At 43.9% G+C, this 57,671-nt stretch carries 53 protein-coding genes, 8 tRNA genes and 1 other RNA gene (1 of these 62 running past the window's edge); 32 read left to right on the top strand and 30 right to left on the bottom strand.

Annotated features, from left to right (window positions below; all coding sequences use genetic code 11):
* The 3 genes from FTV30_RS02895 to FTV30_RS02885 form a co-directional block, all read left to right on the top strand.
* Positions 1-16: the 3' end of a bifunctional diguanylate cyclase/phosphodiesterase gene (locus tag FTV30_RS02895; RefSeq protein WP_180000969.1), read on the top strand. 2,861 nt of this gene lie to the left of the window's left edge; only the last 16 of its 2,877 coding nucleotides appear in the window; its start codon lies beyond the left edge, outside the window; it ends in the stop codon at positions 14-16.
* Between the two features lie 140 nt (positions 17-156).
* Positions 157-2,436: an NADP-dependent malic enzyme gene (locus FTV30_RS02890; RefSeq protein WP_180000968.1), complete on the top strand. Its 2,280-nt coding sequence runs from the start codon at positions 157-159 to the stop codon at positions 2,434-2,436.
* Between the two features lie 94 nt (positions 2,437-2,530).
* On the top strand, positions 2,531-3,766 hold the full coding sequence (locus FTV30_RS02885; protein WP_074383390.1) for a multifunctional CCA addition/repair protein: 1,236 nt from the start codon (positions 2,531-2,533) through the stop codon (positions 3,764-3,766).
* Between the two features lie 92 nt (positions 3,767-3,858).
* On the opposite strand, the gene epmA is transcribed toward FTV30_RS02885, so the two are convergent.
* The 5 genes from epmA to greB form a co-directional block, all read right to left on the bottom strand.
* A complete protein-coding gene (gene epmA, locus FTV30_RS02880) occupies positions 3,859-4,833 on the bottom strand; it encodes an EF-P lysine aminoacylase EpmA (protein WP_005169915.1) in 975 nt (324 codons plus the stop codon).
* Complete coding sequence (locus FTV30_RS02875) at positions 4,830-5,897, bottom strand: 4-phosphoerythronate dehydrogenase (RefSeq protein WP_180000967.1); 1,068 nt, start codon at positions 5,895-5,897, stop codon at positions 4,830-4,832. The genes epmA and FTV30_RS02875 overlap by 4 nt, the downstream gene beginning before the upstream one ends.
* Positions 5,898-6,076: 179 nt before the next feature.
* A tRNA-Ser gene (locus FTV30_RS02870) sits at positions 6,077-6,166 on the bottom strand.
* A 258-nt stretch (positions 6,167-6,424) separates the two neighbouring features.
* Positions 6,425-6,514 (bottom strand) — tRNA-Ser (locus tag FTV30_RS02865).
* 88 nt (positions 6,515-6,602) lie between these two features.
* Entirely contained in the window at positions 6,603-7,097 is a 495-nt protein-coding gene (gene greB / locus FTV30_RS02860) for a transcription elongation factor GreB (protein WP_005097688.1), read from the bottom strand.
* A 362-nt stretch (positions 7,098-7,459) separates the two neighbouring features.
* On the opposite strand from greB, the gene FTV30_RS02855 reads away from it, so the two are divergent.
* Positions 7,460-8,575, top strand: coding sequence for a transglycosylase SLT domain-containing protein (locus tag FTV30_RS02855; RefSeq protein ID WP_005097690.1), 1,116 nt, complete (start codon positions 7,460-7,462; stop codon positions 8,573-8,575).
* Between the two features lie 97 nt (positions 8,576-8,672).
* On the opposite strand, the gene FTV30_RS02850 is transcribed toward FTV30_RS02855, so the two are convergent.
* Together FTV30_RS02850 and ttcA are read right to left on the bottom strand one after the other, a co-directional pair.
* Positions 8,673-9,059, bottom strand: a complete 387-nt coding sequence (locus tag FTV30_RS02850) for an SCP2 sterol-binding domain-containing protein (RefSeq protein ID WP_004280536.1) — start codon at positions 9,057-9,059, stop codon at positions 8,673-8,675.
* A gap of 203 nt (positions 9,060-9,262) precedes the next feature.
* Positions 9,263-10,189 carry a tRNA 2-thiocytidine(32) synthetase TtcA gene (ttcA, locus tag FTV30_RS02845; RefSeq protein ID WP_005097691.1) on the bottom strand — a complete coding sequence of 309 codons (927 nt, stop codon included), beginning with the start codon at positions 10,187-10,189 and terminating at the stop codon, positions 9,263-9,265.
* Positions 10,190-10,689: 500 nt separating this feature from the next.
* On the opposite strand from ttcA, the gene FTV30_RS02840 reads away from it, so the two are divergent.
* Positions 10,690-11,562 (top strand): lytic transglycosylase domain-containing protein, encoded by an 873-nt coding sequence (locus FTV30_RS02840; protein ID WP_005097692.1) that lies wholly within the window; start codon positions 10,690-10,692, stop codon positions 11,560-11,562.
* A gap of 175 nt (positions 11,563-11,737) precedes the next feature.
* On the top strand, positions 11,738-12,643 hold the full coding sequence (gene htpX / locus FTV30_RS02835; RefSeq protein ID WP_005097694.1) for a protease HtpX: 906 nt from the start codon (positions 11,738-11,740) through the stop codon (positions 12,641-12,643).
* A gap of 82 nt (positions 12,644-12,725) precedes the next feature.
* On the opposite strand, the gene FTV30_RS02830 is transcribed toward htpX, so the two are convergent.
* The 4 genes from FTV30_RS02830 to FTV30_RS02815 all read right to left on the bottom strand — a co-directional run bounded on the left by FTV30_RS02830 (position 12,726) and on the right by FTV30_RS02815 (position 19,817).
* Positions 12,726-13,307, bottom strand: coding sequence for a DUF4112 domain-containing protein (locus FTV30_RS02830; protein WP_005169896.1), 582 nt, complete (start codon positions 13,305-13,307; stop codon positions 12,726-12,728).
* A 74-nt stretch (positions 13,308-13,381) separates the two neighbouring features.
* Positions 13,382-14,722: a magnesium transporter gene (gene mgtE / locus FTV30_RS02825; protein WP_180000966.1), complete on the bottom strand. Its 1,341-nt coding sequence runs from the start codon at positions 14,720-14,722 to the stop codon at positions 13,382-13,384.
* A gap of 133 nt (positions 14,723-14,855) precedes the next feature.
* Positions 14,856-17,957: a multidrug efflux RND transporter permease subunit gene (locus tag FTV30_RS02820; RefSeq protein WP_180000965.1), complete on the bottom strand. Its 3,102-nt coding sequence runs from the start codon at positions 17,955-17,957 to the stop codon at positions 14,856-14,858.
* Positions 17,958-18,215: 258 nt separating this feature from the next.
* Positions 18,216-19,817, bottom strand: coding sequence for an isocitrate lyase (locus tag FTV30_RS02815; protein WP_005169883.1), 1,602 nt, complete (start codon positions 19,815-19,817; stop codon positions 18,216-18,218).
* Between the two features lie 662 nt (positions 19,818-20,479).
* On the opposite strand from FTV30_RS02815, the gene FTV30_RS02810 reads away from it, so the two are divergent.
* The 3 genes from FTV30_RS02810 to FTV30_RS02800 all read left to right on the top strand — a co-directional run bounded on the left by FTV30_RS02810 (position 20,480) and on the right by FTV30_RS02800 (position 23,247).
* Entirely contained in the window at positions 20,480-21,469 is a 990-nt protein-coding gene (locus FTV30_RS02810) for a LysR family transcriptional regulator (protein ID WP_005097703.1), read from the top strand.
* A 127-nt stretch (positions 21,470-21,596) separates the two neighbouring features.
* On the top strand, positions 21,597-22,919 hold the full coding sequence (locus FTV30_RS02805) for a hemolysin family protein (protein WP_005097704.1): 1,323 nt from the start codon (positions 21,597-21,599) through the stop codon (positions 22,917-22,919).
* A gap of 46 nt (positions 22,920-22,965) precedes the next feature.
* Positions 22,966-23,247, top strand: a complete 282-nt coding sequence (locus FTV30_RS02800; RefSeq protein WP_005097706.1) for a hypothetical protein — start codon at positions 22,966-22,968, stop codon at positions 23,245-23,247.
* A gap of 52 nt (positions 23,248-23,299) precedes the next feature.
* On the opposite strand, the gene FTV30_RS02795 is transcribed toward FTV30_RS02800, so the two are convergent.
* Positions 23,300-23,806, bottom strand: coding sequence for a hypothetical protein (locus tag FTV30_RS02795; RefSeq protein ID WP_074383395.1), 507 nt, complete (start codon positions 23,804-23,806; stop codon positions 23,300-23,302).
* 174 nt (positions 23,807-23,980) lie between these two features.
* Between FTV30_RS02795 and FTV30_RS02790 the strand changes: the two genes are divergently transcribed.
* From FTV30_RS02790 to FTV30_RS02780, 3 genes are all read left to right on the top strand, one after another.
* Positions 23,981-24,709: a hypothetical protein gene (locus tag FTV30_RS02790; RefSeq protein ID WP_159516166.1), complete on the top strand. Its 729-nt coding sequence runs from the start codon at positions 23,981-23,983 to the stop codon at positions 24,707-24,709.
* Between the two features lie 170 nt (positions 24,710-24,879).
* Positions 24,880-24,965 (top strand) — tRNA-Leu (locus tag FTV30_RS02785).
* 91 nt (positions 24,966-25,056) lie between these two features.
* Positions 25,057-25,740, top strand: a complete 684-nt coding sequence (locus FTV30_RS02780; RefSeq protein WP_100329093.1) for a hypothetical protein — start codon at positions 25,057-25,059, stop codon at positions 25,738-25,740.
* Between the two features lie 32 nt (positions 25,741-25,772).
* On the opposite strand, the gene FTV30_RS02775 is transcribed toward FTV30_RS02780, so the two are convergent.
* From FTV30_RS02775 to rlmE, 4 genes are all read right to left on the bottom strand, one after another.
* Positions 25,773-26,087, bottom strand: coding sequence for a DUF5713 family protein (locus FTV30_RS02775; protein WP_005169878.1), 315 nt, complete (start codon positions 26,085-26,087; stop codon positions 25,773-25,775).
* 108 nt (positions 26,088-26,195) lie between these two features.
* Positions 26,196-27,047 (bottom strand): dihydropteroate synthase, encoded by an 852-nt coding sequence (folP, locus tag FTV30_RS02770; protein WP_180000964.1) that lies wholly within the window; start codon positions 27,045-27,047, stop codon positions 26,196-26,198.
* Between the two features lie 169 nt (positions 27,048-27,216).
* Positions 27,217-29,106, bottom strand: coding sequence for an ATP-dependent zinc metalloprotease FtsH (gene ftsH / locus FTV30_RS02765; protein ID WP_100355633.1), 1,890 nt, complete (start codon positions 29,104-29,106; stop codon positions 27,217-27,219).
* 132 nt (positions 29,107-29,238) lie between these two features.
* Positions 29,239-29,889, bottom strand: coding sequence for a 23S rRNA (uridine(2552)-2'-O)-methyltransferase RlmE (gene rlmE, locus FTV30_RS02760; RefSeq protein ID WP_005097715.1), 651 nt, complete (start codon positions 29,887-29,889; stop codon positions 29,239-29,241).
* Positions 29,890-30,084: 195 nt separating this feature from the next.
* Here rlmE and yhbY point away from each other — a divergent pair, with 195 nt between their 5' ends.
* Both yhbY and FTV30_RS02750 read left to right on the top strand, forming a co-directional pair.
* Positions 30,085-30,408 (top strand): ribosome assembly RNA-binding protein YhbY, encoded by a 324-nt coding sequence (gene yhbY / locus FTV30_RS02755; protein ID WP_005097716.1) that lies wholly within the window; start codon positions 30,085-30,087, stop codon positions 30,406-30,408.
* Between the two features lie 11 nt (positions 30,409-30,419).
* The gene (locus FTV30_RS02750) at positions 30,420-30,959 is read left to right on the top strand and encodes a DOMON-like domain-containing protein (protein ID WP_005169863.1); all 540 of its coding nucleotides are present in this window, start codon (positions 30,420-30,422) and stop codon (positions 30,957-30,959) included.
* A 155-nt stretch (positions 30,960-31,114) separates the two neighbouring features.
* Here the strand turns inward: FTV30_RS02750 and FTV30_RS02745 are convergent, their stop codons facing one another.
* Together FTV30_RS02745 and FTV30_RS02740 are read right to left on the bottom strand one after the other, a co-directional pair.
* Complete coding sequence (locus FTV30_RS02745) at positions 31,115-31,339, bottom strand: hypothetical protein (RefSeq protein ID WP_005169862.1); 225 nt, start codon at positions 31,337-31,339, stop codon at positions 31,115-31,117.
* A 101-nt stretch (positions 31,340-31,440) separates the two neighbouring features.
* Positions 31,441-31,929, bottom strand: a complete 489-nt coding sequence (locus FTV30_RS02740; RefSeq protein ID WP_180000963.1) for a hypothetical protein — start codon at positions 31,927-31,929, stop codon at positions 31,441-31,443.
* 308 nt (positions 31,930-32,237) lie between these two features.
* Between FTV30_RS02740 and carA the strand changes: the two genes are divergently transcribed.
* The 4 genes from carA (at position 32,238) to FTV30_RS02720 (ending at position 38,392) form a co-directional block, all read left to right on the top strand.
* Entirely contained in the window at positions 32,238-33,377 is a 1,140-nt protein-coding gene (gene carA / locus FTV30_RS02735) for a glutamine-hydrolyzing carbamoyl-phosphate synthase small subunit (RefSeq protein WP_005097721.1), read from the top strand.
* Between the two features lie 13 nt (positions 33,378-33,390).
* A complete protein-coding gene (carB, locus tag FTV30_RS02730; RefSeq protein WP_005097722.1) occupies positions 33,391-36,621 on the top strand; it encodes a carbamoyl-phosphate synthase large subunit in 3,231 nt (1,076 codons plus the stop codon).
* Positions 36,622-36,713: 92 nt separating this feature from the next.
* Entirely contained in the window at positions 36,714-37,190 is a 477-nt protein-coding gene (gene greA / locus FTV30_RS02725; protein ID WP_005097724.1) for a transcription elongation factor GreA, read from the top strand.
* 575 nt (positions 37,191-37,765) lie between these two features.
* Complete coding sequence (locus FTV30_RS02720; RefSeq protein WP_180000962.1) at positions 37,766-38,392, top strand: CatB-related O-acetyltransferase; 627 nt, start codon at positions 37,766-37,768, stop codon at positions 38,390-38,392.
* On the opposite strand, the gene FTV30_RS02715 is transcribed toward FTV30_RS02720, so the two are convergent.
* From FTV30_RS02715 to coaD, 5 genes are all read right to left on the bottom strand, one after another.
* Complete coding sequence (locus FTV30_RS02715) at positions 38,376-39,164, bottom strand: hypothetical protein (RefSeq protein WP_257228888.1); 789 nt, start codon at positions 39,162-39,164, stop codon at positions 38,376-38,378. The two genes, FTV30_RS02720 and FTV30_RS02715, sit on opposite strands and share 17 nt — an antisense overlap.
* A gap of 56 nt (positions 39,165-39,220) precedes the next feature.
* Positions 39,221-39,297 (bottom strand) — tRNA-Met (locus FTV30_RS02710).
* Between the two features lie 72 nt (positions 39,298-39,369).
* An RNA gene (gene rnpB / locus FTV30_RS02705) (RNase P RNA component class A) lies at positions 39,370-39,747 on the bottom strand.
* A gap of 26 nt (positions 39,748-39,773) precedes the next feature.
* Positions 39,774-40,037, bottom strand: a complete 264-nt coding sequence (locus FTV30_RS02700) for a YfhL family 4Fe-4S dicluster ferredoxin (RefSeq protein WP_005097729.1) — start codon at positions 40,035-40,037, stop codon at positions 39,774-39,776.
* Position 40,038: 1 nt separating this feature from the next.
* Positions 40,039-40,530: a pantetheine-phosphate adenylyltransferase gene (coaD, locus tag FTV30_RS02695; protein WP_100355885.1), complete on the bottom strand. Its 492-nt coding sequence runs from the start codon at positions 40,528-40,530 to the stop codon at positions 40,039-40,041.
* Between the two features lie 139 nt (positions 40,531-40,669).
* Here coaD and smpB point away from each other — a divergent pair, with 139 nt between their 5' ends.
* On the top strand, positions 40,670-41,149 hold the full coding sequence (gene smpB, locus FTV30_RS02690) for an SsrA-binding protein SmpB (RefSeq protein WP_004280586.1): 480 nt from the start codon (positions 40,670-40,672) through the stop codon (positions 41,147-41,149).
* A gap of 56 nt (positions 41,150-41,205) precedes the next feature.
* On the opposite strand, the gene FTV30_RS02685 is transcribed toward smpB, so the two are convergent.
* From FTV30_RS02685 to rluD, 3 genes are read right to left on the bottom strand one after another with little or no spacing between them, the layout of a single operon-like run.
* Complete coding sequence (locus FTV30_RS02685; protein WP_180000961.1) at positions 41,206-41,766, bottom strand: flavodoxin family protein; 561 nt, start codon at positions 41,764-41,766, stop codon at positions 41,206-41,208.
* Between the two features lie 40 nt (positions 41,767-41,806).
* Entirely contained in the window at positions 41,807-42,547 is a 741-nt protein-coding gene (gene pgeF, locus FTV30_RS02680; protein WP_005169848.1) for a peptidoglycan editing factor PgeF, read from the bottom strand.
* Between the two features lie 37 nt (positions 42,548-42,584).
* A complete protein-coding gene (gene rluD / locus FTV30_RS02675) occupies positions 42,585-43,637 on the bottom strand; it encodes a 23S rRNA pseudouridine(1911/1915/1917) synthase RluD (RefSeq protein WP_005169846.1) in 1,053 nt (350 codons plus the stop codon).
* Between the two features lie 71 nt (positions 43,638-43,708).
* Between rluD and FTV30_RS02670 the strand changes: the two genes are divergently transcribed.
* Both FTV30_RS02670 and FTV30_RS02665 read left to right on the top strand, forming a co-directional pair.
* Positions 43,709-44,701 (top strand): outer membrane protein assembly factor BamD, encoded by a 993-nt coding sequence (locus tag FTV30_RS02670; protein WP_005097733.1) that lies wholly within the window; start codon positions 43,709-43,711, stop codon positions 44,699-44,701.
* Between the two features lie 193 nt (positions 44,702-44,894).
* Complete coding sequence (locus tag FTV30_RS02665; RefSeq protein WP_180000960.1) at positions 44,895-46,808, top strand: DNA primase; 1,914 nt, start codon at positions 44,895-44,897, stop codon at positions 46,806-46,808.
* Positions 46,809-46,889: 81 nt separating this feature from the next.
* On the opposite strand, the gene hemA is transcribed toward FTV30_RS02665, so the two are convergent.
* Positions 46,890-48,173, bottom strand: coding sequence for a glutamyl-tRNA reductase (hemA, locus tag FTV30_RS02660; protein ID WP_005169843.1), 1,284 nt, complete (start codon positions 48,171-48,173; stop codon positions 46,890-46,892).
* Between the two features lie 78 nt (positions 48,174-48,251).
* Between hemA and FTV30_RS02655 the strand changes: the two genes are divergently transcribed.
* The 11 genes from FTV30_RS02655 to panD all read left to right on the top strand — a co-directional run bounded on the left by FTV30_RS02655 (position 48,252) and on the right by panD (position 54,350).
* Positions 48,252-49,964 carry a tetratricopeptide repeat protein gene (locus FTV30_RS02655; RefSeq protein WP_100329191.1) on the top strand — a complete coding sequence of 571 codons (1,713 nt, stop codon included), beginning with the start codon at positions 48,252-48,254 and terminating at the stop codon, positions 49,962-49,964.
* Positions 49,965-49,971: 7 nt separating this feature from the next.
* Positions 49,972-50,550, top strand: coding sequence for a lipoprotein insertase outer membrane protein LolB (gene lolB, locus FTV30_RS02650; RefSeq protein ID WP_005097737.1), 579 nt, complete (start codon positions 49,972-49,974; stop codon positions 50,548-50,550).
* Positions 50,551-50,571: 21 nt separating this feature from the next.
* Positions 50,572-51,399 (top strand): 4-(cytidine 5'-diphospho)-2-C-methyl-D-erythritol kinase, encoded by an 828-nt coding sequence (ispE, locus tag FTV30_RS02645; RefSeq protein ID WP_035337985.1) that lies wholly within the window; start codon positions 50,572-50,574, stop codon positions 51,397-51,399.
* 2 nt (positions 51,400-51,401) lie between these two features.
* Positions 51,402-51,476: transfer RNA gene (locus tag FTV30_RS02640), tRNA-Gln, on the top strand.
* A 25-nt stretch (positions 51,477-51,501) separates the two neighbouring features.
* Positions 51,502-51,576 (top strand) — tRNA-Gln (locus tag FTV30_RS02635).
* Positions 51,577-51,596: 20 nt separating this feature from the next.
* Positions 51,597-51,671 (top strand) — tRNA-Gln (locus FTV30_RS02630).
* A 92-nt stretch (positions 51,672-51,763) separates the two neighbouring features.
* Positions 51,764-51,838, top strand: a tRNA-Gln gene (locus FTV30_RS02625).
* 36 nt (positions 51,839-51,874) lie between these two features.
* Complete coding sequence (locus FTV30_RS02620; RefSeq protein WP_005097740.1) at positions 51,875-52,828, top strand: ribose-phosphate pyrophosphokinase; 954 nt, start codon at positions 51,875-51,877, stop codon at positions 52,826-52,828.
* A gap of 98 nt (positions 52,829-52,926) precedes the next feature.
* Positions 52,927-53,223 (top strand): 50S ribosomal protein L25, encoded by a 297-nt coding sequence (gene rplY, locus FTV30_RS02615; RefSeq protein WP_005097741.1) that lies wholly within the window; start codon positions 52,927-52,929, stop codon positions 53,221-53,223.
* Between the two features lie 18 nt (positions 53,224-53,241).
* The gene (pth, locus tag FTV30_RS02610; protein ID WP_074383404.1) at positions 53,242-53,823 is read left to right on the top strand and encodes an aminoacyl-tRNA hydrolase; all 582 of its coding nucleotides are present in this window, start codon (positions 53,242-53,244) and stop codon (positions 53,821-53,823) included.
* A 146-nt stretch (positions 53,824-53,969) separates the two neighbouring features.
* Positions 53,970-54,350, top strand: coding sequence for an aspartate 1-decarboxylase (gene panD / locus FTV30_RS02605; protein ID WP_180000959.1), 381 nt, complete (start codon positions 53,970-53,972; stop codon positions 54,348-54,350).
* 69 nt (positions 54,351-54,419) lie between these two features.
* On the opposite strand, the gene FTV30_RS02600 is transcribed toward panD, so the two are convergent.
* The 3 genes from FTV30_RS02600 to FTV30_RS02590 form a co-directional block, all read right to left on the bottom strand.
* Entirely contained in the window at positions 54,420-54,992 is a 573-nt protein-coding gene (locus FTV30_RS02600) for a GDYXXLXY domain-containing protein (protein WP_180000958.1), read from the bottom strand.
* Entirely contained in the window at positions 54,989-56,794 is a 1,806-nt protein-coding gene (locus tag FTV30_RS02595; RefSeq protein ID WP_100329104.1) for a DUF2157 domain-containing protein, read from the bottom strand. Before FTV30_RS02595 ends, FTV30_RS02600 begins: the two co-directional genes overlap by 4 nt.
* Positions 56,795-56,884: 90 nt before the next feature.
* Positions 56,885-57,451 (bottom strand): LysE family translocator, encoded by a 567-nt coding sequence (locus tag FTV30_RS02590; protein ID WP_180000957.1) that lies wholly within the window; start codon positions 57,449-57,451, stop codon positions 56,885-56,887.
* Between the last annotated feature and the right edge of the window lie 220 nt (positions 57,452-57,671).

Below are 57,671 nucleotides of genomic sequence, written 5' to 3'. Positions count from 1 at the left end.
TACTTATCAAGTCTAAGTTTATACCCTCCCCCAATAAGATTGTTGGAAAAACGGCCGTCTTTGGCTGTGCGAACTGGCGAACAAATGGTATATTCGGGGACATAAATAAATTTTTTACCCGCTGACCGGGTAATCTTTACAACGATCGAGAGACTGATGGACGAACAATCTTTAAAGCAACAGGCCCTTTACTATCACGAGTTTCCTACCCCGGGGAAAATCAGCGTTACACCAAGCAAACAATTGGTCAACCAACGTGACTTAGCCCTTGCTTACTCGCCTGGCGTAGCTGCACCATGTCTTGAGATTGAACGCGATCCTTCAACTGCTGCATTGTATACCGCACGCGGTAATCTGGTCGCTGTAGTGACCAACGGTACTGCGGTGCTGGGCTTGGGTAATATTGGTCCTCTGGCTTCTAAACCCGTCATGGAAGGTAAAGGCGTATTATTCAAAAAATTCGCTGGCGTAGATGTGTTTGATATTGAAATTGCTGAAAACGACCCGGACAAAATTGTTGATATTATCGCATCATTAGAACCGACTTTCGGCGGGATCAACCTTGAAGATATCAAGGCGCCAGAATGCTTCTACATCGAGCAAAAACTGCGTGAACGCATGAACATTCCAGTGTTCCATGATGATCAGCACGGTACTTCGATTATTGTGGGTTCTGCTTTACTTAACGCGCTGCAAATCAACGGCAAAAAAATTGAAGACATCAAGATTGTCGCTTCAGGCGCGGGTGCTGCAGCCCTATCTTGTTTAAATCTGCTTTGTGCCCTTGGCGCGAAAAAAGAGAACATCATCGTTGCCGATTCACGTGGTCTGCTGACGACGCACCGTGAAGGTCTGGATGAGTCGAAGAAAGCTTATGTACAGGACATCGAAGCCACTCAGCTTGGTGATGTGATCGCGGGTGCAGACATGTTCCTTGGTCTTTCTGCTGCCGGCATCCTGACCAAAGAAATGGTTAAGGTGATGGCCAAAGATCCGATCATTTTCGCACTGGCGAATCCGGATCCAGAAATTCTGCCTGAACATGCACACGAAGTTCGTAATGATGTGATCATGGCCACTGGCCGTTCTGACTATCCAAACCAGGTCAATAACGCACTTTGCTTCCCATACATCTTCCGTGGGGCATTAGACGTTGGTGCAACCACGATTAACGAAGAAATGAAAATTGCCTGTGTACATGCAATTGCGCGTATGGCACACGTCGAAGCGGATGCTGCAACTTATGGTGAGAAATCGGCATCATTTGGCCGTGAATACCTGATTCCGGGTCCACTGGATCAGCGCCTGATTCTTGAAATCGCACCTGCAGTGGCACAAGCAGCCATGGATTCGGGTGTAGCAACACGTCCAATTAAAGATTTCTCGCATTATCGTCAACGTTTGTCTGAGTTTGTCTATAACTCGGCATTCGTGATGAAACCGATCTTTGAACAGGCAAAATCAAATCCTAAGCGTATTGCTTATGCAGAAGGTGAAGATTTACGCATACTTCGTGGTGTACAAATTGCAGTCGATGAAGGCTTAGCACAACCCATCCTTGTGGGTCGTCCTGCGATCATTGAAGCGAATATCAAGAAATTAGGTTTACGTCTTGAAGATGGTGTCAATGTCACTATCGTCGATCAAGAAAAAAATCCAAATTACGAATTATTCGCAGATGATTACTACAGCATCATGCAACGTAAAGGGGTTACACCTGAGTATGCACAACGTGAAACACGTCGTCGTTCAACGTTAATTGCTGCCATGTTAGTGAAACATGGTTTGGCTGACGGTATGCTGTGTGGTACTTATTCAAGCTACGATATTCATTTAGATTTCGTACGTAATATTATTGGTTTGAAAGAAGGTCGTAATAACTTCTTCACACTCAATGCATTAATGCTTGAAGATCGCAACTTATTCATTGCCGATACGTATATCAACCGTAACCCAACCGCTGAACAGCTTGCTGAAATGACCATTTTGGCTGCTGAAGAAGTGCGTCGTTTCGGTATGACACCACGTATTGCTCTTCTATCTCATTCAAGCTTTGGTTCTGATCAAGATGATGCTAGCGCGAAAAAAATGCGCCAAGTGTATGACATCTTGTCTGAAATTGCGCCTGAACTTGAAGTTGAAGGTGAAATGCATGGTGATGCTGCACTGGATGAAAATATTCGCCAGTTTGCCTTCCCGAACTCACGTTTTAAAGGTTCTGCAAACTTACTGATCATGCCGAATCTGGATGCTGCCAACATTTCGTTTAACTTGTTGAAAGCAACTTCAGGCAACAACGTGACGATTGGCCCAATTCTGTTGGGTGCTGCGAAGCCGGTACATATCTTGACTCCGACTGCGACTACGCGTCGCGTGGTGAACATGACTGCACTTACCGTTGCAGAAATCCAGCAAGCGGAACAAGACGCACTTTAATCCAATGACAAGATAACGACGCATCCGCCTCGTTTCTTAACTTGAGAAAACCTCTATTCTGTAGCATGATGCTTGTAAGAATAGAGGTTTTTTCATGCAAGTTTATTTAGTAGGCGGTGCAGTTCGGGATCATTTGCTCGGACACCCCTATCACGAAAAAGATTATGTGGTCGTTGGTGCAACTCCGGCGCAAATGCTTGACTTAGGCTATCAGCCCGTAGGCAAAGATTTTCCTGTTTTCCTACACCCCAAAACAAAAGAAGAATATGCACTGGCCCGTACCGAACGTAAATCCGGCACCGGTTATCATGGTTTTGACTTTCATACCGATATCAGTGTGACCCTGGAACAGGATTTGATCCGTCGTGACCTGACCATTAATGCCATGGCGATGGATGATGCCGGTCAGATTTATGATCCTTATGGCGGTCAGCAAGATTTGAATAACCGGGTGCTGCGTCATGTTTCCGATGCTTTTGTCGAAGATCCATTACGGGTGCTGCGAATTGCCCGTTTTGCGGCCCGCTATACCAGTGCAGGTTTTGTGATTGCGGATGAAACTTTAGCACTCATGCAGCGCTTGACGGAATCCGGTGAATTGAATGCATTAACACCGGAGCGGGTCTGGAAAGAAACTTCACGTGCCTTAACAGAACGTCATGCTGATGTGTATTTTGAAGTATTGCGTCAATGTGGCGCTTTAAAAGTCTTATTTCCTGAGATAGATGCCTTATATGGTATTCCGCAACGCCCTGAATATCATCCGGAAATTGACTGCGGCATTCACACCATGATGTCCTTGCAGCAGGCGTGTCGTCAAAACTATAGCCTGGATGTACGTTTCGCCGTTTTAGTGCATGATTTGGGCAAAGCATTAACCCCGGTTGAAGAATTACCGCGGCATATCATGCATGAAGAACGTGGCATCAAGCCGGTCAATGATCTGTGTGATCGCTTAAAAGTACCGACCTATACCAAGCAACTGGCGTTGGCAGTATGTAAAGAGCATCTGAAATGTCATCAGGCATTTAATCTCAAACCCGGTACTTTATGGCGATTATTGCAGCGTCTGGACGTTTTACGTCGTCCCGAGCGTGTCGAAGCTTTTGTACAGGCCTGTGAATGTGATTCACGTGGCCGTTTAGGACTGGAAGATCGTGCCTATCCACAAGCACAATATGTACTTGATGCCATGCAGATAGTACGTGCCATTAAAGCACAAGACCTGCCTGCCGATATTCAAGGCCCGGATATTGGCGAAATGCTGATTGAACGGCGTATTCAGGCACTGGGTGAACTTAAAGCCCAACAAACTGTATCTATTGAATAAAGACAAAGCACCCGAGGGTGCTTTTTTATTGCTTCAATCATTTAGTGCAGAGACCCAGCCCTCTAAAGAGCTTAAGGAAAATCAAATCCCGATCAGGAAATATCCGCCGGGAAACTAATCACTTGCTCCAGTTTCATCTGATTGGTCGCGATCATGAGCAAGCGGTCAATTCCCAAAGCAATCCCTGAACATTCCGGCATATTCGGTAAAGCCGCCAGTAAATACTCATCAATAGGCATAACATGCAGCCCAAGTCTGGCCCGCTCTGCATTATCCGCCTCAAAGCGTGAGCGCAAAACTTCGGCATCAATCAGCTCATCATAGGCATTAGCCAATTCTAAACCTTCGATATACAACTCAAAACGTGCAGCGACCAGTTCCCCATCTTCATCGATTCGGGTTTTCGCCAGAGAGGCCATTTCAGGCGGAAAATCGGTCAGGAATACTGCGGTATCAAAACCGAGACTTGGCTCCACCATATGTGAAAATAACAGGTCGATATAGCCGAGCCGATCCTCACCCAAATCCAGATTTAGACCGACACGGCGACAGCAGTCTTTCAGTTCCTGCAAGGTCGCTTGCAATGGATTAATATCCAGACGATCCATAAAGGCATGTTTATAGCTCAAAATGGTTGGACGGATTTCAGCAAAACGTGCTTTAAGCGTCACATTAAGCAGATCGGCTACTTCGAACATCAAATCTTTTAAGCTAAAGCCCGGACGATACCATTCCAGCATGGTAAATTCGCTATTGTGCTTACGCCCATGCTCATCATCACGGAAGACTTTACAAATCTGGTAAATAGGCCCGCTGCCACTGGCCAATAAACGCTTCATGGCAAATTCAGGTGAGGTCTGTAAATAATGCGTATGTGCTTTAGCCAGTACATGACGCTGCGCCTGTACTGAAGCCAAATGCACATCGGTCACACCGGCTTGAGATAAAATTGGTGTTTCGACTTCTAATACATCCCGCTCAGCAAAAAATTGACGGATTTGTGCATATAAGGTGGCACGTGCACGCATGGCATTCAGGTCACACGTCGGCTGATAAGTGCTATTCATGCTTTTGGCCCACCATGTGCAGCCCATTCACGACGCAGCGGATAGGTTTTTCTTAAATGATCAAAAGCCTGCTGATCCACTTTGCCATCCTTGACACAAGCACGCAGATTTTGATCATCACGGGCAATATCATAAATTTGCGTTAAATATTGCTTTAGCACCATTTTTAAATCCTGATTTTGGAAAAACTGCTTGCAGACCGGAAGCTGGGTTTCGAACTGTTTATGTGCTGCAAAAGCAAAAGTTTGACAAAAAGCGTCATAGATCATTTGAGTACCACGCGCCTTGCCTTCCAGGCTATAACCGGCAATATGCGGCGTCACCAGCGTCAGCAGATCCAGAAGCTCTGCTGAAATAACCGGTTCGTGTTCAAAAACATCTAAAATCACAGTTCGTTGTGTCGCTTTAAGATCCTGGATCAGGGCGGCCTCTTCAATCACTGGCCCACGTGCAGAATTAATCAGAATTGCATCAGGCTGCATTTGCGCCAATGTAGCCGTATTGAATAAATGGTAAGTTGGATAAAGACCCGTTTGAGTTAAAGGGACATGAATCGAAATCGCATCTGCTTGCTGCAACAATTCATTAAATTCAACTTGATCAACCTGCGTTCTTTGAACCAAAGGATCATAGCCAATCACGCGCCAGCCCAAAAGTTTTGCCATATAAGCCAGACGGGTTCCAACATTACCCAAACCGACTATACCCAGGCTAAATGTTGCATTGGCATCTACTAACTCAGGACGTACATGCAGTAATGCGGTAATGACATATTCAGCCACAGCTTGTGCATTACAGCCGGCTGCATTGCTCCACTGAATCCCATGCTGTTCCAATGCAGCAATATCCAGATGATCTGTACCAATAGTGGCACTGCCTACAAACTTGATCGAACTATTCTGTAGCAGTGCTTCATTGACCTGAGTCACTGAGCGTACCAATAATGCATCTGCATCCTGAACATCCTGTGCCATTAAGCTACGGCCTGGACAATGACGAATGTCTGCAAATTCAGAAAAGAAATAATCGGTAAATGCCAGATTTTCATCTGCGACAATTTTCATAATGAGATCCATATGATGCTTGGGCATATGATAGCGCGTTGATGTCTCTGACTCTATATTTGGCACATGCGTCCATTTTTCAAGTTTTAAGCTATGAGCTGGTTATTGATGAATAAAGTATTGAATCATTGCTGCCTAAAAAGAAAAACCCCAATCTTTCGACTGGGGTTTTTAGAATTTGGCGGAAGCGGTGAGATTCGAACTCACGGAGGACTCACACCCTCGTCGGTTTTCAAGACCGGTGCATTAAACCGCTCTGCCACGCTTCCTTGGCCGCCATCATATAAATAAATCGGATTTTTGGCAATAAAATTTAGCAAAACTTTTAGCAAAAGCTGTTCATTCAGTTAAAAATCAGTCGAAACAAAAGCTGAAATGTATTTTTATTTAAAGAAGTTAATACTTAAACGATGCCAAGAGGTATTTAATTCAAGATAAAGCAACGACATGAATCAGAATTAGCTTGATAATGAATATAAAAATAAAGGCATAAAAAAACCCAGTCAATTGACTGGGTTTTTAGAATTTGGCGGAAGCGGTGAGATTCGAACTCACGGAGGACTCACACCCTCGTCGGTTTTCAAGACCGGTGCATTAAACCGCTCTGCCACGCTTCCATGGCCGACATGATATAAACAAAAATCACGCTTGGCAAATATTTTCATGCTTTCACTGCATCAATTGCACAAAATAAAATCAATTCCATTAATTTGCTGAATTTTCTGGTTTTTCATAACGAATTGAATTGATGAACCAGCGTTTCTTTCCAGAAGGTGTCAGCACTTCAGCCTCATCATCTACCTGCTTGCCCAACAACGCACGTGCCATGGGCGAACTGATCGAGATATGCTGCGGATGATGATCATAAATTTCATCGACTCCAACAATACGTAAATTTTTCTGCTCGCCTTCTTCATTTTCAATCTCGACCCAAGCTCCAAAATAGACCTTGCCTTCCTGCTCTGGAGAAAAATCGATGATTTTTAGCTCTTCAAGACGCTTGCCTAGGTATCTGACCCGGCGGTCAATCTTACGCAAAATTTGCTTGTTATATTGGTAATCGGCATTTTCCGAACGGTCGCCGAGACTCGCTGCCCAGTTCACTTTTCTGGTGATTTCCGGCCGCTCTTCATGCCAGAGATTCTTAAGTTCTGCCACCAATTTATCGTGTCCACCACGGGTGATTAAGTTGGATTTCATACGTCGTGCTGATCAAATTTTCAGTGTATTAACTTACAAACAGCTTATTTTATTTACCATTTCAAAACAATGAAAAAATTCAAAAAAAATTCACATTACATTTCAATATCTTAAAATTATTTTTAATAATAATTTGTGTACAAAATTTGACAATCGTTTTTTAGATCATTAATATGCCACCTACTTCCGGAAATGCTTACTTTTTAATCTATGTAGTTTTTCTACATAATGATGCGTAAATCTCTTGTCATTTTGAATGACGTCATGACTGCCCAACCCTTATTGAATTTATCAAACTGTTAAAATTTCTGGCTATGTTGGCTGTGATTTTTAGGGCATAAATTACTTGTAGCGGAGACAACATGCACAGTAGTTCATCCACTGGGTCGAGGCTTTGCCTACGATCTGTAATTTCTTCTCTCCCTTTGAAAGCACTTGTACTGAGCACTGCATTTATTCCCTTTCACAGTATCAATGCAAGTAAAACCACACTTCAGTTTGATCATGTGGTCAATAGCAATAAGCTGACCGTGGTTGCAGTCGAAAATCCGACCACCGTATTTCAGGATGGGCAACATCTGCATGGCTTCGGTTATGACCTGGTGCGCAACTATGCCAACAGTCTGAATGTGAAACTGGATTTTAAAATTGTCCCGAATAATGCCACTGCACTGCAATGGGTTGCTCAGGGCAAAGCCAATCTGGCCATGACCACCACCGATTTAGGTGAAATTGAAAATAAGCGCCTGACTTCATTCTCCGCCACCTGTGGTGATCAGTCTATTTTGGTGAGTAATGGCTTGAATACCAATTTAAATCTGGTATTTAAATCTGCCACAGATCCCTTGAGCCAGACTGCCAGTGCTTTTATCTGTAAAGGCAAACAAAGTGGTGCCATCAAGCAGCTTGCTTCATTTTATAATCAGAATGTGGTGAAAGAGGAATCTTGGACAGCCATTCAACGTGATTTGAGCAACCGGTTACCGATCTATAAAGCAAGCTTTAAACAGACAGCGCAGCAATATGATCTAGATTGGCATTTATTAGCTGCCATTGGTTATCAGGAATCTTATCTGAAACCGAACTCGGTCTCTCCGACAGGTGTCCGCGGTTTGATGATGCTGACCAATAGCACTGCTAAAGCAATGGGCGTGAGCAATCGTACCGATCCAGCCCAAAGCATTCAGGGTGGTGCCAAGTATTATGATCAAATGCTGAGCCGCTATGAGCATATTCCTTATCCGGATCGCAACTGGTTTGCACTGGTCGCTTATAATATGGGCCCAGGTGCAGTGAATCAGTTACAAAAACGCATTCAGTCACAAGGCAAGAATCCAAATAACTGGGTCAACCTCTATGCCTATCTGGATCAGAATAAAGCCAATAACGGCCGCTATCGTCAGGCAGTACAATATGTAACCCGTATTCGTGCTTATTTGGAACACATCAAGACCACACCACAATTGGTGAATATCTAAGGTCTGATGAGCTGGATTTTATTCTATCCGGCGATAAAAAAAGCTTACCTCAAGGGTAAGCTTTTTTTGTGCTCATTTCAGCTGATGTTCAGCAAAATTAAGCTGTCGTATTTTCAAGTACTTTCTTGAATAGATCTTTTTGTTCCTGACTCGGTTTGGCAGTTTGAAGTGCCATCAATTGAGACATATCACCCTGTACTTTGATTTTACCGGTCATAAATGCCTGCATGGCTGCGGCCATATCAAACTCCAGAAAAACTTTACGTAACGTTTCGCCGTCCATATTCAAAGTCGTTTTGGCATTTGAAGACAAACCTTTTTTAATTGCTCCACCATCTAAAGATAGTTCAGTATTACCTGTAGTGTCCGCTACAACCAAATTAATCGCCAGGTTCGCCAAAGCTGGTGGCAAGTTTAAATCACCAGCTTGCGCAGTAAGTGTTTCTACAGTTGAAAACCAATCATCAGTTAAAAAAGCAGGCATGATCTTTCCTCAAATTATTTGTTCATTTGTGTCGACTATCCAGACGACATCATGTTGAAGCTATTATGCTCGTGCTTTGTTATATCATGATCATTAGCGCAAAGGCTAACGAATTTTGTACGCGTCGTTCAATTTTTGTAGTTCTATTTTTATTTGTTTTTCATACAGACATCAACCCGAAGGCTGATATCTGTGTGCTGAAATTATTCTGCGGCAAAGCCCAGATTGACCATATTAATCCGGCGTTTCTCGCCTTCCAGCGCTTCTTCAGTCGAACAGCTGTCTTTGAAGTCAAATTCGCGCTGGCTGTCCAGCACTTCAAAGTCAAACAATTCACGATCGACCAGCTGTGATGGCGAGACATTTTGCAATGCACCAAAAATACTGTGCAGACGTTTTGGATGTGCCTTATCCCAATCACGTAACATGTCATTGATAATTGCGCGCTGCAGGTTCGCCTGAGAGCCACATAAATTACATGGAATAATTGGAAATTGACGCATTTCTGCATATTTGATGATGTCTTTTTCTTCCACATAAGCCAGTGGACGAATCAGAATGTTCTTTTTGTCAGAAGACAGCAGTTTTGGTGGCATGGCCTTCAAGCTGCCGCCATGGAACAGGTTCAGGAAGAAGGTCGCCAGAATATCATCACGGTGATGCCCCAGCGCAACCTTGGTCGCACCAATTTCCTGGGCAAAGCCATACAAAGAGCCACGGCGTAGACGCGAACAGACGGCGCAATAAGTCTTACCTTCCGGGGTCAACTTTTTGGTGATGCTGTAGGTGTCTTTTTCCAGAATGTAATACGGAATGTTATTTTCTTCTAAATAACGTGGTAATACATCTTCCGGGAAGCCTGGCTGTTTCTGATCCAGATTCACCGCCACGACATCAAAGTTGATCGGTGCGATACGCTTGAACTGCAACATGATATCTAACAGGGTGTAACTGTCTTTACCACCTGAAATACACACCATGACCTTATCGCCTTCTTCAATCATTTTGAAGTCACGAATGGCATGTCCGACCTGGCGACGCAGCTTCTTCAACAAACGATAGTAGGCTGAGCTTGTTGGCAGTTCAGGTTTAAAATTAAATCCTTGTTCGGACTCAACTGGCGAGTACATAGACGAGATTCACCCATAAATAAAAATACCGCGCAATTTTAGCCGATTCAGGCCCGCATCGCATCAAAAGAATTTATTTTCATGCAAATGTCATATTAGTTTCATTTTCATGTTTTATTTAGATTGATATATTGAACGTTTCAGTTCAATTAATCAGCAAGATGCCTAGTTTTTGGACTTTTCCACAGTTGTCCACAAAAGCTGTGGATAACTTTGTGGATTGAAACGCACTTGACAAGTTCTTCGTCTCAAAAGATAAGGCTTTTCTTTAAATTGATCACTTTTTAACCAATTTAATTATTAATAAAAATCAACTAGTTAAACCTGTCAACCCTAAGGTTTTAAATTAAATCATATTTTTTTTTCTAACTCTAAAATGTAAAAAATGGCTTGCACTTACAAACTCGTTTATAAATGCAGCGTACAAGTCTTTTCATTCCGTAATTTTTTGTTAAACTCATCATTAAATTTTTCTCGATTGTGTTTACCTAATATAAACAATGAAAATAAATTTGCGTGTTTTGGGGTGTCATGGGATCAGTGCTGTACTATTGGCGAGTTGTTGCCAGTTGGTCTATGCCGGTCAAACCATTTATCAGTTGCGCGATAGCAATGGCAGCACCTTATTAACCAATAAGAAAAGTCGCTATAACCATCTTCAGGTTGAAAAGAAGACCTATTATCCAGACAGTAATATTCATAGTTATAGCAATTGGGGTTCCAGTGAAGCTTCAGTCTTGCCGAGCTATAGTAGAAATAAAAATGCTTATGATTCGATTATTCGCCAGGCAGCGCAAACCTATGGTGTCTCTGAAGGCCTGATCAAAGCTGTGATGCATACCGAGTCCGGTTTTAATGTACAGGCACGCTCTCCAGTCGGTGCACAAGGCCTGATGCAACTTATGCCGGCGACAGCACGTCGTTTTAATGTCAGCAATGCCTATGACCCGCAGCAGAATATTATGGCTGGGGCCAAATATCTGGCCTGGTTATTGAAACGCTTTAATGGCAATACCACCTTGGCACTGGCAGGTTATAATGCCGGCGAAGGCAATGTGGCCAAATATAAGGGTGTGCCACCTTTTCGTGAAACTCAGGACTATGTCCGCCGTGTCAGCAGCCGTTATCAGAACTTGTACGCACAGGGACTGGGCAGCACCAGTGGTACATATACCGCTTCTTCTGATACTGGTCGTGTCATTGCCAGCTCTGCCAATTATTCAACTGAAACCACGACGGCGTCCAATGTTCAGGCGGCAAAATATCAGCGTCAGATCATTGCACGAGCAGATGGTAGCTTCACTGATGCACCGATGGGTTCTTATGCCACTGCCAATGCGACAGCATCTGCAAAAATATATTTAAGTGAGTAATTTTGAAACAGCTTTGTTTTTAAAGACCTATCTTTCAATATGGACAAAAAACATACTGTCTTTTTGTAGCGAATTGCTATTTTTTTCTTGAAATCTTATCGATTTCACCTCATATTGATTTCAATGATTTACATTCAATAATCAGATTATTTTTCTGTAATAAGAGGATTTCTCAATGATGCGGATTGGTTTGTTCTTGCTAACCAACCTCGCGGTACTGGTTGTAGCTGGCATTATCTTGTCACTCTTCGGTGTCGGTAGTTACCATGGCGCAGGTGGCTTGAATCTAGGCAACCTGTTGGTCATCTGTTTCGTGTTCGGTATGGTTGGCTCAATGATTTCCCTGTTCATGTCTAAATGGATGGCGAAAAAGACCACGGGTACTGAACTGATTGACCCGAATGCACCTCGTAACCAAGCTGAAGCCTGGTTGCTCCATGAAGTTGCACAACTTTCTCAGCGTGCAGGCATTAAAATGCCGGAAGTGGGTATTTTCCCATCTTATCAATCCAATGCCTTTGCCACTGGCTGGAATAAAAACGATGCTTTAGTAGCCGTATCGACTGGTCTGCTTGAGCGTATGAACAAAGACGAGCTTCGTGCAGTATTGGCGCATGAGATTGGTCACGTCGCCAATGGTGATATGGTCACTCTGGCACTGATTCAGGGTGTTGTGAACGCCTTCGTCATGTTCTTCGCACGTGTCGCGGGTGATTTTATTGACCGTAACGTTTTTGGTCGTGAAGAAGGTGAAGCACCGGGTATTGCCTATTTTGTAATTACCATCGTACTGGATATCGTATTCGGTATTCTGGCGTCGTCGATTGTGATGTGGTTCTCCCGTCAGCGTGAGTATCGTGCCGATGAAGCAGGTGCGCGCTTGGCAGGTAAACAGGCTATGATTTCAGCATTATTGCGCTTACAGGCAGAGTCTGAAATGCCAGATGCCATGCCGAAAGAAATGAAAGCATTTGCGATTTCTGCGGGTAAAGAAGAAGGCTTTAGCCTTGCTGCCTTGTTCCAGACGCATCCAAGCATCGAACAACGTGTTGCTGCACTACAACAGCTTGATTGTGCTTAAGTAATACTATTCATTGATTGAAAAAAGCCTGCACTTGCAGGCTTTTTTATTGGATTCAATTATTCATTATTTATATAGGCCTTTATGCGCTAATCCACTGATACAACGCCATCGCACCCCACCCAATCGCAAAAACAAATAGAATCAGGAACAAGGCGCCTAAAATATCCGGGATATGAATCCAGATCCAGGCCACTACAGGATTGCGCCAAAATACAGATTGCTGCTGTTTGCGTTCCAGGCTTTCATGCAAAAAAGGGTGTACCACATGTCGATCACTGTGAATCTGATATTCTTCACGAATATGAACATGCACCACATCAAGCGCCTTGCGACTGGGACGAATAAAAATATCAAAAATGGTACCTGCCACTGGAATAAATCCAACCACCGCATCCATCACCGCCAGTTTCATGACCGGATTCAGCTTGGCACTCGGCACCCCAATCTGTTTGGCCTTATGAATGGCATAACAGGTCAATACAAAACCGGCGATATCTCCAGCGACCGGAATCGTACTCAGCGCGGCATCTGCCCCTACCCCTTGCTTGGTAAATGGAATACGTACCACTGAATCCATCATGTTGGCAAACTTGGCCAGATCACGTTCCAGACGAATGACCTCTTGTTGACTCAGTTTTGTTTTTTGTCCAGGCTCAGGCATATGTGATTCCAAAAATAGGGCTGACTTTCATCAGCATAAATTATTTTGAGACCAAAGTTGTAGCAATCTGTGAATTAAAACAATAATTTGGAAGCAACAAATAGATAAATAATCACACCGGTGGCATCACAAATAGAGGTCACCAAAGGTGCAGAGGCACTGGCCGGATCCATCTTAAACTTGTTCAGAATAAAAGGCAGACTCATGCCGATCAGGCAGCCCATCAGCACAATGCCGAGCATACTGATCGCCAGAACCACAGCCACCATGATATCCCCTCGGACATAACCCAACACCGAGACAGCCAGTGCCATGGTACCACCCAGACACAACGCCACCAAGGTTTCCCGGCTGAGCAGGCTAAACCAGTCTCTAAACTCTACATCACCGGTGGCCAAAGCACGCACCATCAAGGTCGCCGACTGCGAGCCGGCATTACCACCACTGCCCACCAGCAATGGCAGAAAAAAAACCAGAACAATATGCGCGGTAATGGTCTCTTCATAATGTGCAATGCCAATGCCGGACAATAGACTGCCAAAGACCAGAATCACCAGCCAAGATACGCGCTTCTGGTACAATGTAAAAATAGGCGCAGTTTTTAAACTTAACTCAGTTAAGGGCTCAACCGCCCCTGACTTTAAAATATCCTCGGTGGTTTCGGCTTCCATGATGTCCATGGCATCATCATAAGTGACAATTCCAAGAATTTTTTTATGCTCATCGACAATCGGCAAAGCCATAAAATCATAATAGGTTAAAGTTTTTGCGACGTCTTCTTGGTCATCCCCAATCTTGGCGTAAATCACATCTCTTTGCATGATCTCGGCAATGCTGGTTTCAGGACTGGCCTGAATCATCTGCCTTAAAGAGACTACCCCGATCAGCTGGTCCTGCTCATCAACAATATAAATCAGATACAGGGTTTCCTGATCTGCGGCCACCACACGCAACATTTGGATAGCGTCATGAATCGACAGATCCTGATGCAAAGAAACAAAACTGGAGCTCATCAGCGCACCAGCAGTCCCTTCAGGATAAATCGCCAGATCTTTTAGGGTTTGCCGACTCGCTTCGGACAATTTTGCCATGAGCTGCTGCTGCAGCTGTGGAGAACATCGCTTATAAACATCGACAAAGTTGTCCGAATCGAGCGCATTTAAAATCGCAATAATCTGTGCGACCGGTAATTGCTCAGCCAGACTGACTTGTTGGCTGAGTGGCATAAACTCGAATACCCGGCTCGGTTCTTTGAGTTCCTGAAAAATCCGGATCTGTTCTTCTAACTTCAAACCTTTTAAAATACTGGCCTGATCGGCGACATTCAGCTCATTTAATAAGCCAATCGCCATAGCATGGTTTTCAGAACGGATCTGTTGTTGAATATGCTGTATTTTTTCTGAAATTTTCGGCATAGGCAGTCCATGGTTATAAGCGCAAAGGCGTGGATTTTAGCATCATCCTCCGAACATTACCCTTGCTCTCAGTGCATCTAAATCATCACAGCCGGATTGAGTCAGGCTATGGATTGTTTTTCTGAGCGCACGATCATGAATCAACCGGTTCTTTTTTAGCCATTAAACTTCGAATCATCACATACATAAAGGGAATAAAAATTAGCACCAGCACGGTTCCAAAAATTACGCCGCCGAATACACTGACACCAATTTCCTGACGGCTTACCGCACCTGCTCCCGTGGCAAAGACCAGAGGTAAAATCCCGGCGCCAAAAGCCAAGGAAGTCATCAGGATCGGACGCAGACGCAAGGAAGCACCTTCTAATGCTGCCTCCACCACCGATTTGCCCTGTTGCTGTGCCAGCGAAGCAAATTCCACAATCAGAATGGCATTCTTACAGGACAAGCCAATGGTGGTCAGCAAGGCAATCTGAAAATAGATATCATTCGGGAAGCCAGCCAAATAACTGAAAATAATATTGCCGCCAATACCAAGAGGAATTGCTGACATTACCGCCGTTGGAATACTCCAGCTTTCATACAATGCGGCCAGACACAGGAAAATAAAACCTATCGAAATCAGATACAGCCAGATGGCCTGATTATTGGACTGTTTTTCTTCAAAGGATAAACCGCTCCAGACCACATCTACGCCGTCCTGTTCAGCAATCAGCGCCTCTACATCCTGCATGGCCTGACCGGAGCTGCTGCCTTGAGCCCGATCCGCTTCCATCTGTAGTGCGGTATAGCCCATGAAACGGTTGACCACTTCCGGACCACCACTCCAGTCCACTTGCGAGAAGTTACTAAAAGGCACCATTTGATTCTGGTCATTACGGACATGCCATTGTGCCAGATCTTCCGGCTTGGAACGAAATTCGGCATCGCCCTGCATGATCACCCGTTTAATCCGGCCGCGATCAATAAAGTCATTGATATAACTGCCACCCCAAGCGCTAGATAAGGTGCTGTTAATTGCCGTTTGGGTCAGACCATTGGCCATGGCCTGTTTTTGGTCAATATTGACGCGTAGTTCGGCTTTTTCAGGATTAGAACGTTTACCCAGATTTTCAAAGCTTGCATAATTGCCAGCCTGAGCTTCCAGTGCCTGAAATTGCTGTTCCAGATACTGCCGGCCATTACCATTGATATCCCGAATCCAGAAATCCAGACCATCGGTTTGTCCCAGACCATTGACTGACGCGGGCATGGATACGTTGATTTGTGCATTAGGGTTACTTTGAAAATGCTTCAAAGCCCGTTCACGAATCGCGGGTGCGGTATTGTTCTGACCGGAACGTTCATTCCAGTGTTTTAATGCCACAAAACCGGTGGCCAGATTCTGGCCAGTTCCCGAGAAATTGCGGCCATAACGAATCATCACCAGGCTGACATTGGCCTGTTCCTGATCCAGAAAATATTTACGAACCTCTTCTCCGACCTGAATGGTATTTTTCATCGGAGCACCTTCCTGCACTTTGATTTGCAGGCTTAAAATCCCCTGATCTTCACTCGGCAAAAAACTGGTTGGCAAAGCACGGTAAAACAGTGCAAAGACACAGATCAAGCCGGCAAAAAGCAGTAAACAAATGGCCTGATGCTGAATCGTGACTTTGGAAAGATGCAGATAACGATGCTTTAAATGATCCAGCTTCTGGTTAAACCATGCCGCCCATTTTGCCGGTTTCGGATTCGGTTTCAGAATGAGCGCACACAGTGCTGGGGTTAGAATCAAGGCCACCAATAAGGATAAGGACATGGCCGCAACCAAAGTGATGGAGAACTGTCGGTAGATCACCCCGGTAGAACCGCCAAAGAACGCCATCGGAATAAAGACTGCGGTTAGAACTAAGGTAATTCCGACCAATGCCCCACTAATTTCCTGCATGGACTCTAACGCCGCCTCTTTGGCAGACAAATGCTGTTCATGCATCAGCCGTTCCACGTTTTCTACCACCACAATCGCATCATCAACCAATAGACCAATGGCCAGAACCAAAGCGAATAAGGTCAAGGTGTTGATACTCATGCCCAGTGCATACAGCACTGCCATGGTTCCCAAAATCACCACCGGCACCGTTACGGTAGGAATCAAGGTGGCACGCCAGTTCTGCAAGAAAATGAACATCACCATGATAACCAGAATGATCGCTTCGATCAGGGTTTTGACCACCTCTTTAATCGACTCTTGTACAAAGGGCGTATTGTCTCGTGGATAGGCAATTTTATAGCCTTCGGGCAATTGCTGGGAAATACGGGCAACTTCAGCTTTAATCAAGTTTGAGGTGGCAATGGCATTGGCACCTGAGGCCAGAGAAATTCCAAGACCTGCCGAAGGATAACCATTATTGGTGCTATAAGACTGATAACTTTCAGCACCAAGTTCGACCCGTGCAATATCTTTTAAATAAATAAAACTACCGGCACGATCCGATTTGACAATAATATTCTGGAATTCTTCAACGGTTTTTAGACGGGAACCCGAGGTGACTTTAGCATTCAGGTATTGTTCATCCACTGCCGGCAAATCCCCAATCGCGCCCGCAGCCACCTGAGTATTCTGAGCTTCAATGGCGGCACGAACATCGCTTGGCATCAGCTTATACTGTTTGAGTTTTCCTGGATCCAGCCAGATCCGCATCGCATATTGAGAACCAAAAACATCGACTTCACCAATGCCTTCAATCCGGGAAATGTCCTGCTCCAGATGTGTCATCAAGTAATCAGAAAGTTCAATATTGTTACTGCGGCCGGACTCATCATACAGGCTGATCACCATATGGGTATCGCCGAGAGATTTAAACACGTTAACGCCCTGGCGTTGGACATCTTCCGGTAAACGGTTCAATACCCCATTAATCGCATTTTGTACCTGAACCTGTGCTGTATCGGGGTCGGTACCATTTTCAAAGCTGATGCTGACCCGGCTGCGCCCTGAAGAATCACTACTCGAACTAAAATACAGTAAATGGTCAATCCCTTTAATCTGCTGCTCCAGCACCTGGGTCACGCTTTCTTCCACAGTTTCCGCAGAAGCGCCACTATAGGTTGCTGCCACCGTTATCCGTGGCGGGGCAATGTCCGGATAACGTTCCACTGGCAGGTTCATCACTGCGAACAGGCCAATCGCCATCACGACAATCGCCAATACCCCAGCAAAGATCGGGCGGTGGATAAAAAATTTAGACAGCATAAGTCCGAGTCACTTTTTAATTAAATAGGGATGAATTTAGACCAAATACGAGCAAGCTATATCTAAATATTCAGTGACATAGCAGTAGAATGCAAGAATTAAACACATAATAACTGTGATAAAAACCAATCATGGAGAAATTATGGATGATCTCACTTGAATACTTTCTTGAGGTTGCCATTTCCTATTTATTAATAGCATTTTTCCAAATAAAAAACCCTGCAGATGCAGGGTTTTTTGGTGAATCAATTCAGCAGATTAAGCACTGAACTGGTTCATTGTGTTTTTAGCGTCATCACCAGCTTTCAATGCATTGTCACCAGCGAAGATTTCTTTGTGGTCATCACCGATGTCAGAACCAGCCATTGCCTGGTGTTTAACACATGCGATACCGCCGCGGATTTCTTTACGTTGTACGCCAGCAACATAAGCCAACATGCCTTCAGAACCGAAGTAACCTTGAGCAAGTTCATGCGTAGAAAGTGCAGCTGTGTGGTAAGTCGGAAGTGTGATCAAGTGATGGAACACACCCGCTTCACGCGCAGCATCTGCTTGGAAGGTACGAACTTTTTCGTCAGCTTCAGCAGCCAGTTCAGTTGCATCGTACTCAGCGCTCATTAACTTAGCACGGTCGTAAGCAGAAACGTCTTTACCTTCAGCAACCCAACGGTCATACGCTTGTTGACGGAAGTTAAGCGTCCAGTTGAATGAAGGTGAGTTGTTGTATACAAGTTTCGCATTTGGAACTGTTTCTTTCACACGGTTTACCATGTGAGCGATTTCAGCAACGTTTGGTGTCGCAGTTTCGATCCAAAGAAGATCCGCACCATTTTGCAAGCTGGTTACACAGTCAAGTACAACGCGGTCAATTTGCGTGCCTTCACGGAACTGGTACAAGCCAGAAGCAAGACGTTTAGGACGGTGAAGTTTGCCATCACGTTTGATCAGGATTTCATCTTCTTGTGCATCAGCGATATCAATTTCAGATGTTTCCAAGTAGCTGATATATTGAGAAGCGATGTCGCCTGGCTCTTTAACCACTGGGATTTTTTGAGTCAGGTCAGCGCCTTCAGAGTCAGTACGTGCAACGATGATACCGTCGTCAAGACCCATTTCAAGGAATGCATAGCGAAGTGCGTGGATTTTCGCGATGAAGTCTTCGTGTGGCACAGTTACTTTACCAGCTTGGTGACCACATTGTTTCGCGTCAGACACCTGGTTTTCGATTTGTAGTGCACATGCACCCGCTTCGATCATTTTCTTAGCTAAAAGATAAGTCGCTTCTTCGTTACCGAAACCCGCATCGATGTCCGCAATAATTGGCACAACGTGAGTCTGGAAGTTGTCGATTTGTGAAGTCAATTCAGCTGCTTTAGCAGTATCGCCTGCTTCTTGTGCTTTTTTAAGTGCACGGAACAAGTCGTTCAATTCTTTCGCGTCAGCTTGACGTAAGAATGTGTAGATTTCTTCGATCAATGCAGGAACAGAAGTTTTTTCGTGCATAGATTGGTCAGGAAGTGGACCAAATTCTGAACGAAGTGCTGCAACCATCCAACCAGAAAGGTAAATGTAGCGACGTTCAGTCGTACCGAAGTATTTTTTGTTCGCAATCATTTTTTGTTGTGCGATGAAACCATGCCAGCAACCTAATGATTGAGTGTATTTGCTAGAGTCTGCATCATAAGCAGCCATATCACGACGCATAATTGCCGCGGTATATTTCGCAATGTCTAAACCAGTTTTGAAACGGTTTTGGATTTGCATACGCGCAGCATCTTCAGGACTGATGTCTGCCCAAGTGTTACCGAATTTCGCTTTCAATTCGCGGATTGCATCAATCGCTGTTTGGTATGTAGTCATGATATTTTCCTGTAATAATATTAGGATTTTTCTGCAACGAACCGTTCAAATCACACCCTCAGTAACTTGTTTAGATTTTCGCCGGTCCGTTGGGATAGCTAAAGATTAGTGGGCTTATGAAAATTAATCCAATAGTCTGCAAGAATCTTCAGTATTTATTTAAAAAATGAGTAGATGAAAGTCTTAGTATAATCCTGTGATGTTAAAATAAGATATTGTTTTATTTTATATTTTACTAAAATAAAACTGATCGTTTTTCACTCATACTGCTTAAAAATACTTCATTAGACTTAAGTCTGGGCTTGGCTCAAATCCACTTTTATTAAAAAATAATCATGATTTTGAATTATTTCTTAGGCTGAAGCATTTATCAAGATAGCATACTTTTCACGCAATTATTCACGCACTCACACCTGTATTTTTAAAGTTTAAAGCTTGGTTATGGAGCTGTTGATCTGCATACATAAAAATACTGAATCTTTGCTTAGCCCGTGCTTCTACTCAGTCGAATAAAATCGTTAATTATTCAGCTTAAACCTGCATAAATTCCCTAGATTTTATCTGCTTTATCATGGCTTTTTTTTCATCGGCGCTTTACACAAAGCCCGGCAGTTATGGCATAATCAGCATAATTTCTTGTATTTATTCTCGGTATTTCTTTTATGAATCTGGAGCGGGTCGATCTCAATCTATTAATTTATCTTGATGTACTTCTTCGCGAAAAAAATGTCACCCGTGCAGCCGAACAATTGGGCGTTACCCAGCCTGCCATGAGTAATATTTTACGCCGATTACGCAATTTATTTAATGATCCTCTCCTGATCCGTTCTTCTGAAGGCATGACACCCACAGAACGTGCACTTGAGTTACAGCCACGTATCCGGGATGCGCTGGCTGACTTGTCCATGATTCTGGAACCGCGTACCGAGTTCCGTCCTTATACGTCAAATCGTGTCTTCCGGATTATGACCTCGGATTATGCCGAAGCGACACTGGTTCCTCGGCTGGTCAAAGCCTTACGTTCAGAAGCACCGAACGTGGTCTTGGACTTTCTAACCCCGAGTGATGTGTCTTATCGCGACATGGAACAAGGCAAAGTTGATCTGGCGATTAACCGTTTTAATGAAATACCGCAAAGTTTTCATCAGGTTCTGGTCTGGCGTGACAGTTTTTCCTGTTTATTAAACAATAAACACCCGGCTGCAACCAACCTGAACTTAAAAAGCTATCTGGATGCACAGCATATCTGGGTCTCTAAAACCGGTATGGGTGTGGGCTTCGGGGTCAACCCGGAGAAACAGGCCGGTTTAGGCTGGATCGATCAAGCTTTGGAACGTATTGGCCAGAAACGTAAAATCTCGGTCTTTACCCGTCATTATCAAATGCCAGGTTTATTGGCTTCCAATGTCGATCTGGTGGCAACCCTGCCTTCACGGATCGCACGCCTGCAAGCCAAGAATCATAATTTAATTCTGAAAGATCCTCCATTTTATATTCCCGAATTTGAACTCAAAATGGCATGGTGCCCTCTATTGCATCATCACCCTGCACATCGCTGGTTACGTCAGCTGATTTTGTATGTTGCGCGTCAAATGATTGAGGAAGAAAATCGTGAATTCCTGAGCAATAATTCTCAATTTTCACACTATTAAACTCAAATTCTTCTAAATTCTTATTTTTTAAGATTATACTTTGAAGGCTTGAGAGGTAGTTTTTACACCTCAAGCCTTTTTTTGTGTTAAAAATATCCCAAGATACTATTCATCCACAGGTGGATTTGTGAGCCTCTTACAAAATATCGTGATTATCTTAATACTCATCGCGGGGGCCGGTTTTTTATCTTTAACAGAAATCGCCCTCGCAGGTGCCCGTAAAGTCAAACTGAAAATTCTGGCTGAATCGGGTGAACATCGCGCTCAAAAAGTTTTAGATCTACAAGAAAATTCTGCTGACTTCTTTGCAGCCTCTCAAATCGGTTTAAATGCAGTCGCCATTCTTGGCGGTATTTTAGGTGAAGGAGCCTTCCGTCCTTATATTTTTAATTTTGTTTCCCGCTTTTACCAGGGTCCTTGGGCTGAAAATATTAGCTTTGCACTTTCCTTCACTGTCGTCACTTCTTTATTTATTCTATTTGCAGACTTGATGCCGAAACGTTTGGCCATGATTGCGCCAGAAAAGATTGCAGTCTCGGTCATTGAACCCATTCAGATTTTCATTAAAGTCTGTAAGCCTTTGGCCTGGCTCATTAATGTTATTGCCAACATGCTGTTCCGTCTGTTTAAAGTGAATACCATTCGTGATGATAATATTACCTTTGATGATATTTCCGCAGTGATGGATGCAGGTGCACAGGCTGGCGTACTGCAAAAACAGGAACATCATTTCATTGAAAATGTATTCGAGCTGGAAGAGCGTAATGTACCTTCGAGTATGACTACCCGTGAGAATGTGGTGTTCTTTACCCTAAATGAACCAGAAGAAAGTATTCGGCAAAAGCTGGCGGAATATCCCTATTCCAAGTTTCTGGTGTGTAGCAATGATATCGACAGTGTGATTGGCTATGTCGATGCCAAAGATATTCTGGTGCGGATTCTGAATAACCAGTCGCTGCTACAGTTAAATGAAAATACCATCCGTAATGTCCTGACCATTCCGGATACTTTAACTTTATCGGAAGTCCTGGACCGTTTTCGCTCGACCAAGGAAAAATTTGCCGTCGTCATTAATGAATATGCGCTGGTGGTTGGGGTAATTACCCTCTCCGACATTATGATTACTGTAATGGGCGACTGGGTGACACCAATTGAAGCCGATCAGCAAATTATTAAGCGTGACAATAATTCCTGGTTGATTGAAGGCAGCACGCCAATTGAAGACATGAAACATGCGCTTGAAATCGACTCAATGCCAGATGAGGAAAATTACGAAACACTGGCTGGTTTTATGATGTTCAAGCTGCGTAAAATTCCGCGTCCTGCCGATACCGTCATTCATGCCGGTTATAAATTTGAAGTCGTCGATGTCGATCATTTCAAGATTGACCAGTTGCTGGTGACTCGGATCATTGAAATCAATCCATTAATTCAGGAAGAATCAGAATAATCTGATTCTTCTTCTATTTTAAAATAAAAATCATAAGGATAGAGTGATGTCCATTTCTGCGCTATTGGCTTGTTTTAGTTTTTATTCAGGACTGTATTTAATCTATTTCTTTTTTGCTCAACAACAAAATCCGCTGTTTTTGTTTTTAGCGATCATTTTATTGATTTTTGCTTGCATCATTACCCCTTATGGTTACCAGCGTCACCGTGGCCATTATGACCGAACCATGAGTTGGGGACAGTATTTAGCCATACCTTTGATTTTATGGGGACGACTATTTATCGTTCCTATCAGTTTTATTTTAAGTTTGTTTTATTCAAACCAGTAAATTCAATCATAAAAAAGCACCTAACGGTGCTTTTTTACATCTATTGAGGTGCTTAGATCTTTGTTAACAATGCATCTAAAACAGCTTGATAGTGAATCTGGATATCATCTTCTAGAATCTTGTAAGCATTGTCGAACTGCACCATAGGCCAGCCTTCTTTCCAGAATGGGAAAATATTATGCAGGTCATGGGTAACAATCGCGTCTTCACGCACAATTGCTTGGGCAATTTGTGACAGTACCTGTGCAGTTTCAGCACCATCAATCGCCATATAATCAATTCCGCGCGCTTTTAAAATACGGACGCGGTCTTTTTTATAACGGATTTTTTTGATTTGTGCCGTATTCAGGCCCAAAGCCAAAGATACCGCTTCGACAAATTTGTCTTCAAATGACTGATTCAATGCCACTAACGCTTCTTTATGCGCTTCCTGACGACCAGCTTTACCACCCTGACGAATCACTTCTTTCGCCTCAGTATTTAGTTCATCCTTTTTCATGCTTTGCAGGATGTCTAAAATTTCGATGTCGCTTAACGCCTCAGGAGATTGATCAGTCATAAACTGTCCTTAAAAAAATAAATCTTGAATCGGCTATTTTCGCATAATTCGTGGCTAAAAAACTAAAATCTTCGTGATTAAAGCAATGATAAGCGCTGAAAATGGATTTGTCCTGTGATTCTGCGTCAAATCGACTATAGTGCCTGTGTCTATTTCTGAATCAATCTCTGGATGATGCCCACTACCCAAGTGACTTTGTTGCTGCAGCAACTTCAACAACAGTATCCGACTGCATTTAAAGGCAATTACCTGTTCTATAGCCAGATCAAAATCCGTGGGATCTGGGATAAAGCCAAGCTTTTGATTCCCTGGGTCTTGGCGGCCATGATTTTTATTCCCGTCAGTTTGATGTTCGGTGACGTCATAAAGCAATCTTTTGTGCAAGTGAGCGAATTTCAGGCGCAAAGTTATGCCATTTTGGCGATACTGTTGTTCCTGATGTTGAGTCTCACCTTAATTCTGCAACAGGTTCAGCATTCTTCTTATTCGCTATATCAGTTATTACGCCATACCCCAATCAAGATGGCTGTGGTGATTCTACTACAAACCTTAAATCTGTTTTTTGTACAAAGTAGCCTACTGATGTGGAGTTTATTCTTTTTTGGAGTGAGCTTTGGCTTTATCCGTTTTTATCGGGAAAACTTGTTCCGGGAAAACAGCCAAAATACTGAACATTATCAGTTGCAACAATTACGTAGAATCTGCTTCTGGGCTTATAAACAGACCTGTATGCTTCGACTAAAATTACGTTTTTGTTCAAGCAATCATCCTCGGCATGCCGAACTAAAACAGCAATTAAATCACTATGCCGAATTATATACCCAGCTGCTGAAACATGAGCATCAATACTGTAAAACCATCAAGCATCTGGATGTCGACAGTTATTTGGACGAGAACTCATAGTGCTCTATCATTTTGATTAGCCATCTTGAATATTTTTAATAAGGGTCCTTAAAAAAACAGATTGATTTGCTAGTTTTTTTAGAGAGAAGCCACGGAATTGCTTGAAAAGAAAGCAATCATTTAGAAATGTGCTTGCCAAGCTTTATTTCGTCCTCTATTATTGCGCACATGCCCGAGTGGTGAAATCGGTAGACACAGGGGATTTAAAATCCCCCGCCCACAAAGCGTGCCAGTTCGAGTCTGGCCTCGGGCACCATTTTAATCTTTATTAAAATGGTGCAATAGAAAACCCAGCATTAGGCTGGTTTTTTTGTGCCTGAATTTTATTCTTTTAGCGCGAAATCCTCATGTCAGAATTAAAATACTTCGATCTCGCCACATTACAATTACGCCATCCAGACGCTTTTTTCCTGAAGCTGCGTTATAGCCGCTTCAAATTTAATGCCCTGCAAAATCTCCAGTTTGTGATCGCGATTAATTTACTGTCTCTTTTAATCTGCGTGGCCTGTAGCATCAGTTCAGTACTTCTGGAATATTATTTTTTCAAGAATGCCACGATCGCCTTTAATGTCACCTTGATCATGTTAATGGCCCTGCTTTATCCCTATATCTGGTATGCACAATATCAGGCGCAATTCAGCTCCAAAGCCTATAGTCAGCGCTTGCAGAACTGTCTGTATCTGCAAATTCCAATTTTTCTGGTTTTATTGCTGAATCTGTATGTAATTCATTCAGATATGCTGGTAATCATCAGCATGATCATTTTAGCGCTTTCCTCTTTTGGCGCTGTCACCTTAGAACCTTTATTTAAAAGTTCTTGTAGTGCGATTGATCAGATCAAACTGCAAAAACTGCGGCAGCTGGCCTTTTGGGCCTATCAACAGTCCAGATCCAAAACACCGCAACCGATTCAGGACCAGTCAAATCTGCAGGCTTATTACCAGAATCTTTATCAGCAATGCATGCATGAAGAGCAAAAATTACTCAGCTCGATTCGCTTTAAAAGTTTTAAAGACTATTTCTACAAATAATAAAAAACCCTGCAGTAGCAGGGTTTTATCGATCACCATTCACGATTGGTAATCAGCTCTTCCATTTCAATCTCGAACAACCCGTGCTCTTGCACCACCATCATCATGGCTTCGGCAATATAATCTGCAGCGGTATCATCCAGAGATGAATCCAGATCTTCAAACTGCGGTTTCATGGCATTAATATCAGCAACGGTCAGATGGGCAAGCTGGTAAATTTCTTGATCTGACAAAGCTGATTTAGCGACTTTTTGGGCAAAATGTTCGATGTGCTGTTTGATTTCAGCAACCAGAATATCGGGATAATACGCATCATCGAACATGGGGAGAAGTAAATCTGCAAACATTACAGGCACTCTAAAAGATGACAATTTAATCTAAGCGTGCCTATATAGCACATTGTTGCCTGAAAGCCAAACAACATTGCCAGATGCTTACTCTCCCGCCATCAATGTCTACGCCATCTGCATGGCTTGCCAGACTCTAATCGCATCCGCTGTCGCTTTCACATCATGTGCCCGTACCATACAGGCGCCCTGCTGAATACTGAGCAAATGTGCTGTTGCCGAACCCACCGCACGCGCCTGTGTTTCTGCGCCATCTAAGACAGCCCCAATAAAGCGTTTACGTGATAAGGCAGATAAAATCGGATAACCCATTTCTGTCAATTTATAAAATTCTTGAAGCAGCTTGAGATTTTGCTGAGCATTCTTGGCAAAACCAAACCCCGGATCAATCATGATATTTTCGGCTTTTACTCCTACATCCAAGGCATCCTGAACACGTTGAGATAGTTCGCCAATCACCTCGGTAGTGACATCCTCATATTGATCCAGATTGTTCATGGTGGTCGGCTCACCACGCATATGCATAATGATTACCGGAATATTTAATTCAGCAGCCGTTACTAAGGCATTGGGGCGGGTCAACGCACGGACGTCATTCCAGATATGCGCTCCGGCCTGAACCGCTGCACGAATCACTTCTGGTTGTGAAGTATCAATCGAGAGAATAACATCATGTTTTGCTAAGGCTTCAACCACAGGCACCACGCGGCGGATCTCTTCCTCTACGTCTACCACAGCAGCACCCGGACGGGTCGATTCCCCGCCGATATCAATTACGGTCGCACCTTCAGCCATCATCTCCAGCGCACGTGCAACTGCATCTTCTTTTTGATTATGCCGACCACCATCACTAAATGAGTCGGGGGTGACATTGAGAATTCCCATCACATGCGGCTGAGATAAGTCCAGTTTTAACTCACCAAATGTCCATACATGTGGTCGTAAAGGCATCAGCTGCATGTTTCCATCCTCGTTCACAATAATTCGAATATTGTCTTATGGATAGAGCAATAAAGCAAAGCTCGATAAGACATTTGCCCATTAGTTTTGAGTTAAATATAGCATTCAGGAAATTATCATAAAAATGACTGACATAAAAAAACCACCCGAAGGTGGTTTTTTATTTAACTTAGTTGGCTGGCAATGGCGGTGGCGTCAACGGGCCATCATCTGGGGTTACATCAATCACAGGATTTTCTGCAACATAGACTTTTGGCGGTTGAGGCTCACGACCTTCCATAATGTCACGGATTTGATCACGATCAATAGTTTCCCATTCCATCAAGGCTTTGACCATCGCATGGGCAACATCTTTTTTACTTTCCAAGATATCGCGTGCGACTTTATATTGCTCATCCAGAATTCGGCGGATTTCACGATCGACTTCTAACTGGGTCGTTTCAGAAATACTGCGGCTACCAATACTGCCCATAAACGATTGCTGTGCATCTTCTTCATAGACCATGACGCCCATTTTGTCAGACATACCGTATTTGGTCACCATCGCACGTGCCATTTTAGTTGCACGTTCGAAGTCGTTTGAAGCACCTGTCGACATTTGGTTAATGAAGACTTCTTCTGCAATACGACCACCAAACAAAATCGAAAGTTCATTCAACATTTTGTCTTTATAATGGCTGGTTTGGTCAAATTCAGGTAGCTGCCAGGTCACGCCCAATGCCCAGCCACGCGGCATAATGGTGACTTTATGCACAGGGTCTGTACCCGGCAAACTTTCAGCAACAATCGCATGACCTGCTTCATGATAAGCCGTCGCACGACGCTCTTCATCACGAAGTACCATCGATTTACGCTCAGGACCCATATAAAGCTTGTCTTTTGCATCTTCAAAGTCATGCATATCGACAGTATTCTTGTTACGGCGTGCAGCAAATAAAGCAGCTTCATTCACCAGGTTGGCCAATTGCGCACCCGAGAAGCCCGGTGTACCACGTGCAAGTACTTTAACATCGACCCCTGTGACTGAAGGCAATTTTTTCAAATGCACATTCAGGATTTGTTCACGACCCTTAATGTCTGGCAAACCAACCACAACTTGACGGTCAAAACGGCCTGGACGAAGTAATGCTTTATCCAGTACATCTGCACGGTTGGTTGCAGCAATCACGATAATGCCTTCATTGCCTTCAAAGCCGTCCATTTCCACCAGCATCTGGTTCAGCGTCTGCTCACGTTCATCGTGACCACCACCCGTACCTGAACCACGGTGACGACCGACTGCATCAATCTCATCAATAAAGATAATACATGGTGCATGACGTTTTGCCTGTTCGAACATGTCACGCACACGCGATGCACCAACACCCACAAACATTTCCACGAAGTCAGAACCCGAAATACTAAAGAATGGCACTTTCGCTTCACCGGCAATGGCTTTGGCAAGCAAGGTTTTACCTGTACCTGGAGGACCGACCATCAAAACACCACGTGGAATACTTGCACCGAGACGTTTAAATTTGGTTGGGTCTTTCAGGAAGTCGACAATTTCAACCACTTCTTGCTTGGCTTCATCACAACCGGCAACATCGACGAAAGTGACTTTAATCTGGTCTTCAGACAACATTTTGGCTTTAGACTTACCAAAACTCATTGGGCCGTTTTTACCACCTGCACCGCCACCCATGTTGCGCATAAAGAACATGAATAACAAAATGATTAAAAGCACAGGGAAACTTGCAATAAGCAACTGCATGAGCAAGCCTTGACGTTGTGGTGCTTCACCTTCGACCACAACATTATTTTTAATGAGGCTTGGCATCAGCTCAGGATCCTGAACTGCCGGACGAATACTTTCAAACTCTGAACCGTTTGATTTTTCGCCACGAATTCTTTCGCCGTCAATAACAACTTGTTTAATTTGGCCAGCATTGACCGCGGCAACAAACTCTGAGTAGTTCATTGTAGTCGGTTGATTGCGGTCACTGACGTTGCTGAAGATTAACACCAGCACACCCAGTATTACGAGCCACAATACGGCATTCTTAAAAAGATCGCTCAAAGCTTTATTCCCATTCCAATCTAATTTGATCATGCCCTGTTCAGGGTGACCTTAATACTTAAGCTGTAAATTAACTTACAATTATCTGAAAACGTACAAAATGCACAATTTTTAACGACTTGGCAAGTAGACTTATTTTAAAGCCTTCTTGCGTCCCTGCCCGATCAGGAAAACTTCTTTAGAGCGAGCACGTGATGCCAAGGGTTTAGATGTTTTCAGAATATCAAAACTATCAACCACTTGCTTACGGAATTCATCAAAACCTGAGCCTTGGAAAACTTTTACCACAAATTGACCTTTGGGGCCTAGCACCTTATTGGCAAAATCCAGTGCAAGTTCACACAAGTAAATCTGACGCGGTTGATCTACAGCCTTATTACCTGATGTATTGGGGGCCATATCTGAAATTACAACGTCTACAGTACGACCATCTAAAATTTCTAGCAGTTTTTGGAAAACTTCTTCTTCACGGAAGTCACCTTGCAGAAAAGTGACATCTGGTAAAGCATCCATTGGTAAAATATCAGATGCAATCAATAAACCCTTATCGCCAACAAGTTTACCAGCAATCTGTGACCAGCTGCCTGGCGCTGCGCCCAGGTCGACCACAGTCATACCAGGTTTAATGATTTTATACTTTTCTTGCATTTCTAAGAGCTTATATGCTGCACGCGCACGATAGCCTTCCTTTTGTGCCTTTTTTACATAAGGATCGTCTAAATGCTCTCTCATCCAATCACGACTACTTTTAGATAACTTTTGGTTGGTAATGCGTGTAGCCATAACTCTCTAAATAAAAAAATGTCTCATTATTAATTGTACGTGAAAAAGACTTATTTTGCAGTATACATGTGTATCTAAATCTAAGGCTTTTGCTCTCTCCGTGGACAGATTGAATATGATTATTTCCTGATAATTTACAGCGTTTATTTTTTGCTTTTGCTATACTAAGCCGTTTTAAAATTCAGGTTATCTCTCATGGCGGCTTTATCTATTCAGGAACGTAAGCGTTTACGTCAAATCGGACATACACTTAACCCAGTCGTGATGCTAGGTGACAAAGGTCTGACGGAAAATGTCATCGAAGAATTAGCGCGTGCTTTAAACGATCACGAACTGATTAAAGTTAAAATTGTCGCTGAAGATCGTGAAGCGCGTGCAGCGCTGATTGCTGAAATTTCAGAAGCGACTGGTGCTGAAGTGGTTCAAACTATTGGTAAAATTGCACTTCTTTATAAGAAAGCGGCAAAACAGAACCAAAAATTGTCCAATCTTGTTCGTTTCGCTCATTTGTCTAACTAAGTACAGGACTTATGGCAAGTTACGAACTTAGCGCATTTGATCGCCGTTTTCAGGCCATCTCTCTGGTTGCTGCCATTGAACAGCAAGGTCCATGTAGTTTAAATGTGGGCTTCTGGATCCGCGATCCCAATCATTACATCCTGTGGCCAGACATGGTAGCTGCACATCCCCGTCAGGATTTCTTGTGGGAACAGACCTGCTTTGAAATTTTTATTGGGGTTCAGGGTGAAGATTTTTATCGTGAGATTAATCTCTCCCCTTCTCAGGCCTGGCAGGCTTATCAATTTGAAGAATACCGCTATCCTGAAGATATGCCACCACAAGCTGCAGATGATATTGAGCTGAATCAGCTCAAACGTACCCATTATGGTCTCAATGTCAGTGTGGATCTGACCGATTTTATGGCAACACATAAACTCAAATGGGAAAACTTGTTCCTGGGTTTATCTGCTGTTTTAAAAACCTCGCAAGGTGACCAGTACTACGCGATGCAGCATAGTAGTCCTCAGGCAGATTTTCATAATAAACGTGACTGGTTGCATGTATTTTAGATCAGTCAAACCTGTATATCCTCTGTCTGAATCTGTAAAAGACTGATAAAACGTGAGACTTGAAGTCTCACGTTTTTGTTTGTCTCTAAACAAAGTAGTTAGCTGTGTATGGTTATTTTGCATTTTCTTGTTTTTGAACATCTTAGAGTAGCATTTTAATGAGGTAACTGATGCTGGCTCCGAATGGCTTTCACTGCAGCATAAAGAATAAAAGTAAAAGTGAGTACCATGAGCAGAACAGTCCCCAAAACCAGCCCCAGTACGCCCAAACATAACACAATCACACCCAGATAAAGTATGCGCCCCAAGCCGCTTTCCAGATTAAGCAGCATAATCAATATCAATAAAACAAGCACACCTACCAAATAATGCCGTGGCATCGTAACCCCTTCTGATTATTATTGTGAGTCCGTTTTGCTACATAAAGACAAAGGAGAACATGTGATTGTTCTCCTTTTAAAGAGCAGCCTTTCAACGCAGCTTAACTTTTCAGCTCAGGCTTTTTGTCTGAACTTTCTGCTTTCACTACCGGCTTGACTTTTTTCAGCACTTCAATGGTGCTGTCTTTAGAACGTTTTAAGGTATCGGTCAAATGCTCTTTATGTTTGGTCGAAATCTGACTGACATCCTCTTTCAGTTCCTTGCCCAGACTGGACAAGTCTTCGATCACTGCATTGAATTCTGTTTTGATAAAGCTCTTCAATTCAGTTAATTCTTTTTGTGAACCGAAGATCTGCTCCTTTAAAGTGTCAATTCGCTGCAACACCTCCTGCTTAAATTGGCACAATTGTTCCTGTACGGTATCGGTCAATTGCTTGGCTTCAACTTCAAGCTTTTCTTTACTTTCTTCGATGCTTTCAAATACTTGATCTTTCGCCTCTACTGCTACTTTTTCAAGCTTCTCGGCAGTTTCTGCCACGACGCTCGGGCTGGCTTTTTTGGATTGGGTAGATTTTGATGCTGTAGTCATTTGTCTTGTTCCTATTGTTATATTGACTGAGCTATATTAGTAGACTTGATAAAATTTAAGATTTGATTTGTCTGACAATTATTAATTGCTTACATTTTTTCATCCTGTTTACAAAACAGACTTCCACTCAAAAAGCAAGGCATTTATCTTATACTTTCGCTGCAAAGCCATTGGACTTCAAGCATCATTCTGCGTATAATGCCGTGTTAAGTTCAAGCGAGCAGACATAGGAGGGTAGGTTTAAAAATTAGCCTTCCTTTTTTTTCGTCTTCTCGCTTTTTTACAGCCTAAATTTCAGGAGCTTTGGTTTGAGCACCCCAGCAATTTTAGCCCTTGCCGACGGAACTATCTTTAAAGGTACTTCGATTGGCGCATCGGGTAGTACGACTGGTGAAGTCGTTTTCAACACTGCCATGACTGGCTATCAAGAAATTTTGACTGACCCGAGTTATGCACAGCAACTTGTGACACTGACTTACCCGCATATCGGTAACACAGGCTGCAATGAAGAAGACGCTGAATCAGGTCGTATTCATAAAGTTTGGGCCAACGGATTGATCATTCGTGACCTGCCTTTATTGCACAGTAACTTCCGTTCAACCCAATCATTAGCTGAATATTTGGTACAACACAATGTTGTGGCAATTGCGGATATCGACACGCGTAAATTGACACGTATCCTACGTGACAAAGGTGCGCAAAATGGCTGTATCCTTGCTGGCGAAAATATCACTGAAGCAGAAGCGCTTGAAAAAGCACGTGCCTTTAGCGGTTTAAACGGTTTAGACCTGGCAAAAGAATGTTGCGATCCTGAGGGCTTTGAGTGGACTGAAGGCTCTTGGGCATTAGGCAAAGGTTTCTCTCAACCTGAACTTAAATTCCATGTTGTTGCATACGATTACGGTGTCAAAACCAACATCTTACGTATGCTCGCAGACCGCGGTTGTAAACTGACTGTGGTGCCTGCGCAAACTCCTGCTGCTGACGTACTTGCTCTGAATCCAGATGGCGTGTTCCTGTCGAACGGCCCTGGCGATCCAGCTGCATGTGACTACGCAATTGAAGCTGTAAAAACAATTGTAGAAACCACTGAAATTCCAGTATTTGGTATCTGTCTGGGTCACCAGATCCTTGCACTTGCAAGTGGCGCCAAAACACTAAAAATGCCTCACGGTCACCACGGTGCCAACCATCCTGTGCAAAACCTTGAAAATGGTACAGTGATGATTACTTCTCAAAACCACGGCTTCGCAGTTGATGAAAGCAACCTGCCGGATGTATTGCGTGTAACGCATCGCTCACTGTTTGATGGTACTAACCAAGGTATTCATCGCACAGACAAGCCTGCGTTCAGCTTCCAGGGTCACCCTGAAGCAAGCCCTGGTCCACATGACTGCGCACCATTGTTCGATCATTTCATCGAACTTATCGAAGCATCTAAGAAGTAATTAAGGAAGCATCATGGCTAAACGTACTGACATTAAAAGCATCTTAATTATTGGTGCGGGTCCGATTGTCATCGGTCAGGCATGTGAGTTTGACTACTCAGGTGCTCAAGCATGTAAAGCCCTTCGTGAAGAGGGCTACCGCGTTATTTTGGTCAACTCGAATCCGGCGACCATCATGACCGATCCTGCAATGGCAGACGCAACGTATATCGAACCGATTACCTGGCAAACTGTTGCACAAATTATTGAGAAAGAACGCCCAGACGCAGTTCTTCCCACCATGGGCGGTCAAACTGCATTGAACTGTGCCCTTGCCCTTGATGAGCACGGCATTCTAGAAAAATACAATGTTGAATTGATCGGCGCGACCAAAGAAGCGATTGAAAAAGCTGAAGACCGCAAACTCTTCGATCAGGCAATGCGTAAAATTGGTCTTGAATGTCCAAAAGCAGATATTGCCGAGTCAATGGAAGAAGCTTTAACTATTCAAGCACGCTTCGGCTTCCCTGTGATTATCCGTCCATCATTCACGATGGGTGGTTCAGGCGGCGGTATTGCATATAACCGTGAAGAGTTCATTGAAATCTGTGAACGCGGTTTCGATCTTTCTCCGACCAAACAGTTATTGATTGATGAATCTTTAATTGGCTGGAAAGAATACGAGATGGAAGTTGTTCGTGACAAAAACGACAACTGTATCATCGTCTGTACCATTGAAAACTTTGATCCAATGGGCGTGCACACGGGTGACTCAATCACAGTTGCTCCTGCACAAACATTGACAGACAAAGAATTCCAATTGCTTCGTAACGCATCTTTAGCAGTTTTACGTGAAATTGGCGTAGAAACAGGCGGTTCAAACGTTCAGTTCGGTATCAACCCTAAAGACGGTCGTATCGTTGTGATCGAGATGAACCCACGGGTTTCTCGTTCTTCTGCCCTTGCATCTAAAGCAACGGGTTTCCCGATTGCGAAAATCGCGGCGAAACTGGCTGTAGGTTATACCCTTGATGAGTTGAAAAATGACATCACGGGCGGTACAACTCCTGCTTCATTCGAACCTGCGATTGACTACGTTGTAACGAAAATTCCTCGCTTCAACTTCGAGAAATTCCCGCAAGCAGATGCAACTTTGACGACTCAGATGAAATCTGTCGGTGAAGTCATGGCCATTGGCCGTAACTTCCAGGAGTCTATGCAAAAAGCGCTTCGTGGTCTTGAAGTTGGTGCTTCTGGCTTCGATGAAAAAATCGAAATCGGTGCTGAAGGTGCGAAAGATAAAATTCTTCAAGAACTTAAAGTGCCAGGTCCTGAGCGCATCTGGTTCATTGGTGATGCATTCCGTCACGGCTTTACACTTGATGAAGTATTTGCTGCAACCAATATCGACCCTTGGTTCCTGATCCAGATCGAAGACATCATTAAAACTGAAGAACAGATTAAATCTTTAGGTTTTGGTGATTTGAACGCGGACAACATCCGCAGCTTCAAACGTAAAGGTTTATCGGATCTTCGTATTGCAGACTTGATGGGCATTTCACAAAAACAATTCCGTAAACACCGTTGGAACCTGGGCGTAACCCCTGTTTACAAACGTGTCGATACATGTGCTGCAGAATTTGAGTCTGATACAGCGTACATGTACTCAACTTACGATGAAGAATGTGAAGCAAATCCATCAACGCGTGACAAGATCATGGTGATTGGTGGCGGACCTAACCGTATTGGTCAAGGTATCGAGTTCGATTACTGCTGTGTACACGCAGCGCTTGCAATGCGTGAAGATGGTTATGAAACCATCATGGTCAACTGTAATCCTGAAACGGTTTCTACAGATTACGACACATCAGATCGTTTGTACTTCGAACCAATCACATTGGAAGATGTACTTGAAATCGTACGTATCGAGAAGCCTAAAGGCATTATCGTGCAGTACGGTGGTCAAACACCTTTGAAATTGGCTCGTGCTTTGGAAGAAGCCGGTGCGCCAATTATCGGTACATCTCCAGACGCGATTGACCGTGCAGAAGACCGTGAACGCTTCCAGCAAATGATTCAGCGTCTGCAACTTCGTCAACCGAACAACAGCATTGTAAAATCTGCTGAAGAAGGTATGGCTGAAGCAGCGAAAGTTGGCTATCCACTCGTTGTACGTCCATCATACGTTCTTGGCGGTCGTGCCATGGAAATCGTGTATAACGATGACGAATTGAAACGCTACTTACGTGATGCAGTTCAAGCATCAAACGAAGCACCGGTTCTTCTTGACCGCTTCCTTGATGACGCGATCGAAGTTGACGTGGACTGCGTATCTGACGGCAAAGACGTTGTAATTGGCGGTATCATGCAGCACATTGAACAAGCGGGTATCCACTCTGGTGACTCAGCATGTTCGATTCCTCCTTACTCGCTTTCTCAAGAAGTACAGGACGAAATGCGCCGTCAAACTGTTGCAATGGCAAAAGAACTGGGTGTAATCGGTTTGATGAACGTTCAGTTTGCAGTAAAAGGCACTGACGTTTACATTCTGGAAGTGAACCCACGTGCATCACGTACTGTACCGTTCGTTTCTAAATGTATCGGTGAGTCTTTAGCAAAAGTTGCTGCACGTTGTATGGCAGGTCAATCTCTAGAATCTCAAGGATTCACTAAAGAGATTATTCCTCAGCACTTCTCTGTAAAAGAAGCGGTGTTCCCATTCAACAAATTCCCGGGTGTTGACCCAATCCTTGGCCCTGAGATGAAATCGACTGGCGAAGTCATGGGTGTTGGTAAATCATTTGGTGAAGCGTTCTATAAAGCTGTATTAGGCTCGAACGATCGCTTACCAGGTAAACCAACTGAAGGCGAAGTAAAACATGCATTCCTGTCTGTTCGTGATTCAGATAAGCCGCATGTCGCGCGTATCGCTCAGCAACTGGTAGACTATGGCTTCAAGTTGCTTGCAACGGGTGGCACATACAGCGTGATTACTGAAGCGGGTATTGCATGTGAACGTGTGAATAAAGTAACCGAAGGCCGTCCTAATATCGTGGACCGCTTGAAAAATGGCGAAATTCACCTCATTATCAATACATCTGAAGGTAAACAGGCTCAGCAGGATTCGTTCTCGATCCGTCGCTCTGCGCTACAAGGTAAAGTGTATTACACGACCACCTTGAACGGTGCTGATGCTGTATGCCAAGCTTTAGCAATCAAATTGCCAATGGATGTATATCGCTTGCAAGACCTAACTAAAGGTTAATTAAGTTTCCAAGAAGTCCCGCTACCTTCTTGGTGGCGGGCTTTTTTTTATTTATAGATTTTATATCTTTCAACTGACTTTTGAGGGACAACATGCAACGTTATCCTATGACTCCTGAAGGCAAAATTGCCTTAGAGAAAGAATTACATCAACTGAAAACCGTTGACCGTCCTCGTATCACGGCTTCGATTGCGGAAGCACGTGAACACGGCGACTTAAAAGAAAATGCAGAATATCACGCAGCGCGTGAACAGCAAGGCTTCTGTGAAGGCCGTATTCAGGACATCGAAGGGAAACTGGGCGCTTGCCAGGTCATTGATGTGAAAGAACTTGAGCAATCAGGTCGTGTGGTTTTTGGTGTGACAGTGACAATTGAAAACCTGGATACTGAAGAGCAAAAAACTTACAAGATTGTAGGCGATGACGAAGCAGACTTTAAGATCAACAAGATCTCTGTGAACTCACCAATTGCACGTGGTCTTTTAGGTAAAAACGAAGGCGATGATGTGAAAATTACGACACCAAATGGTGAAGTTGAATACGAAATTGTGAAAGTTGAATATATCTAAGCTTTAGATATTTACAACAATTAAAGCCCCTCAATTGAGGGGTTTTTTATTGCAAAACTATTGATTTAGCTTTAATTTATGAGCAAATAATAAAATAGATAACAAAAAATGGATGATCGCTTCATACACGCTTTTTACTATGCACTTGGCGGTTTGATCCTTGGTGTTGCCATCGCGATCAACTGGTCATACTTCATCGACATGCATACCAGTTCTGTCCTGATTATTTCAACCGCGATACTCAGCTGCGCAATTCTGGGCTTTCATTTTCCCAATTGTATTGCTCGTATTTTTAGTATCTTTTGGAATTTGTTCAGATAAAATTTTTCATAATTTAAATTATATTCTTCACCCCCTTGTACACTCAGCATATATTCTGAGGATGTTATTCCATAGGGACACAAAGCCATCATTACAAATCAAAATTCACAATAAAATTGCCTTTCCTTTTAGGAAAGGAAGAACACTACTCGACAAAGGAGAGGCCTTATTTAAGAATCCCCCCAAAATCCCACTTTTTCAAAGGGGGACTTTTGTTTGATATAATCCCCCCACCTTCTAAACGCCATATACGCATGTCTGAAAAGTTAATTAATTCCCCTGTCAAACACTGGTGTGAGTTCGAATTCATCTCAAAAACGGTGAAGAATCCAAATATTCATATTAAGGGAAACTATTCTTACTATTCTGCTTATTGGGATCAGGGTTTTGAGCGTTGCGTGGTGCGTTATCTACATGACAAGCCCTCTACCCCAGATAAACCCATTGATCAGCTCTATATCGGCAATTTTGTCTGTTTTGGCGCAGAATGCGTGATTATGATGGGTGGTAATCAATTACACCGTACCGACTGGATTTCAGCCTTTCCCTTCGATACACGCAGTTTTGTGCCTGCTGGCGATACATTCATTGGCGATGGTTGCTGGATTGGCTCTCGTGCCATGATTATGCAAGGTGTAACGCTTGGCGAAGGTTCTGTGGTGGCAACAGGTGCCGTGGTGACAAAAGACGTTCCATCATACGCAGTGGTCGGTGGCGTGCCTGCCAAAATTATTAAATATCATTTTCCTAAAGCAGATATAGAAAAACTGCTTTCTCTTAAGCTCTATGACTTAGATGAAAAGCAGTTTTTAAAAATGCGTGAGCAGTTGCAGACGGATGATGTTAGATCACTGCTACATGCCTTTACTGCGCTTGAATAAAAGGGATTAACACCAAACTCCGCTGTTTATATTCGTCGATTTTATTATTTTTAAGCCAGTTTATATTCAAATAACTTAAACGCCATTCATAATAAGCCAATCCTACATCTCTATAGCTGATCTTAAGTACGGTCTCCTTCTGATCATCACAATAATTATTCTTTTTATCTTTCATATCTTTGTAGCAGGAAAGTCGATTCTGGTATTCGTAAAAAGGTAAATGCTCGAAGACCAGTTTTGTCTTTCCTTTTGGAAGTAATTGAATAAACTGTGCATTCTGTTCACCTGCATCATTTGAAACCCAGCCATGAATTAAGGCAATAGCATAACTATGCCGATTGAGTGGGTATAAGGCAGGATATATAAATTCTATACCACTCTTATCCTCTTTAAGCGCATAAACCTGTTGATACGTGGTTAGATCCCAATAATCAATGATTTGATATTTTCCAAGATTTTTTGAAAGCTGAATAATTTGTAAATTTTCATCAATTAAATAATATTTTTCAGCTTCAGCAATTTTAACTACCCAAAGTTTTGCATCACACTCATCACAACTAAATTTTACTTTTTGACAAATTGATCTTATTTCTGCTTTGGAAATATTTTTTTCTTTAAAAGGAAATGACTTAATTGAATCTGCAGCAAAAACAGGCAAAGCCATAAATAAAATTAAAGTTGATAGCATTAAATTTTTAATCATCATACATATTCTTGTTATTTGTTTTATTTTAACTATTGTAGTGCTTTTCAGATTTTCCACCAACATCATCACCAAATATCAGACATAAAAAAACCCACTCAATCGGAGTGGGTTTTTTCAGAATATGGTGGCTATGACGAGACTTGAACTTGTGACCCCCGCATTATGAGTGCGGTGCTCTAACCAACTGAGCTACATAGCCTTAAACTGTGCGCGCATTATGAGATTTTCTTTAAAGAGCGTCAACCCCATAATGCACTGTTTGATCAAAATTTGTTGAAGTGAGCCGATAAGCCGGGTTCTGTCGTGAACGATCATTCCTCTAGGCGCACAATCACTCATGCGCTCAAGCGACCTACCCGAATCCAGCATGGGCCATGCCTAATGGATTCCTATTTGGTCTTGCTTCCGGTGGGGTTTACCTCGCCATGAACTGTTACCAGCCATGCGGTGCGCTCTTACCGCACCCTTTCACCCTTACCTCCGATTCCGATTGCTCAAAAACATACTGAAGGCGGTCTTCTCTCTGCTGCACTTGCCGTCGGTTTACACCGCCCAGGCGTTACCTGGCACCTTGCCCTATGAAGCCCGGACTTTCCTCCCCTGCTTCAATCACGGAGATCTCCACAGCAGCGATCGTCTGGCTCACTTCGAGCGGCATAGTACCAAATATCGAGACTAATTGCTTGATGTTTTTTGAGCAGTCAGTTTTTCATACTTGGCTTGCAGCTGCTCCTGCGTTTCCGCATGGTTCGGATCCAGTGGAATACAATCCACCGGACAGAACAGCTGACATTGCGGTTGATCATGATGTCCGACGCACTCTGTACATAAATCTGGATGAATCTCATAAATGAGTTCACCCATATAAATGGCCTCATTCGGGCATACAGGTTCACAGACATCACAATTAATACATTCATCGGTGATATATAAAGACACGCTACCAACCTTGTTGAAGTTTATGCTCGAAGGCAGCAACCACGTTTGGTGGTACAAACTTGGTCACATCACCTCTTAATCGAGCAATTTCACGCACCAAAGTGGATGAAATAAAAGAATATTGCTCTGAAGGAGTTAAAAATACCGCTTCAAAGTGGGAGTCAAGCTGACGGTTCATATTGGCCAGCTGAAATTCATACTCAAAATCGGACACTGCACGCAAACCACGCAGTACAGCCGTCGCTTTTTGTTCACGAAAGAAATTGACCAGCAAACCATCAAAACCTACAAATTCAACATTGTCCAAATGACTCAATGACTCTTTTGCCAGGGCAACACGCTCTTCCAGACTAAATACCGGATTTTTATGATGACCGATGGCAATCGCCACAACGACCTCATCAAACATTCGCGCTGCGCGGGTTACCAAATCAATATGTCCATTGGTAATTGGATCAAAAGTCCCCGGATAAATCACACGAGTTTTAGACATCCATTTGTACTCTGTTTGTTATGTAGAATCTTATTTTAGCAAAAACTTGTTTTTTTGGTGAATAATCCTCATTAATTTAAAAAACTTCACCTTATTTCTAGTTGCGGTACAATAGCAGCACGTTTGGAAGTATCAGATTATGGCGAAAGCATCTATTGTAGTAAAAAAAAATAATGGCGGTACCATTGCACTGAATAAACGTGCCCGCCACGATTATTTTATTGAAGAGAAATTTGAAGCGGGGCTGTCATTAAAGGGCTGGGAAGTCAAATCAATGCGTGCCGGTCGTATGACCATTGTAGAAAGCTATATTACCTTTAAAAATGGTGAAGCTTTCCTGTTTGGTGCGCAAGTTCAGCCTTTGCTGAGTGCTTCAACACACGTGGTGCCTGAAGCGACCCGTACCCGAAAACTGTTGTTGAATCGCCGTGAAATTGAAAAGCTGATGGGCGCGATTAACCAGAAAGGTTATTCCTGCGTGCCACTGGCCTGTTACTGGAAAGGCCCGCATGCCAAGCTGGAAATTGCACTGGTCAAAGGTAAGCAGCTCCATGACAAACGTGCCACTGAAAAAGACCGTGACTGGCAACGTGATAAAGCGCGAATTTTCCATAAATAATGGATCAATACTTGAATATAAAAACCTCCAGCATGTGGAGGTTTTTTTATCACTGACTAAGCTGGATGATTTAAGCGCGCCAGTGTCAAAGCAATATATTCGCCAAACCAGAGCGCGGTTTTTAAATCCCCTTCAGGTGGGGTGACTTCTACCGGTGCATTGTCCGACTGGGTCATCAGCCCCAAAAAGCTCGACATACGATTCAGATCAGTCACGGCACGACCTGTCGGCATCAAGGGCAAACCGCTCCACAACATACCATGCTGCATCGCAAACAGGTTGATTTGCTGCAACACTGCCAGTTTGTCGCCACTAAGCCCGCCACCATTGGTAAAAGCTGCTGCCAGTTTGCCCTGCCAGCTACGCGCCAGCCAGCGCTTGGATGACTGCTCCATAAACAGCTTCATGGCAGAGGTCAGGCTTCCCATATAGGTCGGACAACCAAAGACAATCGCATCTGCGGCATCTAGCACATCCCAATCAATATGTTCGACATTCATCATATGCACCTGAACACCGGTTTCCCGTGCACCATCGGCAATAAAATTTGCCACTTTAGCCGTGTGTCCATAAAGACTGTGATAAACAATCGCAACAGATTTGGAAGATAGGGACATAATGCTCAAAAGCCAAAAAATTCAGTTAAGTTTAACATTTTCATGCCATAAACACGAATGTCGCCATACGACCCGTTTTAGGCTCACGGCGATAAGAAAAATATTCATCCGCCTGACGATAAGAACACTGATCCCCGCCCAATACGGTATGTATCCCATGTTGTCGCAAGATATAACGCGCAATCGCATACAGGTCGGCATAATATTTACCCGCCTGCTCGCCCACCTGAAATGCACTGTCCAGTTCAGGATATTTACTGCAAAAAGCCACTTTCACCTCAGTGCCAATTTCAAAACAGGGCTGACTGATGGCTGCACCAAGCCAGGCCCAGGTCGGCGGAGTCTGCATGGCCGCAATGGTATTTTCGATAATACCACCGGCCAGACCACGCCAACCGGCATGCAAATTGGCAACTTCCGTACCATCGGCATTACCTAACACCACCGGCAAACAGTCTGCGGTCATCATCATCAGGGCATGCGCTTTGCGCTGCGTCACCAGACCATCGCCGACCAATGCCTCAAAGGGTATCTGTTCATTAATGCTATGACAGATGGTGCTATGCGTCTGGGTCATCCAGGTAATTTTATCTACGCCAAAGGCAGCGAAATCTTGCAGTAAAGCCATACGATGCTGTTGTACCCGCTGCGCATCATCCTGCACATGCAAGGCCAGATTAAAACCTGCAAGCTCAGGCTGCATGGATGGCTGTACTTTCGCATGATGAACGCGGGTCTGACCCACATACACACCTTGTGGAAGTCCTGGTACAAATTGCATCTCGATTCCTTGCTTTGACGCGAGCTAAATAAAAAAATTAATAGGCTTTGTTTTCGGTGCGCAGCACTTCAATCAGATTGGCAAAATCTTCCGGCCACGGCGCTTCAAAGGTCATTTCTTCTTTGCTACGCGGATGGGTCAGACCGAGTTTTGCTGCATGCAAGGCCTGACGTTTAAAGCCACGTAAAGTATCATCTAATAATTGTGATGCACCTGCCGGCATACGTACACGCGGCATATACACCTGATCACCAATCAGGCCAAAGCCGATATAGCTAAAATGCACACGAATCTGGTGGGTACGTCCGGTTTCAAGACGGGCTTGAACACGGGTGAAATGCTGGAAGCGCTCTTTGACGTTATAATGCGTTACTGCATCTTTACCGCCCGGAAGCACAGTCATTTTCACGCGATCCACCGGATGGCGTTTGATCGGTTCATCAATGGTACCGCCAGCAATAATATTGCCATATACCACCAGATCATACAGACGATACACTGATTTTTTCTCAAGCTGTTTGCTGAGAGAGAACTGTGATTCCAGATTTTTCGCGACGACCAACAAACCACTGGTGTCTTTATCAATACGGTGTACCAGACCGGCACGTGCCAGTTCAGCCGATTTTGGATAATGATGTAACAAAGCATTCACCAAAGTACCCGATGTATTGCCTGCGCCCGGATGCACAACCATGCCGACAGCTTTGTTAATGACGATAATGTCATCATCTTCATAGATGATGTCCAGTGGAATATCTTCCGGCAGGTTTCGCGTTTGCGCTTCAAGCTCGACATTTAAGGTCAGGATTTCAAAACCATCACTTTTAAATTTCGGCTTGACCGGTTGACCATTCACCAATAAATTGCCATCTTTGATCCATTGCTTTAATTTTTCTCGGGAAAAATCGCTCCAGACCATCGCGGCAATCTGGTCGATCCGTTGCCCGATATAAGTTTCATCCAGTTGAAATTGCAACGATAAACGTGTTGCAGTTGCTTCTGAAGTATGGTTATCTGCATCCTCAGAATCTTCAAGTAAATTGAAATCAGTATCAGGGATATTAGAATTGGAAGATTGTGCTTGACTCATTTGCTCATTCAGACAAAAGTGGTTTAATAGTGCAATTGTAGCTCATTGCCCGTATTAACAGAGGAATTTTTATGTCGCTACCACATTATAAAATGACAATGCTTGCCCTCACGATTGGCATTGCATCGGCAATGGTAGGCTGTAGCAGTAATCCCAAAAAAGAAGTCGTGGATAAAGGTCCTGAATCTAGCGAGCAAGTTTATATTCAAAAAGCACAGAAAGCGCTAGATCGTAATCAATATACCGATGCCGCAAAACAGCTAGAAGCACTGGAAACCTATTTCCCGACCAGTCAGTATGCTCCGCAAGCGCAGCTTGAACTGTTATATGTAAAATTTCAGCAAAAAGATTATGAAGGTGCAGTGGCACTGGCAGAGCGCTTTATCCGTCTGAATCCACAACATCCAAATGTCGACTATGCTTACTATGTACGCGGCGTATCCAATATGGAGCAGAACTATAATGGTCTGCTGCGTTATACCTCGCTGAAACAGTCGCATCGTGATGTCAGCTATCTGAAAGTGGCTTATCAGAATTTTGTCGATTTCATTCGCCGCTATCCGTCTAGCACCTATGCGGTCGATGCAGCGCAGCGCATGAAATTTATCGGTCAGGAACTGGCTGAGCATGAAATGAATGCGGCACGCTTTAATTTAAAACGTAAAGCCTATCTGGCTGCGGTTGAACGTGCACAATGGGTGGTGGAACATTATCCACAAACCCCTCAGATTCCAGAAGCACTGGCAACGATTGCCTATGGCTATGATCAACTGGGTGATAAAGCAACCTCTCAGCAATATGTTGATGTGTTAAAGCTGAATTATCCAAATCTGGTGAAATCTGATGGTACGGTCAACTTGCGTGCAGCACGTAGCGAAAGCAGTTTCTTTAACCGTGCCACACTGGGTATTTTTGGTAAAGAAGCCAAGACGGTGACTGACAACAATGCAGAGTCGGATGCGCCAGAAACTGAAAAGCGCAGCCTGACCAATCGTGTATCTTTTGGTTTGCTTGATCGTCCTAAAAATACCGAAGCAGAGCAACCTGAACCGACTGCCGAATAAGCCGACTGTCGCAGGTGCATTTTCTTTAAGGGCAAGGTATCATACTTGCCCTTTTGCTTTGTCCCGGCCAGGCTTGAACAAATCGTGCAAAAGGTATACAAAGGAAGTTAAAAAGAATTGACCTGAATCAGTTGAATCCTATTGATTCAATCACTTAAACCTTAGATACGCAGCACGAGAAGCTCAGCAGATTATGGCAATTCCTCAACATACGATTGATCAGATTCTCGATCGCACCGATATTGTCGATGTGATTGGTCAATTCGTGAAACTGAAAAAAACTGGCCGTACCTATTCGGGCTGCTGTCCTTTCCATCAGGAAAAATCGCCCTCTTTTCACGTCTATCGTGACAAACAATATTTTCACTGTTTTGGCTGTCAGGCCAATGGCAACGCCATCCGTTTTTTAATGGACATTGGTAGCCGTAATTTCGTCGAAGTGATGAAAGACCTGTCCAGTCAGACCGGCATTGAACTGCCAAAAGACAATACTGATTCCAATAAATTAAAATACAAACGGGAAGCCGCCAAACCGAAAATAGTCGCTGCGACCAAAGTTGAGAATACGCAAGCTCCGCAACGCCCAGCACAAGAACATTCTGTGTCGGATGCTTCTTTTGATCCATTTGCAGAGTTTCAGGCCTCCGAACAGGATTTCTACGGCGACCCTTTTGCTGCTTTTGAGCACATGCCAATGGCCGAAGTTCAGCAAGACGGCAACTTATACGACCTGCTGGAAAATATTGCGCAGTTCTATGAACGCCAGTTACCCAACAGTTCCAGTGCACAGCAATATTTCAAGCAACGTGGCCTGACTGCAGAAACCATTGCCTATTGGCGCTTAGGTTATGCACCTGAAGACTGGCAACATCTGGAAAAAGCCTTTCCTCAGGATATCGAAGGCCTGAAACTACTGGGGCTAATTCGTACCAGCGACAGTGGCCGTGATTTCGACCTGCTGCGAGAGCGGGTAATTTTCCCGATTCGTGATACCAAGGGTCGTGTGGTCGGCTTTGGTGGCCGTGCGCTCAATGACGAGATCAAGCCCAAATACATCAACTCGCCAGACTCTGAAGTTTTCCATAAGAACCAGTTGCTTTATGGGCTGTATGAAGGCAGAAAGCAGAAAGCCCAGGAATGGCTGATGGTCGAAGGCTATATGGATGTGATTGCATTGCAGCAATACGGCATTCATGGCGCAGTCGCGACACTGGGAACTGCCAGTAATACCGACCATCTGAACATTCTGTTTAAGCAGAACAACCGGATTACCATTGCCTTTGATGGCGATGCTGCCGGTCAAAAAGCCGCACGCCGAACGCTGGACATTGCCCTGCCATTACTCAGTGATGGCCGTGAGCTGAAATTCTTTGTTTTGCCTGCTGACCATGACCCGGACTCCTTGATCCGCCGTGAAGGCATCGAAAACTTTAGACGCTTGCTGGATCAGGCGCCGCTGATGTCGGACTTCGTGTTTGCCCATCTGACCCAAAATCAGGAAATCACTACCCCTGAAGGTAAAAGTCAGGTCATGGGTGAACTGAAAAATCTGACCGAATTATTGCCTAAACATGGCTCATTCCGCTATTTGCTGCAGCAATTTTTCCGCGAAAAACTGGGCTTTAACCGTAAATGGCAACCCAAGGTTAATACCGATGCATCCTTAAGTTTTAGCACCAAAATTGATGCTGAAGAATATGTGATTGCAATTTTGATGAATCATCCCTATTTGTATATTCATTTTGAACCACTGCGTGCGCTGGTATCTGAAGATCAGCTGCTGTTTAAAATCCTAAATATTCTGAATGTGATTTTTGATGACCTGCCGGATGATCCTGAACTCTCGATCTATTATGTTTTAGGTGCCTGTGCAGTACATCATCATGAATTACAGCATATTCTACAACATGCCAATGTGAGCGATTATACCTCTTCACCTGAACAGGCCGACAAACTGGCGGCAGACTTCTCGACCAAGCTGCAATATCAGTGTCTGAAAAACAAGATAAAATCGAAAAAATTTAGCAGCATTGCAGAAATGAAGAATCTGAAAATGCAGATTTACGAAATTGATAAAAAACGCTCCATGACCTTATTGGACGATTAACAGTTTTAAATCGCTTCAAATAAAAATAAGGCGTTTATCTCTAAACGCCGTTCTTCAAAATAGCTATTGTTAAAGAGCTCGCTAATGTTTGGTCTTGCGGCGTGTATCAACTACCTCTTGCAAGGTATCGCGCATCATTTCAAAACAGCTTGGATCTTCCGCCTTGGCCGCCTCACGCAGCACAATAGAAGTCGGATGTAAGAGTTTCTGTGTCAGGCGGTGCGAAAACTCAGCCATAACCATTTCTGCTTTTTCACCCTGGGCAATACGTTGCAGCGCCAATGCCAGTTCTTCCTGCCGCAACTCTTCACCATGGTCACGATAAGCATGAATGGTGGCCCCGGCCTGCTTGACCTTTTGCTGGGTCATCAGTTCTGTTGCGAGCTGATTCACCATAACTTCGGCTTCAACCGCAGCCTGACGACGATGCGCCAGATTTTCCTCAATCACGCTTTGCAGATCATCGACGCCATACAGATATACCCCATCAAGTTTTTCAACTTTAGGATCGATATCACGTGGCACGGCCAGATCGACTAACAACATTTGCTGATAACGGCGTTTTTTCAGTGCCGCTTTGATATCTGCAAAATGAATCACCTGATGCAGACTGCCGGTACAACTGGAAATCACATCGGCGCGATGCAGATTGTCTGCCAGCTGGTCAAAGTCAATAATTTCTACTTCTACCCGATGCGCAATTTCCTGCGCCAGAATGTCTGCACGTTCTCGGGTACGGTTACAGATAATAATCTTGCCCACACCCATTTCTGCGAGATGCTTGGCGACCAGACTGTTCATCTCCCCGGCTGCTACCACCATAATGGTGAGCTTGTCTGGATGACTAAATACCTGTAGGGCCAACTGTGCAACCGCATAGCCCATCGATACCGCATGACTGCCGACAGCAGTCTCGGAACGAACCCGTTTGGCCGCATAAAAGGCATATTCAAAAATTCGGTTTAAACTGCGTGACACCGTCTGGGAGTCTTTGGCAAGAGAAAGTGCATTTTTGACTTGTCCCAGAATCTGCGGTTCACCCAGCATCAGTGAATCCAGACCACTGGCGACACGCATCAAGTGCGTCACGGCTTGGGCATTTTCATAACGATAGACATGATTTTGCAGTTGTTTGACATCCACCCCATTTTTTTGGGCGAGCCAGTTCAGCACCATGTCGACATTGTCAGACATCGCGTAAACTTCGGTTCGGTTACATGTAGACACCACCACCATGTCGTTTAATTCAGGGTGTTGGCTTTGCTCGGCAAGAATGGCACTTAACTTTTCAGGGTTAAACGCAACTTGTTCCCGCAGTTCTACAGAGGCAGTTTGATGGTTGACACCCAATGCAAAGAAAGACATATCAGGTCATCATTTCAATAAATTTATGCTATTGTGCAATATCGGTGTCATAAAAAGCATTACTTGGATCAAGAAAAATTGCGTCAAACAATCAGCCGTATCAACGGCCCTACAATTAAGCAATATTCTACCACATTCCTATTGGTGGGTAGCATGGCTTCAACTGCTCATCTTTATGCAGCGGAAGCAGTTTACCATGCAAATCAAAATTATGATGCCATAAAACAAAGTATGATGGCCGAGTTTGCCATTGCCGCACATGACATTCCGACTGCTTTGCACAACTATACGGTTCTGGCAATCAAGAGCAATTCCACCACGGTCAAGCAGCGTGCACTGAATGTTGCATTGGAACATGATGATTTACAGGCAGCCCTCGATATCTCGACCCACTGGGTGGTACAGGAGCCGCAGGATGTCCCCGCCTTATTTTATTTATCCCATATTGCCCTGAAAGCGCATGAGTATGAGCTGGCGGCAGAGACCTTAGAGAAAATCCTGCAAATTGATGACAGTGCCGATCTGGAAGAAATTCTCGCTGGGATTTCACCTGAAGGCACAGAAGACCGCAGCTATCTGATTCAGGCTTTAAGCACCACCAAAGCCAGAGACAATCCGTCTATTCTGGTGCTGGTGGCCGGTCTGGAAGCACAAAATGGTCAGCTGGAACAGGCTTTAAATACCATTAACCGTGCTCTAAAAAAACGTCCGAATGCGACTGGTTATATCCTGATGAAAGCCAATCTGCTGAATGCTCTCGACGATCCAGAGGAAACTCTGCAATGGTATGAAAAATCCAGCCGTAAACACCGTAACAATCTGGATGTGCGTCTGGCCGAAGTCAAATATCTGGTCAAGCTCAATGAATCGACTTTAGCGCTAAAAAAACTGCAGGATATTCTAAAAAAATGGCCAACGGCTGAAGAAGCCTTGTTTATTGCCGGACTGACCAGTATTGATCTGGAAGAATACGAGAAGGCCGAAAAACATCTGGTCGAACTGCGTTATTCTGCACAGTATCAAAATGAAGCCTATTATTATCTGGCAGTGAATGCTGAACGCAAACAGCATTATGAAACCGCCAAAGCCTATTATCGTCTGGTCGATGGCAGTCTGTACACCGTCTCGCGTCGTAACATGATCTCGATTTTTGCCCAGCAGGATAAGCTGCATGATGCGCTGCGTTTCTTGACTCAGGAACGGGTGAATTATCCGCAACATGCCAGCTTTTTATATCTGGCCCAGGCAGATATTTTAACGCGTATGCAGAATAAAAAAGCCGCGATCCGCCTGCTAGAAGAAGCCAGCAAAAACCTGCCGGATGATCCGGAACTGGTTTATGCACAAGTGCTATTGCTAGATCCACATCAGGATCGCAACAAGCTGGATGAATTGCTGGCAAATTTACTCAAGATTGAACCGAATAGTCCGACCTATCTGAATGCCTATGCCTATACCCTGGCAATGCAGAACCGGCGTCTGGAAGAAGCGCGCCGCTATGTCGAACAGGCACTGGAATATGCACCGGAACAGGCTTCCATTCTGGATACCTATGGTTATATCTGTTATTTACAGAATGACTTTGCCACGGCTGCAGATGTGTTATACAAAGCGTATCAACTCAATCCAAGCGTGAAGATTGGGGTACGTTATGCGCGTTCGTTGTACATGAATGGTGATATACAACACTTCCATCAAGTGTTACAACAATTACAACAAAACCATCCAAATGACCCCGAATTAAAACAACTTAATTCGCTATTGTTAGCACCACAAAACCAAACGAGTTAATTCTTTTATGCGCAATTTAAGCCAATTGGGCTGCTGTGCCTTTGCAGCAACTGCTTTATTCTTAACTGGCTGTCAGCAGATGATCAATCCGCAAACGCCAGTGACACCTTCTGTACAGGCAGATAATCAATTCCAGCTGCAAGGTAAAATTGGTGTGCGCACACCGCAACAGACCGGCAGTGCATTCTTTACCTGGGTACAACAGCAAGAAGAATTTGATATTGAGCTGAGTGGCATTTTAGGTGTGGGCAAAACCCAGATTTCCGGCACGCCCGGCCAAGTCACATTAAACAGTGCTAAAACGGGTGTGATTCAGGCGGCCAGTGCCGAAGAATTACTGCAACGCGCCACAGGCTGGCAAGCACCGATCAGCTATTTAGTGGACTGGGTACAGGCCCGCCCTGCGACAACGACTGCCAAATTGCAAAAAGATGATACACAGCGGATTAGCCAGATTATTGAACAGGGCTGGACGGTCGATCTCAATTACAATGCGCAGGCAAAAATGCCAAACCGCTTGATTTTAAAGCAGTCACTTGAAAATGGTGCGGAAAACCGTATTACAATGATCATTGAAAACCGTTAATTGACCTGATGTTAGCCCATGATGATTCGTGTTCCCTCGCCTGCTAAACTGAATTTGTTTTTACATATTACCGGTCGCCGTGAAAATGGCTATCACGAGCTGCAAAGCATTTTTCAGCTGATTGATCTGTATGACTGGCTGGAGTTTGAACAAACAGATAATCAACACATCCAGATTGAAGGGCTGGCCTCAGTCGATCTGGAACAAAATTTAATCTATCGTGCGGTACAACTGTTGAAGCCCTATGCTCAAACACTGACCGGGCTAAAGATTCGTCTGGAAAAAAATATCCCGATGGGTGCTGGACTCGGTGGCGGTTCGTCGAATGCAGCCACCACCCTGATTGTGCTGAACCAGCTCTGGCAGTGCGGTTTAAATATCGAGCAACTGGCAGATCTCGGAGTCAAGCTGGGTGCAGATGTACCGATATTTGTACATGGTCGAAATGCCTGGGCTGAAGGCATTGGCGAACACTTAACATTCATAGACTTAGATCAAAAACAATTCATTGTGTTAAAACCTGACTGTTTTATCAGCACTCAACTGCTTTTTTCGCAAAAAGCATTGACAAGAGACACGAAGAGCACTAAATTTTGCGCCTATCAGCAAACGCCATCTGATTTTGGAAATAACTTTGAGCCACTGGCTCGATCCTTATATCCTGAAGTCGATGAAGCGATGCAATATCTCGACCAGTTCGGTATTGCAAAACTTACAGGTACAGGTGCTTGTGTGTTTATTGAAGTCACTGAAAATCTGAATATCGAAGATATTCTTGCAAATGCACCATGTAAAGCTTACCTGGTCAACAGTTTACAAGAATCACCTTTAGTTCAGTTTAAAGTGTAGATAGGGGTATCGCCAAGTGGTAAGGCACCGGGTTTTGATCTCGGCATCCGTTGGTTCGAATCCAGCTACCCCTGCCATTTTCACCTGTAGATGTACTGTATTAGGGGTATCGCCAAGTGGTAAGGCACCGGGTTTTGATCTCGGCATCCGTTGGTTCGAATCCAGCTACCCCTGCCATCTTACAGTTCATCAAATTTAGGGGTATCGCCAAGTGGTAAGGCACCGGGTTTTGATCTCGGCATCCGTTGGTTCGAATCCAGCTACCCCTGCCATTTTCTCGAAAAAAGACAGAACACTCATTTGCTGTAAGACTGTTAATTTACCTTGACACTTTACCGTAAAAATATTAAAGTTCTGCCGCATTAGGGGTATCGCCAAGTGGTAAGGCACCGGGTTTTGATCTCGGCATCCGTTGGTTCGAATCCAGCTACCCCTGCCATCTATTCCCATATATCCCAACCGCCAAGGGTGCTTCATGCCCAATCTTGTCGTTTTTAGTGGATCTGCGCATCCACAATTCGCTCAAAAAGTCGTAAGTCACTTACATATTCCTCTAGGCGCTGCCTCTGTAGGTCAGTTCTCTGATGGTGAAATCGCTGTCGAGATTACTGAAAACGTTCGTGGTAAAGACGTATTCGTCGTGCAACCTACTTGTGCTCCTACTAACGATAACCTGATGGAAATCTTAGTCATGGCTGACGCTTTGCGTCGTGCAAGTGCAGGTCGTATTACTGCCGTGATTCCTTACTTTGGTTATGCTCGTCAAGACCGTCGTCCACGTTCAAGCCGTGTGCCAATTACTGCTAAAGTCGTTGCAGACATGCTGACGACTGTAGGTATTGACCGCGTTGTGATGATTGATCTTCATGCTGACCAGATCCAAGGTTTCTTCGATATCCCTGTAGACAACATCTACGGTACACCAGCGCTACTTGCTGACTTACGTCAGCAGTCACATCACAACCTGATGGTGGTTTCACCTGACGTCGGTGGTGTGGTTCGTGCACGTGCTGTTGCGAAACAAATGGGTGATATCGATCTTGCAATCATCGATAAGCGTCGTCAAAAAGCGAATGAATCACAAGTGATGCATTTGATTGGCGATGTGAAAGATCGTGATTGTGTCATCGTCGATGACATGGTAGATACTGCAGGCACTTTATGCAAAGCAGCTGATGCATTGAAAACTTTCGGTGCTCGCAAGGTTGTTGCTTATGCAACGCATCCAGTACTTTCTGGTAAAGCATTAGAAAACTTAAGACATTCTGTGATTGATGAGTTGGTGGTTTGTGACACCATCCCACTTTCAGATGAAGCTTTAGCACTGGGCAAGATTCGCCAGGTTTCCGTAGCCAGCATGGTTGCCGAAACGATTCGTCGCATTAACAACGAAGAATCTATTAGCGCAATGTTCGATTCTTATCTATAATAGAGCGCTGAATTTTCAAAGCCCTGCCATTTGGTAGGGCTTTTACTCACTAGACTGGTCGCAAGTCTGGTTCATTTAACTTAAATAGGATGTCTATCATGGCAAACTTCGTATTAAACGCAGCAGCACGTGAAGAAGCAGTTCAAGGGAAAGGTTCGAGCCGCCGCCTTCGTCTTCAAGCTAAAGTTCCTGCAATCATCTACGGTGGCGAAGCTGCTCCTGTAGCTGTTACTCTTGAGCTTCGTCAGCTTGTTAAATTTTTAGAAAATAACTCTTTCTTTGAAGAAGTTATCGAAATTGATGTAGACGGTAAAGTTGAAAGCGTAAAAATCCAAGCCTTACAACGTCACCCAGCTAAAAACACGCCTATGCACGCTGACTTTAAACGCGCATAAGTGTTAATGGTGTAATTAGTGTCAAATATTTCACTGATTGTTGGTTTGGGCAACCCAGGTTCTGAGTATGCCCAAACCCGCCATAATGCAGGGGCCTGGTTCGTAGAACGCCTTGCAGAGCAATATGGCATTACCCTCAAGAAAGACCCGAAATTCAATGGATTTAGTGGTCGTGGCAATATCGAAGGTCAAGACGTTCGTCTTCTTCTACCTACAACCTTTATGAACCTTTCCGGTAAAAGTGTTGTTCCTTTTGCCAAATTCTACAATATCGCACCTGAATCGATCCTGATTGCCCATGATGAACTGGATATGAATCCTGGTGTCATTCGCCTGAAAACGGGTGGTGGTCACGGTGGTCATAATGGTCTACGCGATATCGTGCCGCATATTGGTTCAAACTTCCATCGCCTGCGTATTGGAATCGGCCATCCTGGTGCCAAAGACCGTGTTTCTGGTCATGTGCTCAGTAAAGCGCCCAGCAGCGAACAAAAGTTAATGGATGATGCAATTTCACATGCGCTCGCACGTACCAAAATGCTGGTGAATGCAGAAGTACAGCAAGCCATGAATCAAATTAATGCCTATAAGCCTAACTGATCATTCAAAAATCGCTGGACAATTCTGCTTGTCAGAAAGATCATTTAAGCGCAAAATGCGCAAGCCTACCCACTTATCCAGTGTCGTAGAAATTGATTCAACCATATGATGATCAAAGTCTTAGTTCAACTCAGGGGACGCTAGCCATGCTATCTCGTTTATTAAAATGCAAAATTCACCGCGCTCACGTTACACATGCAGAATTACACTATGAAGGTTCATGTGCAATTGATGGCGTTTTGATGGATTTAGCTGGCATTCGCGAATACGAAGAAATTCATGTGTGGAACGTGACCAATGGTAAACGTTTTGCAACTTATGCCATTCGTGGCGAAGATAATTCAGGCATCATTTCAGTCAATGGTGGCGCTGCACATCAAGCCGATGTAGGCGATATCATCATTATTGCAACTTTTGGTGATTTCACTGAAGCTGAAGCAAATGCACATCAGCCACGCTTGGTCTATACAAATCCAAACAATACCGTCAGCCATACTGCCAACTGTATTCCGGTACAAGTCGCTTAAGTCGATGCGACCAGATTCCCAAAGCTCGCACCTCGCGGGCTTTTTTATGGCCAGAATGACTAAATATAATTAACTGCCCTGCCGCCAGCTTTTAGAACTTTCACAATTTAGGGGCTTTAAATGGGAGTCAACAAGATTAACCAGTAAAGCCTTTCCATTTTCCTTAAGCTTAAGTTCGGCAAATTTGGCATTGCGATAACACGGCTCTAGGCCTTCGGCGAATAAAAAACTATTGGCCGCCGGATATAAAGCTTCAAAACTATTGCGTGGATTCTTTAACAGCAGTTTTACGGAAGATGCCGGATGAACTTGTAACAGACGCGGATCAAAACTGCTTCGTATCACTCGTCGTTGTGCATCCAAGCGTACATAGCTCACGATCTGAGACCGATCTTTAAAATCCTGAATAGTGATATCTGAACCTGTTTGATTCAGGGCAGTTTCATCAGCATCCAGACCAGCAAAATGCAACTGATAGTTCAGCGCCATATAATCGCCCTGCAAAATCGAACGCGGATCGACGGGCGCCAACTTAACAAAAATACTCTGACTATTTCTTAAATGCCATTCATGCTGGATAATTAAGCCCACAAATAAGGCAATACTAAAAATACTCAGGTGTAGCACCCAGAACTTTTTCATGAGGCTACTCCTGTTTTCGACTGAAATTTCGGTGAGCTCAACACATAAGCCAGAAGCAAAACCAGCAGACCTGAAGCAAAGATACTGACACTCTTAAATAAAAAGCTGAGTCCCAGATTGTAATACAGCAACCATAACCAGAAGATCAGTAACAGAACCAATAAGGCCTGCATCAATCGCTGTTGATTGACCATCGCCCAGGCCATAAGTACCAGAATGATGAAAATTTCAAAATAGCCCAGTGCAATCAGTAAAATGCCTACGGCAGGAATCAGCCAGAGTGGTGTCAGCGAAAATTGCTTCAGATGTATTCCGATAAAACTCAGCAGCCATACTGCGGGTAAAATATAGAAAACAATTGCTTCATCTATACCGCGCGGATGCAGTTGCTGCGCTACGCCAAATTGCAACAGACATTGAAAAATAGCCGTTGCTGCCAAAATACTGATCATCCACAGATTCACACTTTTGGCATAAGCTGAAGCAAGCCAGTGTCTTGCAGTGAGTAAAGCCACGGTCAGCACACTGTAATTCAACAGCATGATCCATGTGATCAGGCGATGGTCATGAGAAAATGGGTGCTGCTCGATTAAAACTGCAATTCCCAACGCATGAGCCAGTAATAACTGTAATAGCAGCACCAGCCAATGCATGCGATTCATGATACTTAGCAACGTAATACCGATTTGTATCAGCCAGATCAGCAATAAACTATCTGTCAACAATTCGGTATGAATCAGGACAGCAGCCTGACCGCAAACCCACAAACAATAAGCCAGTTGCCGCAGAAAAACTGAAGGCTTGCTATGAATCAGCCACCAGGCAATCCCGATAAAGATTAGCCCCATCAGGATGGATAAACTTTCCCAATAGGTCAGCAACAGCATGGCCAGTATCACACCAGCAATCCATGCGCCCAGCGCCAGTGGAATGACCGAAAACCGGCTCTGGGGTAACAGCTTTATCAGCAGCGCACTAATCGCCGCAAACCAGCCAAAGATGAGCAAAGCCAGCACCAATAAGCCTGCAGCTGAATTTTGCAAATATTGGTCTGTGAGATCAAAAATCAGAATGCTAAAACTCAGTGCCAGCCCTGCAACCAGCAAACTGGTTTCCAGCTGTTGCTGCCGAGTATAGAAATAAGCACTAAATAACAGTGCTAAGACCAGTACCGAAGCCAAATACCAGATCGAATTCGAGTCGATAAATCGAAACATGCTGAATACCGAAATGAGTACCACCACGGCAATCAACAGATAGCGTAAAACCGGATAATAGCGTAATGCATAGATCAGACTCAGTCCGGTCAACAGATTAAGACTGAGCAGATAGGCAGTTTCAGCACGCACCAACCAAAAGCTTTGTTTAAAATAAAAATAAAGCGCCAGCTGGCTGACCACGCAAAATAATGCAAACACACCAATATTCGGTCGATACAGCCAAGGCAAAAGTAACAATGCCCAAAGCAAAAATAGTTGATAACTGTCCGCGCCAGTCTGATAGATCTGCCCAATCACCGCCAGACTTAAGCCCAGCATTAAACCCGATACAGTATCCAGACTTTGTCTTAACTTTTCTCGCGCAGCAAAATGCACACTCAGCAATGCCGAACCCAGCAATAAAACTTGCGGCATAAACAACTGGACAAATTTCGGCAGCATCCACCAGTTTGCTGCCAGCAGATACACGATACTGACAGCGATCAGCGCGAGTCCAATGATTTGAAGAATCTGAATAACAGCAGGTTGAATAAATAACAGCGGTGAGAATGGATGATCGGGCTTGGTTACTGTTTTAGACATGCTGATCTGTTCAATTTTTATTTGATTTTACCTTAGCATGATTTTTAGCGCATATGCCAGGCAGGAACCTTACAACTGTGCAGTACTTTTTTAAATCAGGATCTGATAAATGCCGTAAAGAGCAATGATCAGCAGAATGAGACCACACAAGGCCAGCAAATGCGGATACAACCGAGAACGGGATAAACGGTTAAAACCCAAATACACCACCGACAGGGTCAGGAAATCCAGCACGATCCAGCTCAAGGTTAAGATTATGAGACTCAAATCGAGATCAGATGTAATACCAATAAACTGCGGGAAAAAAGCCGCAAAGAAAATAATATCTTTGGGATTGGAAATACCGACCAGAAAACCCTGCTGAAAGCCGCCACGTACCGGAGATAACTTCTTTTGAGTTGACTCTGCTTGCTGGAAAATCACCTCCCGAAATATTTGCAGCCCCAGATAACCAATATACAGACAACCCAGCAACTTGATGGCATCCAGCCACTGTTCATTAATGACCAGCAAGCCTTTCAGGCTTAATATCGATAAAGCAATCAATATCAATGAAGCGAAATTGGTGCCAAAAATAGTTCTTAAAGCCGCAGCATAACCGCCTTTTAGACCGGCACTGGCCACCAGCAACATCACCGGACCAGGCGTGGCGATCATTACCACAACAGCCAGACAATACAAGAGTGATTGATAGTAAATAATTATATTGACAAATATAGTCAAACATATACAATTTAGGTATTAAATTTTAAAAAAACTTGCAATGAAATACTTGACTGAAAGCTTAAAGAAAGTAGAGCAAGACCTTGCTTATTTTGTATCCCCTGAAAATAAAGATGGGTTTATTAAGGAATTTGCATCATGGGTCTATGGTGAG

Source organism: Acinetobacter sp. YH12255 (genome assembly GCF_013417355.1).
In the GTDB taxonomy this organism is placed as follows: Bacteria; Pseudomonadota; Gammaproteobacteria; order Pseudomonadales; family Moraxellaceae; genus Acinetobacter; species Acinetobacter pseudolwoffii.
The sequence above is the reverse complement of the archived record's forward strand: the minus strand, read 5'-3'. Positions and strand labels throughout refer to the sequence as shown.

Excerpts from the sequence above, each read along its gene's own strand:
- FTV30_RS02875 (WP_180000967.1), bottom strand. The coding sequence starts at position 5,897 with ATGAAAATTGTCGCAGATGAAAATCTGGCATTTACCGATTATTTCTTT.
- FTV30_RS02890 (WP_180000968.1), top strand. The coding sequence starts at position 157 with ATGGACGAACAATCTTTAAAGCAACAGGCCCTTTACTATCACGAGTTT.
- htpX (WP_005097694.1), top strand. The coding sequence starts at position 11,738 with ATGATGCGGATTGGTTTGTTCTTGCTAACCAACCTCGCGGTACTGGTT.
- FTV30_RS02795 (WP_074383395.1), bottom strand. The coding sequence starts at position 23,806 with ATGACTGATCAATCTCCTGAGGCGTTAAGCGACATCGAAATTTTAGAC.
- rplY (WP_005097741.1), top strand. The coding sequence starts at position 52,927 with ATGGCAAACTTCGTATTAAACGCAGCAGCACGTGAAGAAGCAGTTCAA.
- FTV30_RS02670 (WP_005097733.1), top strand. The coding sequence starts at position 43,709 with ATGTCGCTACCACATTATAAAATGACAATGCTTGCCCTCACGATTGGC.
- FTV30_RS02855 (WP_005097690.1), top strand. The coding sequence starts at position 7,460 with ATGCACAGTAGTTCATCCACTGGGTCGAGGCTTTGCCTACGATCTGTA.
- rlmE (WP_005097715.1), bottom strand. The coding sequence starts at position 29,889 with ATGGCTACACGCATTACCAACCAAAAGTTATCTAAAAGTAGTCGTGAT.
- FTV30_RS02815 (WP_005169883.1), bottom strand. The coding sequence starts at position 19,817 with ATGACTACATACCAAACAGCGATTGATGCAATCCGCGAATTGAAAGCG.
- FTV30_RS02790 (WP_159516166.1), top strand. The coding sequence starts at position 23,981 with ATGCCCACTACCCAAGTGACTTTGTTGCTGCAGCAACTTCAACAACAG.
- epmA (WP_005169915.1), bottom strand. The coding sequence starts at position 4,833 with ATGAATAGCACTTATCAGCCGACGTGTGACCTGAATGCCATGCGTGCA.
- FTV30_RS02800 (WP_005097706.1), top strand. The coding sequence starts at position 22,966 with ATGTCCATTTCTGCGCTATTGGCTTGTTTTAGTTTTTATTCAGGACTG.
- lolB (WP_005097737.1), top strand. The coding sequence starts at position 49,972 with ATGCGCAATTTAAGCCAATTGGGCTGCTGTGCCTTTGCAGCAACTGCT.
- FTV30_RS02685 (WP_180000961.1), bottom strand. The coding sequence starts at position 41,766 with ATGTCCCTATCTTCCAAATCTGTTGCGATTGTTTATCACAGTCTTTAT.
- FTV30_RS02850 (WP_004280536.1), bottom strand. The coding sequence starts at position 9,059 with ATGCCTGCTTTTTTAACTGATGATTGGTTTTCAACTGTAGAAACACTT.
- FTV30_RS02715 (WP_257228888.1), bottom strand. The coding sequence starts at position 39,164 with ATGATGTTGGTGGAAAATCTGAAAAGCACTACAATAGTTAAAATAAAA.
- rluD (WP_005169846.1), bottom strand. The coding sequence starts at position 43,637 with ATGAGTCAAGCACAATCTTCCAATTCTAATATCCCTGATACTGATTTC.
- FTV30_RS02745 (WP_005169862.1), bottom strand. The coding sequence starts at position 31,339 with ATGCCACGGCATTATTTGGTAGGTGTGCTTGTTTTATTGATATTGATT.
- FTV30_RS02885 (WP_074383390.1), top strand. The coding sequence starts at position 2,531 with ATGCAAGTTTATTTAGTAGGCGGTGCAGTTCGGGATCATTTGCTCGGA.
- yhbY (WP_005097716.1), top strand. The coding sequence starts at position 30,085 with ATGGCGGCTTTATCTATTCAGGAACGTAAGCGTTTACGTCAAATCGGA.
- FTV30_RS02720 (WP_180000962.1), top strand. The coding sequence starts at position 37,766 with ATGTCTGAAAAGTTAATTAATTCCCCTGTCAAACACTGGTGTGAGTTC.
- greA (WP_005097724.1), top strand. The coding sequence starts at position 36,714 with ATGCAACGTTATCCTATGACTCCTGAAGGCAAAATTGCCTTAGAGAAA.
- FTV30_RS02750 (WP_005169863.1), top strand. The coding sequence starts at position 30,420 with ATGGCAAGTTACGAACTTAGCGCATTTGATCGCCGTTTTCAGGCCATC.
- ispE (WP_035337985.1), top strand. The coding sequence starts at position 50,572 with ATGATTCGTGTTCCCTCGCCTGCTAAACTGAATTTGTTTTTACATATT.
- FTV30_RS02830 (WP_005169896.1), bottom strand. The coding sequence starts at position 13,307 with ATGCCTGAGCCTGGACAAAAAACAAAACTGAGTCAACAAGAGGTCATT.
- FTV30_RS02595 (WP_100329104.1), bottom strand. The coding sequence starts at position 56,794 with ATGTCTAAAACAGTAACCAAGCCCGATCATCCATTCTCACCGCTGTTA.
- FTV30_RS02775 (WP_005169878.1), bottom strand. The coding sequence starts at position 26,087 with ATGTTTGCAGATTTACTTCTCCCCATGTTCGATGATGCGTATTATCCC.
- panD (WP_180000959.1), top strand. The coding sequence starts at position 53,970 with ATGCTATCTCGTTTATTAAAATGCAAAATTCACCGCGCTCACGTTACA.
- ttcA (WP_005097691.1), bottom strand. The coding sequence starts at position 10,189 with ATGTACTCGCCAGTTGAGTCCGAACAAGGATTTAATTTTAAACCTGAA.
- FTV30_RS02600 (WP_180000958.1), bottom strand. The coding sequence starts at position 54,992 with ATGAAAAAGTTCTGGGTGCTACACCTGAGTATTTTTAGTATTGCCTTA.
- greB (WP_005097688.1), bottom strand. The coding sequence starts at position 7,097 with ATGAAATCCAACTTAATCACCCGTGGTGGACACGATAAATTGGTGGCA.
- FTV30_RS02810 (WP_005097703.1), top strand. The coding sequence starts at position 20,480 with ATGAATCTGGAGCGGGTCGATCTCAATCTATTAATTTATCTTGATGTA.
- FTV30_RS02740 (WP_180000963.1), bottom strand. The coding sequence starts at position 31,929 with ATGACTACAGCATCAAAATCTACCCAATCCAAAAAAGCCAGCCCGAGC.
- FTV30_RS02840 (WP_005097692.1), top strand. The coding sequence starts at position 10,690 with ATGAAAATAAATTTGCGTGTTTTGGGGTGTCATGGGATCAGTGCTGTA.
- FTV30_RS02665 (WP_180000960.1), top strand. The coding sequence starts at position 44,895 with ATGGCAATTCCTCAACATACGATTGATCAGATTCTCGATCGCACCGAT.
- hemA (WP_005169843.1), bottom strand. The coding sequence starts at position 48,173 with ATGTCTTTCTTTGCATTGGGTGTCAACCATCAAACTGCCTCTGTAGAA.
- folP (WP_180000964.1), bottom strand. The coding sequence starts at position 27,047 with ATGCAGCTGATGCCTTTACGACCACATGTATGGACATTTGGTGAGTTA.
- FTV30_RS02590 (WP_180000957.1), bottom strand. The coding sequence starts at position 57,451 with ATGATCGCCACGCCTGGTCCGGTGATGTTGCTGGTGGCCAGTGCCGGT.
- FTV30_RS02620 (WP_005097740.1), top strand. The coding sequence starts at position 51,875 with ATGCCCAATCTTGTCGTTTTTAGTGGATCTGCGCATCCACAATTCGCT.
- smpB (WP_004280586.1), top strand. The coding sequence starts at position 40,670 with ATGGCGAAAGCATCTATTGTAGTAAAAAAAAATAATGGCGGTACCATT.
- mgtE (WP_180000966.1), bottom strand. The coding sequence starts at position 14,722 with ATGCCGAAAATTTCAGAAAAAATACAGCATATTCAACAACAGATCCGT.
- pgeF (WP_005169848.1), bottom strand. The coding sequence starts at position 42,547 with ATGCAATTTGTACCAGGACTTCCACAAGGTGTGTATGTGGGTCAGACC.
- coaD (WP_100355885.1), bottom strand. The coding sequence starts at position 40,530 with ATGTCTAAAACTCGTGTGATTTATCCGGGGACTTTTGATCCAATTACC.
- FTV30_RS02820 (WP_180000965.1), bottom strand. The coding sequence starts at position 17,957 with ATGCTGTCTAAATTTTTTATCCACCGCCCGATCTTTGCTGGGGTATTG.
- carB (WP_005097722.1), top strand. The coding sequence starts at position 33,391 with ATGGCTAAACGTACTGACATTAAAAGCATCTTAATTATTGGTGCGGGT.
- FTV30_RS02780 (WP_100329093.1), top strand. The coding sequence starts at position 25,057 with ATGTCAGAATTAAAATACTTCGATCTCGCCACATTACAATTACGCCAT.